The sequence below is a fragment of the Shewanella gelidimarina genome (genome assembly GCF_023283945.1).
Taxonomy (GTDB): Bacteria; Pseudomonadota; Gammaproteobacteria; order Enterobacterales; family Shewanellaceae; genus Shewanella; species Shewanella gelidimarina.
The window spans coordinates 1-57,671 of record NZ_JAKIKW010000012.1 but is presented as its reverse complement, the minus strand read 5'-3'; the positions used below and the strand labels follow the sequence as shown (position 1 = coordinate 57,671).

The 57,671-nt window shown below is 41.7% G+C and carries 48 protein-coding genes, 1 tRNA gene, 1 rRNA gene and 1 pseudogene (1 of these 51 running past the window's edge); 19 read left to right on the top strand and 32 right to left on the bottom strand.

Going from position 1 to position 57,671, the window contains the following annotated elements; genetic code table 11:
* The 9 genes and pseudogenes from L2729_RS11825 to csm6 all read right to left on the bottom strand — a co-directional run.
* Positions 1-1,238, bottom strand: the beginning of a protein-coding gene (locus L2729_RS11825) for a hypothetical protein (protein ID WP_248988455.1). 1,336 nt of this gene lie to the left of the window's left edge; 1,238 of the gene's 2,574 nt are visible here — the first part of the coding sequence; the start codon lies at positions 1,236-1,238; its stop codon lies beyond the left edge, outside the window.
* Positions 1,231-3,273: a hypothetical protein gene (locus L2729_RS11820; protein ID WP_248988454.1), complete on the bottom strand. Its 2,043-nt coding sequence runs from the start codon at positions 3,271-3,273 to the stop codon at positions 1,231-1,233. Before L2729_RS11820 ends, L2729_RS11825 begins: the two co-directional genes overlap by 8 nt.
* On the bottom strand, positions 3,270-6,812 hold the full coding sequence (locus tag L2729_RS11815; protein WP_248988453.1) for a DEAD/DEAH box helicase: 3,543 nt from the start codon (positions 6,810-6,812) through the stop codon (positions 3,270-3,272). The genes L2729_RS11820 and L2729_RS11815 overlap by 4 nt, the downstream gene beginning before the upstream one ends.
* Positions 6,802-8,295, bottom strand: a complete 1,494-nt coding sequence (locus tag L2729_RS11810) for a protein kinase domain-containing protein (protein ID WP_248988452.1) — start codon at positions 8,293-8,295, stop codon at positions 6,802-6,804. The genes L2729_RS11815 and L2729_RS11810 overlap by 11 nt, the downstream gene beginning before the upstream one ends.
* A gap of 26 nt (positions 8,296-8,321) precedes the next feature.
* Positions 8,322-9,101 carry a protein phosphatase 2C domain-containing protein gene (locus L2729_RS11805; RefSeq protein ID WP_248988451.1) on the bottom strand — a complete coding sequence of 260 codons (780 nt, stop codon included), beginning with the start codon at positions 9,099-9,101 and terminating at the stop codon, positions 8,322-8,324.
* Positions 9,091-9,627: a hypothetical protein gene (locus L2729_RS11800; RefSeq protein ID WP_248988450.1), complete on the bottom strand. Its 537-nt coding sequence runs from the start codon at positions 9,625-9,627 to the stop codon at positions 9,091-9,093. The genes L2729_RS11805 and L2729_RS11800 overlap by 11 nt, the downstream gene beginning before the upstream one ends.
* Positions 9,614-10,315 carry a vWA domain-containing protein gene (locus tag L2729_RS11795; RefSeq protein ID WP_248988449.1) on the bottom strand — a complete coding sequence of 234 codons (702 nt, stop codon included), beginning with the start codon at positions 10,313-10,315 and terminating at the stop codon, positions 9,614-9,616. Before L2729_RS11795 ends, L2729_RS11800 begins: the two co-directional genes overlap by 14 nt.
* 213 nt (positions 10,316-10,528) lie before the next feature.
* Positions 10,529-10,630: pseudogene (locus tag L2729_RS21820) on the bottom strand (IS1595 family transposase); the annotation flags it as partial.
* A gap of 201 nt (positions 10,631-10,831) precedes the next feature.
* On the bottom strand, positions 10,832-11,962 hold the full coding sequence (csm6, locus tag L2729_RS11790; RefSeq protein ID WP_248988448.1) for a CRISPR-associated ring nuclease Csm6: 1,131 nt from the start codon (positions 11,960-11,962) through the stop codon (positions 10,832-10,834).
* 740 nt (positions 11,963-12,702) lie between these two features.
* Here csm6 and L2729_RS21690 point away from each other — a divergent pair.
* On the top strand, positions 12,703-12,837 hold the full coding sequence (locus tag L2729_RS21690; protein ID WP_283104217.1) for a hypothetical protein: 135 nt from the start codon (positions 12,703-12,705) through the stop codon (positions 12,835-12,837).
* Here L2729_RS21690 and L2729_RS11785 read toward each other — a convergent pair.
* The 4 genes from L2729_RS11785 to L2729_RS11770 all read right to left on the bottom strand — a co-directional run bounded on the left by L2729_RS11785 (position 12,834) and on the right by L2729_RS11770 (position 16,680).
* Positions 12,834-13,163: a hypothetical protein gene (locus tag L2729_RS11785; protein ID WP_248988447.1), complete on the bottom strand. Its 330-nt coding sequence runs from the start codon at positions 13,161-13,163 to the stop codon at positions 12,834-12,836. The genes L2729_RS21690 and L2729_RS11785 overlap by 4 nt on opposite strands.
* Before the next feature lie 46 nt (positions 13,164-13,209).
* Entirely contained in the window at positions 13,210-14,043 is an 834-nt protein-coding gene (locus L2729_RS11780; RefSeq protein WP_248988446.1) for a PcfJ domain-containing protein, read from the bottom strand.
* 423 nt (positions 14,044-14,466) lie between these two features.
* Positions 14,467-15,432, bottom strand: a complete 966-nt coding sequence (locus tag L2729_RS11775; RefSeq protein WP_248988445.1) for a hypothetical protein — start codon at positions 15,430-15,432, stop codon at positions 14,467-14,469.
* A gap of 354 nt (positions 15,433-15,786) precedes the next feature.
* Entirely contained in the window at positions 15,787-16,680 is an 894-nt protein-coding gene (locus L2729_RS11770; RefSeq protein WP_248988444.1) for a hypothetical protein, read from the bottom strand.
* Between the two features lie 779 nt (positions 16,681-17,459).
* Between L2729_RS11770 and L2729_RS11765 the strand changes: the two genes are divergently transcribed.
* The 3 genes from L2729_RS11765 (at position 17,460) to L2729_RS11755 (ending at position 20,224) form a co-directional block, all read left to right on the top strand.
* A complete protein-coding gene (locus L2729_RS11765) occupies positions 17,460-17,711 on the top strand; it encodes a hypothetical protein (protein WP_248988443.1) in 252 nt (83 codons plus the stop codon).
* A 957-nt stretch (positions 17,712-18,668) separates the two neighbouring features.
* Positions 18,669-18,971 carry a hypothetical protein gene (locus L2729_RS11760; RefSeq protein WP_248988442.1) on the top strand — a complete coding sequence of 101 codons (303 nt, stop codon included), beginning with the start codon at positions 18,669-18,671 and terminating at the stop codon, positions 18,969-18,971.
* 17 nt (positions 18,972-18,988) lie between these two features.
* On the top strand, positions 18,989-20,224 hold the full coding sequence (locus tag L2729_RS11755; protein WP_248988441.1) for a tyrosine-type recombinase/integrase: 1,236 nt from the start codon (positions 18,989-18,991) through the stop codon (positions 20,222-20,224).
* Positions 20,225-20,368: 144 nt separating this feature from the next.
* Here L2729_RS11755 and msbA read toward each other — a convergent pair whose 3' ends face one another.
* Positions 20,369-22,192: a lipid A export permease/ATP-binding protein MsbA gene (msbA, locus tag L2729_RS11750; RefSeq protein ID WP_248988440.1), complete on the bottom strand. Its 1,824-nt coding sequence runs from the start codon at positions 22,190-22,192 to the stop codon at positions 20,369-20,371.
* 33 nt (positions 22,193-22,225) lie between these two features.
* The gene (locus tag L2729_RS11745; RefSeq protein ID WP_283104216.1) at positions 22,226-24,547 is read right to left on the bottom strand and encodes a DNA internalization-related competence protein ComEC/Rec2; all 2,322 of its coding nucleotides are present in this window, start codon (positions 24,545-24,547) and stop codon (positions 22,226-22,228) included.
* 77 nt (positions 24,548-24,624) lie between these two features.
* On the opposite strand from L2729_RS11745, the gene L2729_RS11740 reads away from it, so the two are divergent.
* On the top strand, positions 24,625-25,134 hold the full coding sequence (locus L2729_RS11740) for a DUF2062 domain-containing protein (RefSeq protein WP_248988438.1): 510 nt from the start codon (positions 24,625-24,627) through the stop codon (positions 25,132-25,134).
* Between the two features lie 115 nt (positions 25,135-25,249).
* Here L2729_RS11740 and L2729_RS11735 read toward each other — a convergent pair whose 3' ends face one another.
* The 3 genes from L2729_RS11735 to yejK all read right to left on the bottom strand — a co-directional run bounded on the left by L2729_RS11735 (position 25,250) and on the right by yejK (position 28,261).
* Complete coding sequence (locus L2729_RS11735; protein ID WP_248988437.1) at positions 25,250-26,092, bottom strand: M23 family metallopeptidase; 843 nt, start codon at positions 26,090-26,092, stop codon at positions 25,250-25,252.
* A gap of 19 nt (positions 26,093-26,111) precedes the next feature.
* Positions 26,112-26,993 carry a 6-carboxytetrahydropterin synthase gene (locus L2729_RS11730; protein WP_248988436.1) on the bottom strand — a complete coding sequence of 294 codons (882 nt, stop codon included), beginning with the start codon at positions 26,991-26,993 and terminating at the stop codon, positions 26,112-26,114.
* 239 nt (positions 26,994-27,232) lie between these two features.
* Positions 27,233-28,261 (bottom strand): nucleoid-associated protein YejK, encoded by a 1,029-nt coding sequence (yejK, locus tag L2729_RS11725; RefSeq protein ID WP_248988435.1) that lies wholly within the window; start codon positions 28,259-28,261, stop codon positions 27,233-27,235.
* Positions 28,262-28,723: 462 nt separating this feature from the next.
* Between yejK and L2729_RS11720 the strand changes: the two genes are divergently transcribed.
* The 3 genes from L2729_RS11720 (at position 28,724) to L2729_RS11710 (ending at position 31,045) form a co-directional block, all read left to right on the top strand.
* Positions 28,724-28,942 (top strand): YejL family protein, encoded by a 219-nt coding sequence (locus L2729_RS11720; protein ID WP_248988511.1) that lies wholly within the window; start codon positions 28,724-28,726, stop codon positions 28,940-28,942.
* Positions 28,943-29,026: 84 nt separating this feature from the next.
* The gene (locus L2729_RS11715; protein ID WP_248988434.1) at positions 29,027-30,811 is read left to right on the top strand and encodes a DUF3413 domain-containing protein; all 1,785 of its coding nucleotides are present in this window, start codon (positions 29,027-29,029) and stop codon (positions 30,809-30,811) included.
* 157 nt (positions 30,812-30,968) lie between these two features.
* Positions 30,969-31,045: transfer RNA gene (locus tag L2729_RS11710), tRNA-Pro, on the top strand.
* 67 nt (positions 31,046-31,112) lie between these two features.
* Here L2729_RS11710 and L2729_RS11705 read toward each other — a convergent pair.
* Complete coding sequence (locus tag L2729_RS11705; protein ID WP_101091833.1) at positions 31,113-31,337, bottom strand: cytochrome c3 family protein; 225 nt, start codon at positions 31,335-31,337, stop codon at positions 31,113-31,115.
* Positions 31,338-31,801: 464 nt separating this feature from the next.
* On the opposite strand from L2729_RS11705, the gene L2729_RS11700 reads away from it, so the two are divergent.
* Positions 31,802-33,991: a sensor domain-containing diguanylate cyclase gene (locus L2729_RS11700; RefSeq protein WP_248988433.1), complete on the top strand. Its 2,190-nt coding sequence runs from the start codon at positions 31,802-31,804 to the stop codon at positions 33,989-33,991.
* Here the strand turns inward: L2729_RS11700 and L2729_RS11695 are convergent.
* Positions 33,981-35,420, bottom strand: a complete 1,440-nt coding sequence (locus tag L2729_RS11695) for an alpha/beta hydrolase (RefSeq protein ID WP_248988510.1) — start codon at positions 35,418-35,420, stop codon at positions 33,981-33,983. The two genes, L2729_RS11700 and L2729_RS11695, sit on opposite strands and share 11 nt — an antisense overlap.
* 112 nt (positions 35,421-35,532) lie before the next feature.
* Here L2729_RS11695 and L2729_RS11690 point away from each other — a divergent pair, with 112 nt between their 5' ends.
* Positions 35,533-35,997, top strand: coding sequence for a DUF6942 family protein (locus tag L2729_RS11690; RefSeq protein WP_248988432.1), 465 nt, complete (start codon positions 35,533-35,535; stop codon positions 35,995-35,997).
* Between the two features lie 76 nt (positions 35,998-36,073).
* Here the strand turns inward: L2729_RS11690 and nadE are convergent, their stop codons facing one another.
* Complete coding sequence (gene nadE, locus L2729_RS11685) at positions 36,074-36,904, bottom strand: NAD(+) synthase (protein ID WP_248988431.1); 831 nt, start codon at positions 36,902-36,904, stop codon at positions 36,074-36,076.
* Positions 36,905-37,090: 186 nt separating this feature from the next.
* On the opposite strand from nadE, the gene L2729_RS11680 reads away from it, so the two are divergent.
* Positions 37,091-37,915 (top strand): AraC family transcriptional regulator, encoded by an 825-nt coding sequence (locus tag L2729_RS11680; protein WP_248988430.1) that lies wholly within the window; start codon positions 37,091-37,093, stop codon positions 37,913-37,915.
* Positions 37,916-38,025: 110 nt separating this feature from the next.
* On the top strand, positions 38,026-38,691 hold the full coding sequence (locus L2729_RS11675) for a LysE family transporter (RefSeq protein ID WP_248988429.1): 666 nt from the start codon (positions 38,026-38,028) through the stop codon (positions 38,689-38,691).
* A gap of 112 nt (positions 38,692-38,803) precedes the next feature.
* Here the strand turns inward: L2729_RS11675 and L2729_RS11670 are convergent, their stop codons facing one another.
* The 4 genes from L2729_RS11670 to L2729_RS11655 all read right to left on the bottom strand — a co-directional run bounded on the left by L2729_RS11670 (position 38,804) and on the right by L2729_RS11655 (position 44,849).
* Positions 38,804-39,661 carry a hypothetical protein gene (locus L2729_RS11670; RefSeq protein ID WP_248988428.1) on the bottom strand — a complete coding sequence of 286 codons (858 nt, stop codon included), beginning with the start codon at positions 39,659-39,661 and terminating at the stop codon, positions 38,804-38,806.
* 113 nt (positions 39,662-39,774) lie between these two features.
* Positions 39,775-41,055, bottom strand: a complete 1,281-nt coding sequence (locus L2729_RS11665; protein ID WP_248988427.1) for a magnesium transporter — start codon at positions 41,053-41,055, stop codon at positions 39,775-39,777.
* An 870-nt stretch (positions 41,056-41,925) separates the two neighbouring features.
* The gene (locus L2729_RS11660) at positions 41,926-43,278 is read right to left on the bottom strand and encodes a sigma-54-dependent transcriptional regulator (protein ID WP_248988426.1); all 1,353 of its coding nucleotides are present in this window, start codon (positions 43,276-43,278) and stop codon (positions 41,926-41,928) included.
* Entirely contained in the window at positions 43,278-44,849 is a 1,572-nt protein-coding gene (locus tag L2729_RS11655; protein WP_248988425.1) for a sensor histidine kinase, read from the bottom strand. Before L2729_RS11655 ends, L2729_RS11660 begins: the two co-directional genes overlap by 1 nt.
* A 390-nt stretch (positions 44,850-45,239) precedes the next feature.
* Between L2729_RS11655 and L2729_RS11650 the strand changes: the two genes are divergently transcribed.
* Together L2729_RS11650 and L2729_RS11645 are read left to right on the top strand one after the other, a co-directional pair.
* Positions 45,240-45,977 carry a hypothetical protein gene (locus L2729_RS11650; protein ID WP_248988424.1) on the top strand — a complete coding sequence of 246 codons (738 nt, stop codon included), beginning with the start codon at positions 45,240-45,242 and terminating at the stop codon, positions 45,975-45,977.
* A 206-nt stretch (positions 45,978-46,183) separates the two neighbouring features.
* On the top strand, positions 46,184-46,528 hold the full coding sequence (locus tag L2729_RS11645) for a hypothetical protein (RefSeq protein WP_248988423.1): 345 nt from the start codon (positions 46,184-46,186) through the stop codon (positions 46,526-46,528).
* Between the two features lie 92 nt (positions 46,529-46,620).
* Here L2729_RS11645 and L2729_RS11640 read toward each other — a convergent pair whose 3' ends face one another.
* From L2729_RS11640 to L2729_RS11630, 3 genes are read right to left on the bottom strand one after another with little or no spacing between them, the layout of a single operon-like run.
* Positions 46,621-48,126, bottom strand: a complete 1,506-nt coding sequence (locus L2729_RS11640; RefSeq protein WP_248988509.1) for a PhnE/PtxC family ABC transporter permease — start codon at positions 48,124-48,126, stop codon at positions 46,621-46,623.
* Positions 48,127-48,136: 10 nt separating this feature from the next.
* Positions 48,137-48,832 carry an ATP-binding cassette domain-containing protein gene (locus L2729_RS11635; RefSeq protein ID WP_248988422.1) on the bottom strand — a complete coding sequence of 232 codons (696 nt, stop codon included), beginning with the start codon at positions 48,830-48,832 and terminating at the stop codon, positions 48,137-48,139.
* A 3-nt stretch (positions 48,833-48,835) separates the two neighbouring features.
* The gene (locus L2729_RS11630; RefSeq protein ID WP_248988421.1) at positions 48,836-49,690 is read right to left on the bottom strand and encodes a putative selenate ABC transporter substrate-binding protein; all 855 of its coding nucleotides are present in this window, start codon (positions 49,688-49,690) and stop codon (positions 48,836-48,838) included.
* 283 nt (positions 49,691-49,973) lie between these two features.
* Between L2729_RS11630 and L2729_RS11625 the strand changes: the two genes are divergently transcribed.
* Both L2729_RS11625 and L2729_RS11620 read left to right on the top strand, forming a co-directional pair.
* The gene (locus tag L2729_RS11625) at positions 49,974-50,648 is read left to right on the top strand and encodes a response regulator (RefSeq protein WP_101091819.1); all 675 of its coding nucleotides are present in this window, start codon (positions 49,974-49,976) and stop codon (positions 50,646-50,648) included.
* Positions 50,639-51,991, top strand: coding sequence for an ATP-binding protein (locus L2729_RS11620; protein WP_248988420.1), 1,353 nt, complete (start codon positions 50,639-50,641; stop codon positions 51,989-51,991). Before L2729_RS11625 ends, L2729_RS11620 begins: the two co-directional genes overlap by 10 nt.
* Here the strand turns inward: L2729_RS11620 and L2729_RS11615 are convergent.
* Entirely contained in the window at positions 51,988-52,677 is a 690-nt protein-coding gene (locus L2729_RS11615) for a 2OG-Fe(II) oxygenase (protein WP_248988419.1), read from the bottom strand. The genes L2729_RS11620 and L2729_RS11615 overlap by 4 nt on opposite strands.
* Positions 52,678-52,791: 114 nt before the next feature.
* On the opposite strand from L2729_RS11615, the gene L2729_RS11610 reads away from it, so the two are divergent.
* Both L2729_RS11610 and L2729_RS11605 read left to right on the top strand, forming a co-directional pair.
* Positions 52,792-54,051, top strand: a complete 1,260-nt coding sequence (locus tag L2729_RS11610; RefSeq protein WP_248988418.1) for an HD-GYP domain-containing protein — start codon at positions 52,792-52,794, stop codon at positions 54,049-54,051.
* Positions 54,052-54,153: 102 nt separating this feature from the next.
* Positions 54,154-54,492 carry a DUF3135 domain-containing protein gene (locus L2729_RS11605; protein WP_248988417.1) on the top strand — a complete coding sequence of 113 codons (339 nt, stop codon included), beginning with the start codon at positions 54,154-54,156 and terminating at the stop codon, positions 54,490-54,492.
* Positions 54,493-54,508: 16 nt separating this feature from the next.
* On the opposite strand, the gene corA is transcribed toward L2729_RS11605, so the two are convergent.
* Positions 54,509-55,456, bottom strand: coding sequence for a magnesium/cobalt transporter CorA (gene corA, locus L2729_RS11600; RefSeq protein WP_248988416.1), 948 nt, complete (start codon positions 55,454-55,456; stop codon positions 54,509-54,511).
* 107 nt (positions 55,457-55,563) lie between these two features.
* The gene (locus L2729_RS11595; protein ID WP_248988415.1) at positions 55,564-55,929 is read right to left on the bottom strand and encodes a hypothetical protein; all 366 of its coding nucleotides are present in this window, start codon (positions 55,927-55,929) and stop codon (positions 55,564-55,566) included.
* A 168-nt stretch (positions 55,930-56,097) separates the two neighbouring features.
* Between L2729_RS11595 and L2729_RS11590 the strand changes: the two genes are divergently transcribed.
* Positions 56,098-56,766 carry a DUF2057 domain-containing protein gene (locus tag L2729_RS11590; protein ID WP_248988414.1) on the top strand — a complete coding sequence of 223 codons (669 nt, stop codon included), beginning with the start codon at positions 56,098-56,100 and terminating at the stop codon, positions 56,764-56,766.
* 799 nt (positions 56,767-57,565) lie between these two features.
* Here the strand turns inward: L2729_RS11590 and rrf are convergent.
* Positions 57,566-57,671 (bottom strand): 5S ribosomal RNA (gene rrf, locus L2729_RS11585); the annotation flags it as partial.

Sequence of the window (57,671 nt, the reverse complement as noted above, 5' to 3'; positions counted from 1 at the left end):
CGTGGCACATATTGTTCGATGTAAGGACGTTTAATATCCCTAATCCGTTCTTCCCGATTTTGTGGCTCGTTATAAGCTGGATTTAATCGATCTAGGGTTTCTTGCAATTTGTTATTATCAGCTAAAATCGCCTTATAATTAACATCAAGGCTATTAAACTTAGTTTGTAGCCGCTCTTGGTCAAACTCCAGCTGCTCTTGGGTATCCAGATCGTGCTGAAGCTCACGCTTTTCATTTTGTAATTTCTGTTTATCTTCTTCCAGTCTTGTTACTTCAGCTCTGTGGCCATCATAGTATTCTTCTAACTCTTGACTCGGGCGCTTAAGCTCTTCACGCAATACTATCAGCTCTTCGTTCTTAGCAGTTAGGTCGCGTAATACTTCATCTGCCGAACGGTCACCTAGCGCTTTTTCAAGTTCATCATACGCGCTATGCAGCGTATCCTGATGCTTGATACGATTTAGAAGGCGCTGCTTTTCCTGTTCAAACTGTTTCTGACCTTGTTCAAATTCTTCTTCTCTTGTTTTAGTGCGTTCAGCTATTATCTGTTCTAGTGAAGCCTTCAGTTGTTTATTTTCACTTTGCTGGAACCTAACGTTATTCTGATCGCCTGTTAATGTGGCTTTATCCTGTTCTAACTGCTTTTCACGCTTTTCAAGATCATCTCGGCGCTGCTGCACTTCTACTTCAAGCTCTTTAAAATATTTTTCGCGCTGCAGCTGAACTTCATTGTGTAATTTGGTGCTCGCTTCAGAACGTTTCCGTTGCAGCTCTCGCTGCAAGTCAGCTCGCTGTTCCGCAAAATCACCATCAACTGTTTCTTGCACTCGCTCAAGTTGTTCACGCTCTGTTTTAAGATGCTGCTCTTTATCTGCAACATCGCGCAACTGTTGTTTCAACTGCTGCTGCTGTTCTGCAAGCTGTTGTTCGCGCTGAGCAAAAATCTCATCTCGCAAAGCTGGTAAGCCTTGCTCTATTTCTAGTTGCTTACTCTCTTGCTGTTGATGACGAGTCTCTAGTTTAAGACTTTGAATATTAAGTAACTCTTTATCTTTAGCGAGAGCTTCTTCTCGCTGCTCCAAAAACTGCTGTTGGTTATTACTCTGCTGCTGTTTTTCTTTTAACTCTGACTCTTTTTTTTCCAACGCACCCGCTTGCTTTTGAAGACTCTGCTGCTGATATTGAATCTGAGTATTTTCCGTCTTATCCTTGCTTGGATTTTGTTGCTCGTTACCCACAATACTGCTCCATTAAACGCTTAATTAATTTAAACACTGTCTTCTCAATCTCATTCAAACTGCCATGCTGACCTATTACTGGCCCAGAGTGACCTCTTATTTTATCCAACCGGTCCACCGCTTTTACAAAGCCCTTATCAGACTGGAGATCTCTCTGTTGCTGATCAGTAATTTGTACCCAAAAAGCAATAAAATTTGCTCCCAGAGTCGCATTACCGCCCTTTAGTGCCAGTTGCACCTTGTGCGAGTTACTCTTCGTAATTTGTTCTGCACCCAAGCTCGCCAACTCGCGTTTTACAGACTCAATATCTTTTGCCTCATTCGCATCAAGTGCTTGGCAGGCCTGATAAAGCGCATGTTGCAATGAACCCGCAAGCGCATTGGTTCTGTCTCGGGCATCTTTTGAGCTGGCATGAACTAAAGCATCAAACAGCCCCTTATAAACACGCTCGCTCATTCGGCTGCGCATCAAGCCAAAGTCTTGCTCCAACCTATATCTAGCCTTACTGCGGATATCATCTTTAAGCCAATTGGGAATAGTCTGCTCTGGGGTTTGATCGCCCATGTCTTTTATCCATTCTGACAATAGCTGGCGCACCTGCTCGACCAACTGATGAATAAAATTAATTTCTTCAGCGCCGATTACATTCAATGCATCAGCAGAGTCACCATGATCAATTGGATTTCTCCAATGTCGTAACCTGGCAATATCTTTCAAGAGCAGAGGATATTCTTGAGCTAATTTGGCCATAGGTTGCTTCACGTCCCCCCGTGCTGCTAATAAGTGACACAACAGCAGTGGTGACATTACTGGTTTATCAGCCTTGAGGTGGATAACACTACCCTTGTTCGTTTTAAGAAGTTTTTTAACAAGCTTGCCATCCTCTGTTTGAAACCCTAAATGACTTGCCACCTTTGTCGCTAATTCAGCATTACTTTTCGGGTCTGTGCTTAACTCTGAAATACAGCTTTTGAGCTTCGAAAAGGCGTAGCACTCGGATAGCATTTGCTCAAGTTCGGCATAGCTCTGGCTAACAAATTTTGAAAGGTTATATTTATACTCCGAATTCTCGGTGGCATTGCTCACCTTGCTAGATATCAATAATTGATAAGTCTTACGCAATGAAGGAGACTCCTCCATAGCCTGACGCTGATACTCCCTAGAGCTCTTCCGCCACAATTTATCACGGGCACTTTTTATTGATGGATTGCCCTCGCGCTTACTTGGGTTATTAAACCCTCGAGTAAATCGCTCCTGAGTGGTTGAGCGGAAACCATCACTAACATAAGACGATTTACCACCAGCAACCATAAACGCATAGCAATGCAGGTAAACCAATTCACCGTCTGGGTTGACTGAAATAGTCCCGCTACTTGTTACAAAACCATCGCTATTGGTGCTGGCTGAATAGATTTTAAGTTTTTTATTTTGCTGACGAGAACGCTTAATCATATCGATAACGTCGCGTTCGCTTGGAGCCTTTTTAGAAAGCGTTTCACTCAATAATGGCCGTGCTTTTATCTGTTTCGCATTTCCTACACTGCCTTGAGAAAACTCGACCAATCCCTCGGATGATTGTTCTGCATGAACAGGCTGTATTTCGCCACGACTAATTACGGGTAACCAACAGTGATTGATCAAATCAAAGTACACCGTGGCACCTACCACTCGCGTTTGGGTACTATTGATTTTTTCAAGCACTTGCTCACCTTCATGCGTTAACTTCAGCCTGTCAGTAATCAAATTTAATTGCTGTAATTTAAGACACAAGAACTCTGCTAGACTGGAGCGCGTTCCCTCTTTATTTGTAAGTCCCATCTGCTGACTTAACTCTTTAAGATCACCTCCCCCTTCGCCTAGCAAGCGTAATAGAGTACTCTCAAACAGATTCAAGTCTTGATCTGCTTTAGCTTGTAACGAGATTGCAAAGCGTAAGCACGGCCATAAAACATCTTGTGTTGCTTTAGGATGGTATTGAGCAATAGAATGCGATTGATGCAGTACTTTAAATACTTTAGGGTGCTGTAGGCTCATGTAACCACCCCCTGCAAATTGTTCTTACACAGTTCATAAAATGCCTGTAACTCAGGTACTGCTTGCTCTGCTATTGAAGCTTGAATCAACTGACTGTCACCAACTACGACTAGGGCCTTTTTTTGGCGCGTCACAGATACGCACAGACGACTCTTAGACATCAGGTGACCAAATACTCGCTGCTGTTCCTTTGCCGAAAATTCACGCTTTTGAAGAATATTCGAACTTTGTGGCTGAGAACGTACCATCGATAGGAACACCACATCGAACTCCATTCCTTGAAACGAATCAACTGTACCAATACGCAAACGTTCCTCTAATGGCTTGCCCTTATTGTCAAACAACATCTGATAATTCTGTGCAATAACATAATTCCCTACCTCGTTTTGTACGGTGATTTGGTCTTTGGCAAGCGCTTTCATTACTTCATTCACCTGCGCTTTATAAAAAGAAATCACACCAAAACTGAGCCCCTCCCCTTGCGGGCTATCAATCCACTGTTTCAACTGTTTTGCAATTAGCTCGGCTTCTGCCTTTCTAAATCGACTTTTGCTAGCATTACGCTCTTCCTTTCCAAGTTGTGCTGGAGCGTCTAGCCATATAGCGGCCTTATCTTCGATGCCTTCTAGCTGTTGCGAGAAATCACTGGCTGGCAACGGTGATTCATATCCTTCTCCATAAGGCTCGTAGAATTGTTCACTGGCGAACTTCCCCAATAGAGGGTGACTACGATACTGCGCATCTAGCGTAATAGTTCTGGGCTTACCATCTTGCTGTTCCAATTTTTTAGCACGATTGAATAAATATTCGAACATACTTTCTTTGATATGCTGGTTAAACAGCTCTCTTCCACCTTGCCAATCATCAGTATCGTCTAACTCATTTTCCATTTTCTCTAGCAAAGAGTCATCGATCATATGGGAAAGTTGGCGATGATCACCAACCAAAATAATACGATCTTTTGCTTGTACCATTGGGATCATCAAGTCTCGTGGGCTAGCTCGGGCAGCTTCATCAACGATCACTGTGCCATACTGCAAATAGCCTTTACCGTCACCGCTTTTTGATTTGAAGCGACGAATCTTCTTACCTTCAGATTGCCCCGTCGTAGCGCCATACACTAGATTGTATTCAGCTAAAGCCGTTTGTACTGAAGACGGATTACCCTCAAGATCACTTAGATATTCAAGCAGAGCTCTGCTTTTGGAGGTATTTCGACTACTGTCCTGCAATAAATCGAGCGCTCTTTGCATTGCAAATTTAACATCCTCTCTTGCTAAAACTCGCTTGAGATGAGGCCTAGGTGTAAACCGCTTTAACAGCTGAAGCTTGATTTTTTTTAACTGCGGTAAAAAACTTAGTTCGCTTTCCGTTTGCCATGACACAGCTTGACGTAATGTCTCTAAATACTCCTCTTCAATAGCTATAGCCTTATCACCAAGCCAAGCTAACAAAGCAGCCGCTCTATTGGAGCCATCATCAATAAACGCAGTTTCTGATAGGCGTAATGAACGCAAAATTAACACACCGTCACTCTGAACCAATTGCTGATTAGCAAGCTCACCGCTAAGATCTTTTAGCAAACGTATTAATTCATCGCTACCTGATACTTCTACTAGCAGCGCTTTAGCCTTGTTTACAAGACGCAAAGCAGCGCTATCACTTGGTCTTGTCGCATACGCTTTAACATCACGCTCAAGCTGTAAGTAAGCAATACTTTCCTTCAGCTCTGGTGCATTCTGATAAATCCGACTCACCGTCTCTTGACGCCATTCATCCAGTTTGACATCTGTTGAGTTACTCTGTGCAGTCTCTCCTGAACGTTGTCCAAACTTAATGGAGGGTAAATCGTTAACGGACAAACGATTTAACAAATTTTCTACTGCATCATGTTGATAACCCGTAACTAAGATATCTCCTTGCACCGACTTACTTTTATCAATTTCCTGATTAAGACTTTCAATAATCGCCGTGATCACAGTCGTTTTACCGGTTCCCGGTGGGCCTTGAATAACCATAATATCTGGTGTTTCCAAAGCAAGCTTAATCGCGCGCCTCTGGGTTTTAGTTGGTGAATTTTTAGGGAATACCTTGCTTTCAACAAACGAAGAAAGCGGTTTTGTAGACGGACGTTGGTCACGCCCAGGAGGTAAGGTAGCGCCTTCCTCTATCAGCAATCCCAAATGAGGCATTGCACTTTTACCTTCAATAATTGCACTTCGAGCCATCATCCGTCGCTCAATTTGAACCTGATCACCCAAGATAGACAATGCAAGCACCATATTATGCAAAGGCACAATGCCATCTTTAACGACTATTCGATGCTGCTCAATCTTAACTACATTAAACGGCTCGGTACTTTCATTCGATTCCGGTGCTGGCTCCTCCTTAACATTACCCATTTCATCTTCTGAGTTTGCCTGCTGCTGCCAATCAGAAAGTCCGCTATCAAAACCCTTTCGCTCCTTATAGCTCTCCAACATCTGCGTACTAAACGCTTGCCAATCCATCTCAGGATCTACGAGGTGAGCAATAGGCGTTTCAGGACTAACCATCAACAAAGAATCTTGTGACGTTAATAACTTGCGTAGATCAGTTTCAACATAGATAGACATCAGATCAGCAGAATCCTCATCAATCTGACAATCTTCAGGGACAATTTCGATGTGGCCCACCGCTCTGGCTCGTTTAAGTAACTGCTCACCTTCCGAACTTCCATATTTATCCCAGGTAGACAAATACCCTCTTTGGTCCGAGATAATTTCATTTAGTTGCTGGGTAGCCAGTATGGCCATCTGTTGACGTTGCTCACTAAAATTCAACTGCAATTTGATAAGCCTGAGGGTTCTAGTAGGTGCTCTGTGCGAGCGTGTGACTAATTTACGCACCCCCAAGTAATCAAATTCCACCGCAGAATATTGTTGCACGGCTAATTGCAAGTTATCGCCTAGCAAAACTAAGCCATTTTTTATTTTTTGCAGGGTAGTTTTATCTGCTTTATCAATATCGCCTTCAAATTGCTCAAGGTGCTTAAGCTGATCGAGAGCGCTTTCTCCTAATACAGCAATTGCGTACTGCTGCTCAGGTTCATCAGTAAGGCTTAAACTACAGCGCTGCTCTAGAGCTTCTTTAATATCAACGAAAGTCTCACCAAGCTCAGCAGCTTTCGCCTGCTCCAATGTTCTCGGATCCAGCGCAATATCGATTATTCCTAGCTCAATTTCAGGGCCGTTGAACGATGCTAGCGCCAACTCAAACTGAATACACTCTTGTGGCCAATCCCTTTGCTTATGCACACGACTCACTTCAACAAGGTTTGCATTGGCACGAGCGAATCCAAGCCCTATTTCATTAAGTAATGCAGGCTCACGCAAAGAAATAGTAAATAACTTGCCCTTAATAATTAGCTGTAATTTACCCGTACGTGAATTCAAACGTAGTTGACCCAAGTCTCCCTGCGTAAAAGTCAGTCCTTTACTATCGAGGGGCTCTATCCAGAATGTATGACTTATTTCAATATTCAGTTGTTTAAATCGCATTATTTTTCTGAACCCTAATTTCAATAATCACAGAACAAGGAGCATGCAGATATAACTGCACTCCAGCCTCAAGCTCTTGTCTTTCTAGCAACCACTGGCTTGTTAATTGACGAAAACGTCCACTGTTATCAGCCACATCTACACGTAAGTCTTCTGCTGAAACATAGATAAACCAGTCTTGCTCAACCTGGTTAATTTCAATCATTGGAGCGTTATGCTGATCAATATCAAAACAACCTGACAATCGCCTTGGCAGTCTAAGATCTATACCGTCAACAAAAGGTGTAACCCAAGTCCAAGCCGGCTTATTTGAACCATCTGATGTATGAAAATAGCTGGTGACTACCAAAAGCTGCTCTGGCTGTTGCTTGCAATATGGGCAGGACTGCTCAGAAACCGAAGGTTGGTAATAAAAACTCATGCCACAGCTACACTTAATCGAGTTATCGGCAGCACTGGCTAAAATTCGTGGTAGTGAATGAAGACTTGGGCGCTGCCAAGGTTTGGGTCGACCTAGACCAAACATTTGTTGAAAGAAGGTAAGTAGTTCCGGCGTCAGAACTAATTCATGGGGCAGCCCGTTAGTTCGACTATTACTGTTATCTTCTGCATCAAAAATAAACGGTAATAAACCATGCTCTGCCTGTAACTCTAAACTTAGCCCACCTCCTTCTGAATCATCTGTAGCCCAATCTTCATCATCACTTTGAGCATCACGAAAAAGCTGCCCATCAAAAGTTCCAGACATAGTCAACACCTTGAATGCCAAGAGAGCTAACGAATACGCATCACTGGTCACTCGCGCACCACTTTCTCCCTTAATCACTTCAGGGGCACCATACTGCGGTGTTAAAACACCAGCTTTGGCACCTACCGCCTCAAAGCGAAGGTTATCGGCATCAATCATCCAGGCTTCGTTATTCCCTGACATAGCCGAACAAAAAATATTTTCTGGAGAGACATCCATAAATACCAGCCCAACACTGTGCAGCTTAAGCAGTTCAATTGTAGCCTGAGCCAGCAACTCCAACCTTCTCTTAGTGCCACCAGATTTAGCATACATAGTTAGCGAGTACGCAGCCTCCAAAGGGACATCATCACTAAGCCAAGCTGGCCGTGTAAAATCCTTAGCAACCTGTTTATTTAATATCTTTGGCAGCCACTCGTCTATCGGCTGCATATCCTGCATCATTTGCATCACATAACCAGCTTGCTCTTCAAGCAAATAAAGTGGCTTGGTAATGTGCATTGCCTCGGTTAATGGTAATAAATACAACCGTTCAAGCTGCTCTTGGAAGTTTTTCACTTCAGCCTTGTCGGTTATTTCCTTATTATCTTTTAATGGTATTTTAACCAGCAGTTCAGGATCTGAAGTTCGATATACAATCCCTTGCCCACCCTGCCCCAGCTTTTTAGTTAGCTTATGCCGCTGGGATAATTGATCTTTCACCCACCTAGGTTCAGGTGTTTTTTGCTGTTTCATTTGAAGCGTCCTATGCTAACCCTAAGTTAGGGCGAAGCAGAATATGTTTTGTGCAGAGAGGATTGACGAAACAATGCGACAATTGTTTTATCATCACTATGACCAACAACCGGCCACTGACTAATCCAGCGCCGTACATCAGCCTTAACTTGGCCGTCTGTTAACTGTCGATATTGATTCAATAACTCTAAGTAAAAGTTAGCTCGATACTCTAAAGCGATGTCATCAGAAATGCCGTCCGTTACTAAGAAACAAGCATTCAATTCAGCAGTTGGTTGCAAGTAAAACTGCCACTCACTGGCTTGAAATTTTTTACCTAGAGAATACGTTTGGTTAGCAAATAGGTCTTCGTCTTTATCAGATAAAAAACGAACCTGTTGTTCACACTCACCTTCCTTTGAAGTAATAATGCAACAATCCCCATCTCCAAGCTGGGCGATAAAAGTCTGCTCACCCAACATAATGGCGAACAAAGCTGTGCAACGACACAGCTCAAGATCTATACCCCGAAGCTCTTCTAACCAGTAATCATGAAATAATTCAATCAACGACACTGGCTCAACTTCTTGCTCAACTATCACTTCATCCGCGCAGTACTGAGCTAACCTTACAACTGCCCGACTTACAGCTTGAGCACCTAAGTGAGACAGAGACTTGCTTCCTAAGCCATCAGACAAAGCAATCAGTATTGGCTCGTTTTTACGCTCTAGATGGTAAGCATCCTGATTAAGTACGCCAAGGCGCTGATGAAGAGGGCCGATTTCACTGTCACCGAAACCACGCCATACAGATGTGTTACCACTCATCATCATCCTCTGATTCGTTTTCAACAATAACACCGGCTAAATCAACTCGGTTCAATGGGCCGCCTGCAACGATTTCTGGACGCCAGATCGTGTGCAAAACATGATCCAGCTGTTCTGCACGATAGCTATGATTCGATAGCGTAATTAACTGTGCTAAATCAGCATCACCACCCACGCCAATAAAGAACAAATTATCGACCTGTGAAATCAACTGCCGTTGCTCTGTATTTAACTTAAAGTAACCATCTGTCAGCACCAAAAGCGTTGCTTCAGAGTTCACTTCGCTCCAGCTACAAAGGCTAGCAATATCACTACTATCTTCAGCGGCTGGCAGCTCAACATCTGCTTCAGCTAACCAAAAAATCTCTGTAATATCCTCTCGCCAACTGAAGTAGCTCGTGCTTTTACTGTGTTGTGTAGTAAATTGCCGGATATAGCGCAGTAGGTTAACCAATAGCATCGGTTTACCATACTCAGCCATACTTCCAGAGCGATCTATGATGCAATGCAACTCAGATGAACTCATCTTCAAGCTCTTCTGACGGTTGATTATCTTCCTGTTCGACTAAACGCTGAACCTCTTCTTGCTTTGGAACAACATTAGCATTTTGACTCTGAGTACGGGTAGTTACTGACATAGTGACAAATTTAAAGAACTCTTGTATTTGCGAAGAATCCTGCGCCGTAAACACCTTGTTTTCAGTACCTGATACAAACTCATTTAGTACGCTATTAGAAGTATCACTACCAATAGCCATTGCCATGCGGTCACATTTCTGCGAACGCCCTTCTTTAACCAATTCTCGTAGTGGCTGCTCCCAAGAATCATTCGGTGCTCCGTCTGAAACCAATACAATCGTTGGGCGATACGCGCGTGACGGTGTTGTTTCTTTATCTTCGATCATCGCTTTTGCCATCGAAAAAGCCGTGCCCATTGGCGTCATTCCGCTTACCGTCATGTCTTGCCATTCAATATCTTTAGCAGAAGTGTACGGAGTATGAAGTAAAACCTCTGCACCAAAGGTGATGATTGAAACAAGTATTTCAATCTCATTTTTTTCAGCATTGGCAAAGTCAGTGAACATCTCTTTTACTGCAACATTTAGTTCATTAATGCTATTACCTTGCATACTGGTACTCACATCAAGCAGCAACACCACAGGTAGGGGCTTGGCCTTAGCTACAGTAAAATCGGAAGGGTTAAATCCAGTCATAATATCGTCCTTTTAATTCTCTCAATTGTAAATTTATTAAACAGGGAGTCGACAAGATTAAAGCTCGCTCATGTCTACTACCACATTTTTAATGGCTCGAATTTTATGCAGTTAGATAATGCTTAATCGCCATTCATTGTGTTCGTTTAGACTAACAACAAACAATTTAATGTCGGGAATGTGCAAGCTTACCTACTCATAAATTTACATCCTATGTACTTTGCTCAGTGTGAATGTACTGGCGTGGATAATTGCAATATGAACTCAAGGGTGCCATTCATCAACAAGCTCACTTGGTGTTACCCTTGCTTCATGCAACTAAAATCTGCGTTTTACCTTTAGCATCACGTCCACACTTCCCTTTTCTTTTGCCACCCACCAAGGCATTTCATAGCAAATCTCACTTCAAGCTTTAATTTATAAGATAAGAATATGTCAAAACTGACTCAGATACAGAGGCATGTTAATTAATACAACCATCATAACTAAACCGAAAATTAAGCGATGTTTATAAGCTTACAAATCGCATGGGTGGATCACATCAACGGTTAATGTCTCGCTAACGGAATAAGTCGAGCCCCCCTTTACCCCATCTGAATGCACTTTAATATGATCAACCACATCATTTGGTAGAAGCTGAATCAGCTTTTTATGAAGCTGACTCAACACCTCTTGAATGAACTTCGCATTCAGAGGCTGTAAGTTATCAAACTGACCCCGAACCCAATCACCCTCATCTTCTAAGCCGAAGGTGCCGTAAACACGAACATCCCCCTTCATATCGTAGAAGAATTGCAAATACTGTTTGGTAAAATCGGTATTTTTAATAAAGCCTGAACCGACTTTAATTTTTCGCTGGGGTTGAGAAAGCATAAACAGGTAGAGGGCTAGTAGCTTAGCTGAGAGCTTAATATCAATACCCAAAACACTCAGCGTTCGTGACTTCAAACTGATAGAGACTGCCAATGGCTGACTCGCGGCATTCATTAGTGCTACTGTTTTAGAGAAAGAACTATCTTCAAGTTGATTTAGCAGGTCCGATTCAAACTGCTTGCGCATGCGCACAAAAGGGATCTCTGCAAGGGTGACATGTGCATCTTTAGTATTGACTCGGCTGCCAGCCGTTTTTCCGTCAATCCAGTGTTCTTGAAGTGTCGGATAATAGAAGTCTCTTACAAACTCAAATTCATCATTAACAAACACATGACTCAGGGCATCTTGCTCACGTCCATAAAGCGACATGGCATAACCCATATAGAACGCCATGGTTTTACGGCCTCCAGCAATAGAGGCATGAATAGCACAGCTAGTGTCAGCGGTTAGCATGGCGACCTTGCGGGTGATAAAGTCTGCCATCGTAGACTGATCCTCTTCACCTTTGGCATCTTCTAACTCATTCCCTTGCTCGTCACTAATGACCCAGATATTTGACTCATCAAATTTGATCTGTGGTAGTGAATAATCAGTAATCAACCGCTGCCAATGACCTTGCTCAAAGAGACCATCGACTAGCATCTGCTTGGAATTTTTAGTGGTGATCACGAACACTTCTTCAGGTAAAGCTTTTCCTTGTATATGTAAACCAAATAAGGTTTCAGTCAATACTTGAGGGCTCGCCCCAGTTACAGCAACTAAGATATTTTTCATTTTATGTATCGCCTATAACAAACCATAGTTATCACCAGTCTGCCGGATCCCTAATGCCTCACAGCAGAGCATGTTTAATGGCCTTACCAGTGTAGATATTTAAAGGTGCAAATCAGGAAAATTCAAAGACCAGATTCCGTTCTGCATATATTCCATATACTTAATAAACCTGAACTTTTGCTGAACAGGTGTCAATATCAAAATGACTATATGCGACTTAATTCGGGTTGTCACCGACATACGTCAAACAAACGTATTTTCAGACAATTAAAGGGGATATGAGTATCGGCTCGCTAGTAAATGAGTTGGAATATTCTCAGTAACTTGCACAATCATAAAAGTACAGAGCAGCGGATGGGTATATCTTGAAGCAGAAAATAGATAATTGAACAGCAATCGGCTCAACAGCGAACAACACGCATATCAAGTTCAACAAACCTCCCCCATCACACTTATCATTGGGAAGCACAAGTTAATCACTGGGGCTCCTCCCTTCATGCACGCTGTTGACTCTTGCAAGCGGTAGTCAATGGTACAAAAAATCTAGCTTCGATAATTCAGGACGGATAACCAGCAAAGTTAGGCAGTGGACTGACAAAGAGGTCGTGGTTACCTCATTGGATAGCTGGGTATCGATAAGCATTTTTCAGGTGGTATCTTCATCCCATTCAAGGATTTTTGCGGTTTGTTGGCTACGGCTTGGGCTTGTTTTGTGCTGTTTGATGGTTCGGGGAACACTAATGGTGCAAGATCTGATACATGAAAACCGTAGTAGTTCACCGCAAGGTATTGGCTTAGCTGATGCACAGTACCTAATGCGGCATAACCTATCGACAGCGAGCCATCAGCACCGTGAGCAGTTTCGTTACCTTTAATGCGAAGGAAATGCAGTTGGTCGCGCAGTCTGCGCTTCAGTACAATACAAGAATGCATCACTTTTAAGTAACTCGATAAAGTTCGCTTGGGGCATTTTTGGTAAGGCATCAATAGCGTAGATCTCTTTGGTCACCTCTTCTGCAAAGCCACGCAGACGAGTGATCGCACTGCCTGGATCTAAATGCAGTATGCTTTCAGCAAGCTGACCTAGATTAGCGAGCTTTTCATTATGGCCGCGGATTAATTCAAAATTGAGTGACTTTGTCCATAAGCTATTGATACCCCAATGTAGATTGCCATCTCCTATACCAGAACTCGCGTGCAAAAACGATGATACCCTTATGATAATTAGCGAAATTATTATCTATTCTTTATATTTTCAGTGTTCTTTTTACCCTTTCAAGCCAGCTATAAACAATTTCACGGGTTTCATTAGTGGCCAAGGCGTTACGCATCCCCGCTATTTGGTCTAGTTCTATGCGCCCATTTTGCCTATCGATTTTAATGCCTATGGTTACCCGTTGCGGTTGCGGCATAACAAAGACACAATAGTTCCCTGCAGCTATGCGACTATGATAAATAGCGATGCAGTGTTTTTGGCTAACGCCTTCATTAAAGAGTTGATCATAATCCTCAATTGGAACAATGTTCGGCTCTGCAGCAATAAGCTGTGGATAGGGCTTATCAGCATCTTCAGGCCGGTTTTGCTCGCGTCTTAAGCCGTTGCGTCTGTCTATCCAATATTGGTGTAATACCTCAAGCTCATTGAGTGACGATAATTGGCTCACTCGCTTGGCAGGGTCGTTAACCCCAAGCTCTATGCCGAGCGTTAAGGTATCTGCTAAACAGGCACGTAATGGCCCTCTTGTTAGCCCGTTTGCAGTTGATATTGCCAGCCCTAACTTGGTCCCAGTTAAAAACGGGTATCGATTGTCTAGACTCAATGCCACATAGTTAATTGTTGAGTAATGATTAAATACTTTGTAACGGCTAAAACGTACATCAAGTTGCTTTTTAACGTGTTTGAGCTCTAAATCACGTGCAAAAGTGAGTGTCAGCTTATCGATAAACTTAAGAGCGGCTTTGCCGCTGTCATAGCCCAGGTGTTTTAGGATATCTCGCTGCCCCAACTGGCTTATTATTAACGCTTGTTTGTTGTCGATTGAGTAATGTTCACAAATAAGTACCAACAATAGTGGTCGCATCAATAACAATTGAGCGGCTTGTTCACTGTTCGCGGCGAGCCATAGTAGCTGATACTGATGCTCAGGAAATGCCTCTGTTACTGCAATGTACTGCGTGGGAATATGCGCTAACCAATCTAAACCCGATTTAAACTGGGTAATTAGGTTAAACCCTAATCCTAATCCTCCCTCTAACAGCTCTTTGGGTTTAGTGTCGAATACTCTATAGGCTTGTAGCTTTTGCTGCCAACTGTGTAGCTCTATGTCATACTCAAAGCCGAGACGTGAAATCGGTATCGTCAGGTGCAGTTCTATGTTGATAGCTGATTGATTATTAATGTTGAGTTATCCTTTAGACTTAGATCAAAGTAAATGTAGCAGTTGCTATCAGGCAATCATATAGCACTATTTATGCGAAAACTGCCATTGACTAAGCAAGCGATATCAAGCTGCTTCTAGTCGAGAAACAATTGCCTCGAGGGGTATTGCTTTCTCCTGTATCAGCGCAACAATAGCCTCAATATCTTGCTCGCGATTAAGCATCATGGCTTGCTCAATCTCTTTTATCAATTCGCGCCCCTGTTCAGCGTTCAAACTGCGTAACTCATTGACACGCTTGGGACTCGAAAGTGACACCAGCTGCTTTAATGCTCGTTGTTTTGGCCGATGGTCCTTATGCTCAACCTTTATTCCCTCAACAGCCTTAGCTTCATTATTAGCCACAGTGTTATCTATATTCGATTTAGTTCTAGCCGTTTTACTCGATGCGAGACTAACCACTTTAGTCTCGTGATTAACAACATTGTGCAGATCAGTTGCTGGATGTTTTTCTGACTCAAGTAGATCCGAATAAAAAGCAATGCTTGGTAGCATAAAATTAAGGTGTTTTACAATTACCGTCTCAATTTCTCGCATTGCTCTTGGCTTGATATACCCCGCCTGCTTATTGGTTTTTATAACGTGAGAGACGGAATGTTTTATCGCTTTCAGACGCGCAGTTTTAATAAAGTCAACATCATTAAGTTGCTCAACTTGACGCTGTTCTTGCACTTTGATTGAGTCAATCTGAGTACGTAAACTTTTAATGCTGGTCTGGATCAGTTTGTCATAACACGGCTTAAACACTGACTGTATGGTTGGATTCAACTTAGCTGGCATCGAGGCGGATTTTTCTAACTCGTGCACAGATAGCCTTAGTTCCTTTTTAACTTCTGACATAAAGTTGTGTATTGACCGGCAATCGGAAGGTGTTGAGCCGGTATAAAGCGGTTTACTAACGCCTTCTATCAATACCTTTAGGTGGTTATTTTTGGTTCTTTCATAGGAGAATGGCGTGCCAGAACCAAGTAAATCATTTAGAAATTTAATCACTCGTTTTTGATATTTACTGTAACTGACTTGCTTACACATATGATGGCCTCATTTGATTAATTGAGGCCATCATATGTGCAATTAACAAATGTTGAGAATTATAAGCTTGCAAAAACTTCGAACTAAAGAATCAAAAAATTTTTACTCCCTCTTACCTAAAATATAGATAATACACACAAAGGTACCCTACCTATTAGTACAAAAGGACCTGGAGGCCCTATGTCAGCGAAACTCACTTACTGAGAGACTTCTATTGGAACTCCTACCGATAGAGACCTGCAATTGCACCAAAGCGTTCAATTTGCTTTCGCATTCTGTAGTCTACGAAGAAATGTAGTTCTGCCGGGAAAAAGATACTTTATGTATCTTTTTTTCGTTTAAGCAGTTTAAAATCTAAGAATAAAAGGTATCACTCAGCTCTTTGCAAAGTACCGTTCTATGCACCACCTTCCCTCTCAGCATCTCTGCATCTTCAATACTTAACATCACCAACTTTGTTTTTTTATCAAACCGTGCTGGCATTTCATCCAATAGCTGGGTATGCAGTCTCTTTATGTCATTAAAGATTTGCAGTGATTGGGAGAAGAGCATCACTTTGTCGTAATAACCGTGCTTGAGGCCATACAGCCACTTTAGCAGAATAGTTTGTCGTGCTGCTTTGGTTTTGAATGAGTGCTCTATTTCAATTGCTGCGATAGTGCCATCAGGCTCTAATGCTATTCCGTCGACATTACGCACATCATCTGATTTAAAAAGCCGCTTAAATTCAGGTTCGGTGACAAACGAGTACCAATAGGGTTTATCTGTATTGTCTTTTGCTCTGTTATGTAGCCCTTTCAGCTGAACATATTGCATCATAAGGTCATGCATTATGGTGTTTTGATTGACGCGTAAGCTAGGCTCTCCGGCACGAAAATATACCGCTACCGATAACAACTCCTCAGCATATTTGGCTCCTGTATAATCGAGTACATAAACCCGTCCATCCATTGAGCGATGCGTGATAACCAGACTCAATAATTTTTCACTCACGAGCTTGTTCAAATGCTCCAATGCGAGACGCAGAGGAATACCATAAAGCCAAGCAACTATGGTTGGAGAAGTCAGGCCAAAACGTGCGACAAGCTTCATGGTCAACACTCGCCTTGCTTTACCTATTTGATTGTTGTTGGCACCTTGCTGATATCGCATGGGTATTGATAGGTAGGGTTGATATTGATAACCCCCTTTACCTGAAGTATCGAGTGTTTGGTTTATCAGTTGTTGTGGGATATTTTGGTCGTACATTTTTGATACCTGTCATTCAGTTCATAATCGATATCTAGAGATAGAGCTTTACGATACAAACTATGGTGATTCAGACAAATAAGTGTAGATTTTCATTCCGAGATACTTATTTCCCCCTATCGGGATGAAAATAGCGATAACTATCGCTACCAAGCCAGGCGTTGCCTGATGAATGCATCACTTCGTAACACATTCATATGCCTTGAAACGCACGCCAGTTCTGATGACTCGTCATCGACACTGTCTTACGAGCTACGCTCTAGCTTTTCAAGACATCAAACGCGCATGTATCTCGCTCCGCTCTGTACTAACCGCATTTTCGCCGCTTACGACGAGGGGATGTGTTCCACCTCTATTCCCTCTTTCGACACTCTGCTTTTCTAACGAAAAGGCAAATGGTTTAGCCATCAATTTGTGCCAAATATGAGGCTAAATTTTGCTGAAGCAAAACGTAAATGCGGTTAGTACAGACCAGCTGTACATGCGCGTTGCTCCTTTGCATCAATACTTCGTATCAATCCAAATACGCGAGCTGAAGGCATGTTGCACATGCTGTTAATTACAAATAATCGTGCCGATTTTTGCTGTAAGAGCACACATTCGTTTGGGTGTAATAGCTAAAAATGAGGTTTTTTTGAATCTAAAAATGCAGAAAACATGGGGAAGTTGGGACAAACTTTTTGTTGCTGACAGTTCAGTCAAACAAGTTTGTAATTTAGCATTTTTTCATTAATGTGTATAGAGAGCGGTAAAAATTAAACAAAAAACTGGAGATAGGTATGAACAAATTACTTAACGTAGAACCTCAAGTTAATGTCGATGGTACTCCGATGGTATCAGGCGCAAATGTTGATATTCACGGCAATCCATATGGAGTAACTGAGCCACCTTTCGATTCAAGTTGCAATATGATGAATGACAGTAATAACGACTCATTTGGTTGTGGCTTTGATAGCTCATTCGACAATTCGTTTGATAGTTCATTTGACAGCGACTGCGACTCATTTAGCTCAGGGTTTGACGATTTCTAGATGTCTAATAAAAAATTATCAAGAGACCAGACAACAAGTATCCCGCTAGTATTCGGTGCAACGCTATTGCTCTGGTTATTCTCTTTCTATTTAGAAACAGACGATGTTAGATACCTCGTCGTCTATAGTTTAGGTTCGTGTAAACTGACATTTGGCACTGCAACATACCAAAGCTTGTGTACTAAAAAACCAAGCAAAGTGAACTTATGGCGCGCGAGCTACTACGTGTTATTTCGAATCATATAAGCTAATAATTAGCTTTAAGGAACATATATGTATTTTCTACTCCCCACTTTTGTGCTGATTGCTGGTGTTTATTTTCTTGTCACTCGCTCTAAGAAAGATTCAGATCAAGAGTGACACCAATAGAGCGTACAAAAAATAGCCACTTAGATTTAGTCGAATTACTCAAAATGTGTTTTTAACTTTATTTGATAAGCAATAAAAATGACTCATACAAAGATGAAAACAGACATCACACTAAGAATATCTTCTTAAATTAGAAAAATAAACCACCAAGATTAAACCATAATACTTGGTGGTTTAACGCGCATTATCGTTTAATTTTCACATTGCATACACAAGACAGCGCCGCTGCATGGAAGTGAGTATTTATTCACTAAACCGCGTAAATTAGCCGTATGACAAAAAAGTAGTCATTTATACGACATATCTATACACAACAATAACGGTTTACAAATACACTTTGCCACTGTTAGCATTTATTTAAGCACTAAAGCAGCCACGTAAAACAGATTTATCCGAGAACTAAAATGTCGAAGAACAAGATGTTTTCGCAATCAGTACATAAGTCAACCTATTGGAGTCAGAAATATTAACCAAATTAATAATGAGGCTATTTATACGTGAAATAGACTTCAAACTATTAAAAATCTAATTTCTTCCTATTTTATTACCATATTCGTACTAAATTACAATGACTTAACAGAGGTAGATATGTTCTCTAAATCCGCAAGAAATCAATCAAATGCCAACATGATGACTGATCTCGAAACGCAATCATGGTTGAAGGACAGAATTCTCGTTCTTGAAAGCAAGTTAGCGGCTTTAGAAAGTAAATATGATGACGGTTGGATGCCATTAGAAGCAGCTTCAAAAAAACTCGGTAAATCTGTTGCTGCAATACGCCAGAGAATTAAGAGTAAGACAAAGCCAATGCCAGAAGGAAATGTTTGGAAACAAGAAGCAAAAGGTTATGAGATCTTCGTCCATCTTAAAAACTTTAGAGCGTGGCTATAATGATATTAACAGCATCTATGAAAGCAGATTTAAAGGAAGCTAGTGGCGTTACAGCTCACAACGGTAGCTTACGCGTGCAATTTAAGCTCCCTGAGCTCAACAACGCGATCAAGCGCTCTTTGAGTATCCCTATTACAAAGGCAAATATAAAATTAGCCAAGCTGACATTGGCTAATATCAAACAAGACATCGCCAATGGCCTTTATAAGAATGCTCCTGAAGCCTTCTGGCTTAAGCACTTTCCAACAAATAGCATCAATTCTGCCATAAACATTACCGTAGAAAGCTGCATAGATGAGTATACGGCAGAAAGCGCTAACATCCTGACAGACTCAACAAGAGATAAGTTAACAACTATCAAAAGCTGGCTTGAGCGCTCCAATCTTTTAGACAAGCCCATCGCAGAAATAACGGTCCACGTATTCAATAAACTTCGGGTACGAACTTTAGAAACATGCACATACTCAACAGTTATTGATTACACAAGCTCATTTAATAAAATTTTGAAGCACGCATTAGACAAAAAATACATTAAATCGAACCCGACTCTCCTTCTGAAAAAGCTCGTAAAAGACGATATACACCTTGATGATGAAGACAAGTCAATATTACCATTTTCACAAAATGAGTTAAGTAGGCTTATAGCCGTTATTCACATCCCTCAAACAAAGCGAATGGCAGAATTGCTTGCATGGACTGGTCTGCGTCCTGGAGAACTTAAATCTCTTGCGTGGGAGGATGTAGATCTTGAAAACCTAAAAATACATGTGAAGTATAATATTACGCGTCAGGGGAATCTTAAACCACCAAAGACAACTGCTGGCCACAGAGTCATCGAGTTACTCCCTAGGGCCTTAGAAGTATTACTTCAGCAAAAAGAAGAGACCTTTAGCGTGCCATCGCGTCGTGAAACCATTTACTATAAAAATCAAAAAACAAAAGTTGTTGAACGTAAACGAGTCTTTTTGGGCAGAAATAATGAACCCTATAAAGGGCCGGAATTAACGAGTACGACTAATTACTGGAAAAATTGGCTAATTGAAGCTGGTTTAACTCATAGGCCTGCGTATCAATTGCGACATACATACGCTAGCCAGTTATTGATGGCTGGAGCCGAACCATTATGGTTGGCAAAACAGATGGGGCATTCAGACTGGGGAATGATCAGAAAAATTTATGGACAATGGGTCAGTAATGAAAAACCTGATTACGTAAAAGAAATGGCAATAAAATTGAATCAAAGTTACGAATGATATTCGTTAGTAAACACCTCATACATAAAAGCTCAAGCAATTGCTTGAGCTTTTTTTTAACTATTTTTTGGCCCCTATTTGGCCCCAAATTATATGCGCTAAATAATTAAGCTTAAATTCAGACACTTATAATCAAGACTGCATTTAGCTTCCAAACTGCATCTGATACAGGTTGTAATATACGCCCTGCTTTGCGAGCAAAGACGTATGAGTGCCTCGCTCAACAATCTTGCCTTGGTCAACAACAAGAATTTGATCGGCGCTTTCAATGGTTGATAATCGGTGCGCAATAACAATCGAAGTTCGGTTTTGTCTTAGGTTATCAAGCCCGCCTTGAATCGCTTTTTCTGATTCAGTGTCTAAGGCTGATGTTGCTTCATCTAAAATCAATACAGGCGAGTTACGTAATATCGCTCGCGCAATCGCAATACGTTGTCTTTGACCACCAGAGAGCATGACACCATCTTCACCAATTTGGGTATCGAGCCCCTGTGGCATAGGGTCAATAAACTCCATCGCATGCGCTAGGGTTGCAGCGTTAATAATCTGCTCTCGCGTAGCTTCACCTGGGTAGGCATAAGCAATATTATTGGCAATGGAGTCATTAAATAGAGTGACTTGTTGGGAGACTAACGCGATTTGACTGCGTAGAGATGTGAGCTTGTACTCATCAATATTGACGCCATCGAGGGTGATTCCTCCCGATTTTAGCCCCGTATAAAAACGGGTGATCAAACTGGCGATAGTCGATTTACCTGAACCTGAACGGCCCACTAACGCCAACGTCTGACCTTGTTCAACTTTAAAGTCGATACCGTTTAGCGCCAGCTTCTCATGCCCAGAATAGCTGAAATCAACATTGTTAAATGCAAGTTCACCCTTAACACGTTCGACTTCAAGCTTACCGTTATCCTTTTCAGGCTTAATATCAAGCAATTCAAACACGGTCGTACAAGCTGCAATACCCCGTTGGAATTCGGCATTAACGCGGGTAAGGTTTTTAATGGGTTGTAACATTGCCAACATAGCACCCAAAATGGTCGCGAAGGTACCAGCTGTGAGCTCTGCTTTCATGCTATCAATGCTTGCTGCATATAAGATAAACGCAATCGCAAACGAACCAATAATCATCACTAGTGGCTGGCTAATCGCTTGAGCAGTTGCAAGTTTCATTGTTTGGTAGCGGTTTTGATCATTTACTTTCGCAAAGCGTTGCGCTTCCGTTTCTTGACCACCAAAAGATAATACATTCTTATGGCCTTTTAGCATTTGCTCTGTTGCGGCGGTAACTCCACCCATTGCAGCTTGAATATTCTTCGACACTTTTCTAAATCGGCGGCTAACCACCGCAATGATCAACCCGATAATGGGACCGATAACTAGAATAACTAATGATAGTTTCCAAGAGAAATAGAACATAATACTTATCATGCCGACGACAGTAATACTGTCGCGCACGATAGTGATCAGCGCACTCCCCGTCGCGCGGGCGATTTGTTCTGTATCGTAGGTCACGCGGGATATAAGATTACCCGTGTTCTCATTGTCCATATAACTCACAGGCAGAGTCAGATAATGTTCAAACACCTCTTGGCGCATATCCATTATCACTCGAGCACTCATGTAAGCAATGCAATAGGTCGACAGAAAGTTTGCTAAGCCACGTAGACTAAACAACACTATGACCACAAAAGGAGCGATCAGTAACACGTCACTACTAGAGCCAAAGCCACCACTCGTACCAAGATCGAGATTACTTAGGCCACCAGCACCAGAAGTGGCTTGACTGACTTGACCGCCAAAGCCTTCATCAATGAAAGGTTTTATAACGGCAATAAATGTGGCATCAACTAATGCATACATGATTAAGCCAATAACGGCAAAAAACAGTACTTTCTTAAGCGGTTTCAAATAGCCGAGAAGGCGCTTAAAGACTGTCCAGACTTCATTTTTAGGAGATGTTGTCATTGAGAGAATTTACGTATTGGCAAAAGAAGCATTCTACTCTGGATTTTTGATCTCACCAAACCTAAACACTTGGTTATACCAAAATGGCGCAAAATCTGAGCGATATGTGTAAATTTTGGTACTGTCGGACTGAAAAGCAACACTAATTTGTCCCTGCTCTCCAGTGACTAACGTATCAATACCCAAATCATCATATCGCGCCCAAACATCCTTCTTGGGAAAACCATATCGGTTATTAAACCCCGCAGGAAACAGCACCAGTGTTGGTGATACCGCATCAATAAAGCGGGCACTTGAAGAGGTTCTGCTGCCATGATGTGGCGCGGTCATCACTGAACTGGCAATGCCTTTATGATGTATAAGTTTTTGCTCCGCTTCATGTTCAATATCTCCCGTGAGCAAAATACTGTTGTTATCTTTGAATAAACGCACCACACATGAGCCATTATTGCCTTTAGCAGGCCTTAAAGGACCAATAATCTCTAGATTGATGCTTTGCCACACAATATTTTTAGGTCGGCAATTAATCGTACCCCACCTTTTATCATCTGCTATAACGATGGCCTCGGGGTAAGCCTCCATGACCACTGACACGCCACCAGCATGGTCATTATCAGCATGGCTAATCACTAAGTAATCAACCTTGGTAATTCCTTTACTCTTTAAAAACGGCAACACTATACGTTCTGCATAACTAAAGTTTTCACCAAAACGGGCTCCGGTATCATAAATAATGGCTCGACCATTACGCTCTATCACGGCTGACATCCCTTGGCCTACATCCAATAAATGTACTTTCCATTGCTGATGTTGCACCCCAAATATCGCTTGATAAGCCAATATTAGGGCTGGCAGCGACATGACACTAAAGGCGAAGCGCCAATGCATAGTGCGAAATTGCAAACAAAGCCAAATCCCAAGTATCGCGCTCAGTCCGGCAGTTACCCACTGTGTTGACAAATCAAGCCAAGCAAACTCGATACTGCTGCCCATGTCTAATAGCATAAGTACCGGTTCCATCGTTAACTGTGTCAGCCAGAAAAGATTAAGGGACTCAGGAGCAACACCCGCCAACATTGCCATGATAAATATCAACAGTGATAATAAAGCGACGGGTAAAACAACAAAACTAAACCAAGGCACCAGAATAAAGTTGACTGCAATACTGATTATCGACGTACCAGCAAAGAAAGTCGCTTGTACTAGCCCTAACACAAGAGCTAATCGCCACTGTATCGCCCAAAATGCGACTATCCAGTGCTGAATACCACTGCAGCCATTAGCCACTTTTATTCGCAATACTTTGGCAATTGAGCTAACTGCAGGCTGATTGGCCGCCACGTTAGTTTCTAACGCTTCAAGCCGTTGCGGATTAAACCTTGCTATAGTGATTAAAATGACCGTCAAAGCCATAAATGACAACCAAAAACTGGCACTCAGTGGACTCAAAGGGTCCAGTAACAACACCATAAATAGCGCATACAACAATCTCTCCCAACTGCTTGAAAAGCGACTCAGTAGCCATGACGATATATAGGCTAATAGCATAATGAGGGCGCGTTGAGTTGATACCGAAAAACCCGCTAAATAGGCGTAAGCAATTGCCGTCACGGCACAAAGCACCATAGCGATAACATTGTTACGCCGTCCTTGAGTCGGCAAAAAGTTAAACAATAACGTTTTACTCAGCAGGAATATCCAAAAGCAAGCCACTGATAAATGTAGACCTGATATCGCAAACAAGTGACCCGTACCGGTATTTCTCAACTGCAACCAACGCTCTGATGTCATTAGACTTCGATCGCCAACTAAAAGAGCAAACAGCAAGTCTTGTGAAGAGTACTCAGCCAATGCGGGCTTTAACTGTTCTATGAGCTTGTCTCTAACGCCTTTATTCTCGCTGAGTAACTGCCCTGCCGTCACCTTGCCTTTAGCAAAAACATGTTTACTCAGTAGGTATTTCTGCTGATTAAACCCTCCTTCATTTAAAGGGCTTGTAATCGACTTTGGCTTAATCGTGAATAACCACTGTTGGCCAACCTTAACTTTTGGCGGTTTTGACCACGATAATCTAAGCTTTCTTGTGAGCTTGTGGGGCAAAATTGAATCAACCAGCATAATATCCATACTAATCCAGTCGCCGTTTGCATGAACTAGTGATATGATTTCGCCGCTAACATTGATAGCGTCAGTGTTTTCATCTGTGTCCCAGTCCATTAATAACGCATAGAACATGGTTATCCAGCTGAGTGCTAATAAGCAACCAGCTAACATAGGGGCACGCTGAATCACGACCACAGCCATTAAAATACACAACGGCACTAAAGATAGCTGAGGGAGCGATGGCCAGATCATTGCTGATAATATCGTGGCGCAAAAGCCACACATGAATCCATTCATAATGAAGTTAGTTAAGACAGTAAATTCGAGTTATGCCAAAAAAACTTATAAAAAAATTTATGCCCAAGCCTGAAACACTGCGTAATCATAAAAATCTACGCATGTTCGGCGATCTATTACTAAAGCCTAACTTATGGGCTCTCAATAGGCGTTCAGCACCGGGGGCGTTTGCTGTTGGACTTTTTGTCGCGTGGATCCCGATGCCCTTTCAGATGGTACTGGCTGCAGCGCTAGCGATTTTATTTAACGTCAACTTACCCGTTGCCGTAGCGCTTGTTTGGATCACAAACCCCATTACTATGCCGTTTATGTTCTATATGGCCTATATACTAGGGGCAAAAATATTGGGGCATCATCCGCAAGAGTTTGCCTTTGAGGCTAGCTGGCAATGGGTTGAGTCATCCATAGAAACCATTGGCCCGTCTTTTCTAATAGGCTGCTTGGTTTTTGGATTACTGTTTTCGGTTACGTCCTACTTCACCATTAAAACGTTATGGAAGTACTCAGTGCTCTTTAAGTGGAAAAAACGTAACAAGGAATAGCACGCCATCTATTTTAGTGTGCTGTACAGCAGGCTTTGATAACGTAAACAGTCTTAATAACAAAAAAAGCAGCTTATCGCTGCTTTTTTGTTATGTAAGAGGCTCATCTTAGACGCTAATGCGCTGCTTGATTTTCCAGTACACTTTTCATCGAAGGGACTATGCTAGTTGGATCGAGTCGCATCTGATACCAATTCACTCGCCAGTCAAGATGAGGCCCTGTCGCACGGCCTGTCGCGCCAACTTCAGCGACCTTATCGCCTTGTTTAACCTCTTGGCCCTCTTTCACGTACAACTTACTCAAATGTAAAAAGCTTGAGCTGACACCAAAGCCATGATCAATAATCATCGTTCCACCAGAGTAAAACATATCATCAACAGCAAGCGATATAACACCATCTGCAGGCGCAACCACAACGGTCCCGGTTTTTGCGGCAACGTCGACCCCGTAATGTGGAGTGCCAGGCTTACCATTATAGACACGTTGACTGCCGTAAACGCCTGAAATCCGCCCCGTTAGCGGCCAAATAAACGTTTGGTTAAACGCGTTGCTTTTAGTAAATTGTGTTCGTGCCGCTTTGACTTGCTTACTGTCTTGTGCCGCACGATTTTGGGCTTTGGGATCAGGCTTCATGATTTTCTTGCTGATCCCATTCACATTTTGGATCTTGTATTGCCGTTTTGCTAAAGTCAGCGGCTTTAGCTCTGTTAATCCGTCAGGATAAACAAGTTTAAGCAATTGCTTGAGATCTGCCTCTCGAGCAAAACCAAACGCAAATTGCCCTTCAGCATTGACATCAATAGTGGCATTGTTTAAATAAACCTGAGTACCCGGTTGAACTTTGGCGCGAATTAACGAACCTTGTTTAAGGTCGCCATTCAATTCAACTTGAGCATTTACCTGCAACGATAAACTGCTCACGAGACTTGCAATAACGATGGGGATTATTTTGCTCAAAGTGAGATCCTAAAAAATACTAGTTATTGGCTTTTCGGCTGGCAATTGCACCCTTGCCTACCCCTTCATAAGCGATGACTTTAAAATCACTGCTGGATACTTTTTCTGACAAGGTTTGCACCATGTAGTCAGCTAACAATTCAACCGTCGTATCATGTGGTAAAACATCGCAACACGCTTTTGGCATTGCAAGCTGAAAGTCACCTTGTGGCGCTTGATAATGAAAACCAAAATGAGTGTTGTCGCTGACGTTTGTCTGTGGTGACAGTGTTAGGGTGTTCACCAAGACACAATCTTCTTCGCTACCGAGGTAGATATCGTGCCAGCGTTTAGCCCAGTACTCATCCCATTTAGGCGCCGCTGCGCCATTTTCAAATACGGTCACAGGGCTTCTGTGCCCATGAGCGATACGCTGACAGTTGCCATCGTGCTTTTTCAGACCATGGGTATAATGGTAAAATGGAGCGTCATGGATCTCATTTCTCAACGTCAAAGATATCCCCTCAACGTTTGCAGGCAAGACCTCTTTTAGCTCTTTTTGCAGAAATGCATTTACGCTTTCAAAATCGATGATTTCACTTGGGATTAAGGCAAATGCTTGCGAAGGACACGCTAAATGTATATCCCCTTGCTGGCTACTGAAATCCATCCATACTCGGTCACCTTGCTGCTGCCAACGCACTTCACTACAAGCGGTAGGGACCAACAAACGATGATCAGCAATATCGTCTATAGTGCTTTTAATTGCGCGCTTCACTTTGGCAAAATCGAGCACCATGTTTTGCTCATCTAAACCACCGTCGAGCAAAACATCGACAATCCAGCTCTCTCCTACCATGCCACGAATAGGACAAAGATAAGAAAAATCAATAACAGTTAAATCTTTAACAAACAGTTGCATTTGAGCTCCTAGGTAGAAAAACAGTCTACCTTGCACCGTCCAGGCAGCGATGGCTGCAGGATGTAATAACAGGTAAAAAGCAGCTTTTTAGCTGCCCTCTTTAGAATTTCTGTAGCTTACAATGATAAGCATTATTATTCGACCATTTTAAACTTAATCAAGACTATTATCTGCTGCCATAAAAAAACCGAGTGCTAATACACTCGGTTTAAACCCAACAGAGTTAAACTCTTCTTTTTTTATTCGCCTTTCAAGCGACGATCCAGTTGATCTTTAAGGTTTGCGGGGACGCCTTTGATGATAATGCTGTCTGACACTGGGTCGTAAATAACTCTTTCACCCAAGTGTTGACTATCAAAGCTCAACGTTACGCCACCACCCGTACCTGAAAACTTCTTCAACTGACGAAGTGTTGGCTTGTCTCCTGGGAACTCCTCTTCAAGTTCATAGTTACCCCCTTGAGCAAATTCATAAAATGAATCCATTCCTTGATCCGCTAACTCATCAGCGAGATCTTTCATATGAATGTCAGCCCCTTCATCACAACGTTCGGTGCAGTAATCAAACACGCGCTCACGAGCGACTTGACGCTCATCTTTGTTCAACTCACTGCCGCCGACAAAATCTTCAACCGCATTCAATAGTGATTTATTTTGCGCCTTGGTGTTAACACCTTCAACACAGCCCATGAAATCTAGGAAAAAATCAGCCACTTTACGGCCCGCTCGTCCACGGACAAAAGAGATGTACTTTTTAGAGTCAGGGTCCGCTTGCCATTCCGTTAAATCAATCCGAGCAGCAAGGAGGATATTGTTGAGATCAAGGTGGGTATTTTGGGTTAACTCCATATCATCTAAAACGGTCATCGATGACTTGGCGTTCAGTAGCGACACAAAAAGGTAATCACTGGTCATGTAGGTATAACAGGACAGTAGCAGGAAACCACCAGTACTAAAGTCATACTTGGCTAACTCTTCTTGCAACAATTTGCCAGCAATACCCGAAAACTCAACAAAGCCCAGTGCGTTATTACGGTATTGGCTCAGTGCGGTTTCAAATTTGGTGTTAGCTTCACCATCTTCACCACTAATGCCGAAGTGGCCAAAGCCTTTACCCGCCTTACCTGTATAGGTGTGATGGAGTTCATCTAACATCGTCTCAACGGCTTGACTATTTAATAGCGGTTGTGGGCGTAACCGACAGCTGAGCTGACCTTCTCCATCTTGAGAAATGGCATGGATAATTGCTTGTTCGACGTTAATACTCATTGAGCCTCGATAGAAAGTTGCTTAGAGCGATAGCCTGGTAGTCAGCTCTATATGAAATAGATAAGTCAGTTTACAACCACAGTCGTAAGATATCATCCGCTGTGCAGGAAACATTTCGGCAGACATCATACCAGACAAAACCCAGAAATCCATACGGAAAATAGTGGCTAAAAGTGTAATCGATTACACTGAAAAAGCACGCTAATGAAAGACAATAAAAGATGAATAAATCAACGTATTTCCGACTAAAAGGTGTAAGTTGAATAACGTGGTTTGAATAATACTCTTTGCCGATTATGCATTTAACCGCTATGTTCAGAATAATATGGAAGCACGACCTTACTCACAGCATCGATTAGTTAAATGATAAAAGCACTCGCTCAATGGTAAAAAGTGCAGAGCTTATTGAAAAAATCCGTTATTATATGCCGTTAATCAGGACTTAAAGTGAATTTTTCAATTATGGCTATCAAATCAAAATATTCAAACACGCAAGTTGAGTCTATCATTGCTGAACTTTTAGCAGTGTTAGATAAGCACCAAGCACCCACAGACTTGAGTCTGATGGCACTTGGCAATTGCGTTACACATTTATTGCAAAACAAAGTGCCTGCAGAATCTCGCGCCGTTGTTACCGAGCAGTTTGCCAAAGCATTATCTCAGTCAGTAAAAAATAACTAAGATTAAATGTAGGAACCACATTGAGTAAGGGTTTAACGATAGTGATTAAACCCATTAACCGCATTTACAGAATAATGGGTCAACATGGTTGAGCGACAAAAACAGTTAGGACGAGATCGAGTTTCACGCTTAGTAAGCTGGGGACATTGGTTCGCTTTCATTAATGGCTTGCTTGCTATTGTGGTTGGTTATCGGTATCTCGACACTGTCGGTTTTCCTGAATCGATTATTGGCTCGGTTTACCTTGCATTCAGTACCATTGGCCACTTCAGTTTTCTGGCTTTCATGGTCTATCTGGTATTCATTTTCCCCGTCACTTTGTTGCTACCTTACTCAAAAATCCTCAGAGGCTATGCGGCCGTTGTGGCGACCTTAAGCTTGTGTATATTGCTATACGACACCATTATTTATGACGACTACGGTCTGCATCTCAGCCCTTTTGTGTTTGACTTAGCGTGGACTGATCTCAACGGGCTACTGCAAGGTACCTCCTATATTATTACGCCTATCGGTATTTTAGCGATTGAGCTTACCCTCGCTAATTATCTATGGAAGCGTATCGAAAAAATTCGTAAGCGCAATTATGGCAACAAAGTTGTTGTCGTTGTTGGTTTGTGCTTTATCGCCAGTCACCTCATTCACATATGGGGAGATGCTGCCGAAGTCACTGAAATAACACAATTTGATGATGCTTATCCACTATCCTATCCCGCGACAGCAAGAAGTTTTATGGAAAGTTATGGCATTGATAACACTCAAGTTCATCAAACGAACATCCGGCCGAAAGTCAGTCTTAAATATCCTCTAACGCCAATGCAGTGCGTAGCGGATGATAAGCCTAATATCCTATTTATTGCCATTGACAGCCTTCAAGCAAAGCTCGTTAATGATACGACCATGCCCGTTTTAGCAGCCTACGCTAATCAAAACCTCTCTTTTCAACAGCATCTTAGCGGCGGCAACCAGTTTAATAGCGGCATGTTTAGCCTACTTTATGGCTTGCAAGGCAGTTATATGAACGCTATAGACCTTCACTATGAAAGCCCGGTGTTGACTCAAGAACTCATCGCCAGCGGCTACCAATTAGGTTTATTTACCACCGTCGATACTCTTACTCGCCCCCAAGCCATTTTTAATGACTTTGAACGTATTGATGCTCAACACCAAGATAGTTATGCCCGCTCAGACCTCAGTTCGATTAGCAACTGGCGCCAATGGACCCAAACAACAACAAAACCTTGGTTTACGTTATTAAACCTAAAATCACCCGATAGCTACGATACTCCTATCGGTTTCTTGGGGATTAAAACGGTAAAAGCAGACAAAGCACTTAAGCCTGCACAAAAAGTATTATTCAACCAATACCGTCAATCTTTGAACTTTATCGATACTCAACTCGAAAAAATCTTGAGTGACCTACCCAAGAACACCATGGTTGTGATTACTGGTGTCAGCGGGAAGATATTTACCAGCAATCCTAACGAAGCCAGAACCAATCTATCTCCTGACAGTGTTAGAGTGCCGATGGTTATCCATTGGCCAAACCAAAGGGCTGCTAAGCGTATCAACTACAGAACGACCCACAATGCCCTTGTACCAACATTAATGGTGCAAACATTGGGTTGCACTAACCCAGCCACTGATTTCAGCGCCGGCAGCAGTCTTATGCAGCCCAGTGATGAATCATGGGTCTATACTGGTGATAACCGTATTTTCGCCATTTACCAAGAATCTGAAATAACCACGATTGATCGCCATGGTAAATATCGAATTTTCGATAGTGAATATAAAAAACGTCTTAAAAAGAAGTTAAGTGCACCCGAGCTAATTGAAGTGATGCGCGAAGGAAGACGCTTTTATATTCATTAAAATAACGTAAAAAGAAGACATCCCCAAACAACTTGGGTATAAACTAGCCAAACAAATCGAAGACTTTAATGTAGCGCTTGCACTCACAATAATGACTTGATACAGTGCTTGCTCTTCAGAATTCCCCTTAGTTTATAACTTGTTCTGTCGCAAAATTCGGGATATGGCCTAGTTCGGTAGGGCGCTTGTCTGGGGGACAAGAGATCACAGGTTCAAATCCTGTTATCCCGACCAAATATCAATAAAAAAGCCAGCTGAAAAGCTGGCTTTTTTATTGGGTGTTCAACAGCTAACGATGTCGTTAGTCGTGACAATCCGCACACTCTTTGATTGTTAAGTCAACAGTGTGGAGCTCAGCATCAAGCTCATGCGCACTCGCCATATCATGACAATCGTTACAAGTGTTGATTGTCGCTTCCATTTCAGTGTGGGCAGCCACGTCGATTTTTTCGTGACAATCGGTACAATCAACAGCCATAGCTGAAGCGGAAAAAACCAATACTGCGAACATAGATAAGTATTTCATAACAGTTCCTTAATCACGGAGTAGTTGCACTTAAATACGATTTTCCACCATCGATTTAAGATGCACGTTCAAAAACCCCACCAGCTAAAGTCTATTAATTAATAGAGACTTAGACCATGGAAGTCCATGGCTAATATCATATGAATTATTATTAACTGAATATTAAAAAATGCCCTATTGATGAAGAAATGCGGAATAAAAAATGACTCGATATCAAGGTTGTGAACTCGATCATGTCCGTAAGTGACTCAGATTAAATAAGGTAGGAAAAACTCAGCAAAAATTCAAATCGCGACTTTTTTATACAACGACCTTAATCAACAATGACTAAATGCACCAAAATCCAGTTCAGTGGCACCTTAACAGTTGCTATCAGGGAGAAAAGTTAATAGATTGTAACAAGTAACTTATAATAAAAAATGGCTACAGAGTATTCTTACTTAGCCGAATCAAAGGTTTCGCTTTTGGACAATATCAACCAGAAAAAATTTCTCATTGCATCCATATTAGGGCTAGTCGGTTTCATTATTAACCTCTACCCATTGCCTCTATTTGCCAATATACAACTTATTCTCGGTAATGCCAGTTACGTTATTTGCGCCATCTTATTCGGCCCTTGGTATGCACTCTATACAGCAATGATATCTGTGTCAGGGCTGTTTATGGAGTGGGATAGTTGGCATGTTTATTTACTGTTTCCAATAGAAGCCGTATGCCTAGGTTTAGCAAGGCGGAAAGATATCTACTCGCTCTATGCAAGCATCATTTTTTGGATTGTTATTGGGATGCCACTGTTTTATTTGTACGCCATATTCAATACCAACTTACCCAGTAGCCACCTACCGTTTATCATACTAAAGCAAGGCATTAACGGGGTTTTCTATGCAGGAATAGGCTCGTTACTTGTTATCTTAACGCCCTCTTTTGGGCATTTTCAACCGAAAGCTAAGCACAAGCAACGACGCACTTTTAATGCGCAGTTAACCTACGCATTTACTCTTGTCATTTCCTTAGCGCTACTTTTAGCTGCGCTACTTTTTAATAATCAGTTTATTAATCGTTATCAATCACTATTAAGCGATAACATTAAAGAATCAGCGCAGCAGTTAGGAACCTTGGCTCAAGCCTATATCGATACTCATGTTCAAGCGTTAAACAATGCCGCAAGCGGGTTAAGTTTAAGCGAGACAACCTTAGCTCAACAGCAATTATCGCTGTCTAAGTTGCATCAAATGTACCCAGGCTTTATCACTATGCTCATTGCCAACGAACAAGGACATATCAAAGCTGCCAGTCCTGTTTCACGATTACAAGATCTCACCGATAACGATACCAACCTCAGTGTTATTGATCGAGATTACTTTATTGAATCGTTTGTAAACCAACGGAACTTCATATCACCGGTCTTTTTAGGTCGAGGTTTTGGTAACGATCCTATCGTGGCAATAAGTGCCCCTCTTTATGCTCCTCATAATGCATACCATCCTATTGGGATTATTGAAGGTTCGCTGGATCTAAACAAGTTCAGAGAGATAGATAAAACGAATAAAAAATTCAAAAATCAATCTATGGTACTCGTTGACCGTAGCAATCGGGTTATTTTTGCTTCGCCGGAGCTGAGTATCAACCCACTATCTGCATTTAGCTATTCACAAAACAATGCTAATTATACAAGTCTTTTGCCGATGCTAAATATTATTGATAAAGACAACATGGCACCTGAATATGTATTTGCGTCCTTCGAGCTTGAAAATAAATGGACACTGTACGTGCTTAATCCCTTTAGACCTTTAGTGTTGTTAGTCGAAAACATGTATTTAGCAACCTTTGCCATACTGGTTATTTCACTGTTAATTACTTTTTTTATTACTCGGGTTATCAGCGCCAGGTTGACGCTGCCATTAGAGAGAATTGCCAATAGGTTCAGTACCTCAAATGAAAACGATAATCATGACTACGGCATTGATGACGAATCACCTAAAGAGGTCTACTCACTCTATATGCGTCTTAAGCAAAGCAAGAGCTTGCTCATTGGCTACCAATTAGCGTTAGAAGAAAAAGTAGCCTTAAGAACATATGAATTAGAGCAGGCTAATATTAAGTTAAAGACACTTGCAGAAAAAGACTCACTCACAGGGCTTTATAATCGCCGCTATGCTGAAGATAAATTTTCAATAATCCAAGATAACTGCCAAAGAAGTGATGAAGTCATTGCCATTGCCTTATTGGATCTGGACAGGTTTAAACATATAAACGATACCTATGGTCATTTAAGTGGCGATCTCACGCTTAAGACCGTTGCAAAACTGCTAAACGATGACTTTAAAAGGGATGGGGATATTATCGTGCGTTTTGGCGGAGAGGAGTTCCTCATCATTATGCCTTTGTGTAACGCATTGAAAATAGAATCTCACCTTGAACACTTTAAACAAAAGCTGGCGGACACCATCATTGCTCCCCCTGGTAATACAGCCCCTTTTAATGTGACCACGAGTATTGGAGCCGTTATCGCTAATGGCACTTACAGTGATTCTCTTGAAGACTGGATAAAACAAGCTGATATCAACTTGTACAGCGCTAAAAATGGCGGTCGAAATAAATTGGTATTTACAACCTTGTCAGAAACCCCAGCTGAAAACGATGTTAATCAGTAATAACCTTATCCATTTTGTCCATCATATAACCAAAAAATGGATTCCACTTTTGTCGAAGAATCTCACTTGGAGGAACGCTAAGCACTCCGCGTTCTCCTTTTGAAGCTCCTGCACCGATTTGGATCCTATTGCCAGCCTGTTTTTTATATGGACCATATAGCTCGTCGTCTTGGGGAAAGGGTAAGGCAACATGGGACAATGAATAAACCTGTTTAGGCCAATGCTGAATAACAGCTTCTACATTGGCTCCATTAGTGAGATGTCTTGCCTGTACCGCTCCTATTTTCCCCCCAGTATTTTCGATTAATGTAAAATCGAAATCTAGTTCCGTCGTGTCAACTAAATCAAAGAAAGGGAGCAGAGGATCCGTTGGCATTAGGCTTAAGTTAACTTGAGTACGATTAATATCGAATATCACCAATTCATGTTTTTTGCCCGGCAACTTCAGATACAGATCACGCAGTACCGCCATGGTATCAACGGTGTCATCAGTCAAAGATTGAAAGGTGAGTACGGGCGCAAGCCGAGCAAGCGATTGATTATCAAGTTGATTTAATAATTCAACATTTCGACTTGCAAGCTGATAAACCACATCCCCAGCATTAACCGCAAATGAACTGTATTTGAAAGGATCATATTCAGTTTGAATACTGTTCCAGCTTAGCTTATCTAACCCCAAAAAATGGCCCAGTATCGCCTGCCATTTTGCGCCTGCTGCCACTGGTGGTAGACCTATTGCGGGTGAGACAAAGACCAATCCAGAAAAATCACCAGCATCCCCTAGCCTTAACTTCTCTAACTCATGATTAAGCGCCAGCGCAGCCCCCGTTGAAAAGCCAACCACATACAGCGGTTTATCCTGCAGAACCTGTTTCATATGCTCTACAGCAATAGAGACTGCTGCTGCCATGTCCTGCCAATTTATATCGGTAAGCCCAGAGGGGAGTGTTCCATGGCCTGGTAATCTTAACCCTAGAACATGAGCCGATTCTTGATAGTGCTTTGCAAAATATTGCATTGTATAAGGCGAGTCTGACATTCCATGCAGTAGCAACACGCCATATTGCGCATGCTCATTTTCCCACTCAAAGCTTCGATTCCAATTTTGCTGCCACTTATTAGGATCAGAATAACTCCCCGGTAAATAGCGATTAACCACTAACAAAGAGTCAGACGTTGTTTTAGCGGTAACCTTACGCTCAACCTCTGCGAACAGTTTATCTTCCAAACGCAGGTAATCATCAAAATTGGCAATGCTGGGTTGTTGCCTATATTGCGCCTCAAGCTCCGTGGTGTGCCATAAATCCAGTGCAGGGCGTGAATTCAAATACCAAACAGCACCCGCGATCAAGGCGATACAGGTGCCCACTGAAGAGTAAAACAGTGCAAATGCCAAATGCTTAGTTGAACCAATAATAATGGATTTCATCATCAAATTAACTCACTGATTTAAGTTGTTGGTATTCATTAATAAATCGAAATAGTATGCATACTCGATAACACTAACTTACACTGCTTTTAACGCGAAACAAATAGACACTATGATGATCGGAACAGAACTGGCGACAACTTGCTTTTATCTACCAACCTCTCCAAAGCTTCCAGAGAACTGGAGTTACCAGGATTTAAATGCAACGCAATCCATGATGGTATTAAATGGTAACCATTGGCGGAAAATTCTAACTATCATGGCAAAGATAACCGTTAATGGCCAAGATTGGCGACGCTATCGTGATACGCAATTATTAAAACAAGAAGAGTCGATAGCGATTACCGCCCTATCTTTGCAATCCGAATCGAAAGTTCACATTATATGTGGCCAGGAAAGCGCACTGAGTCTGCAAATAAATAGAGCGGAATTTATTCCCATCAGCGCTCAATGTAGCAGCCTACTGAAACACCCACATCAGTCCATTTATCTTTGTCCATATTTAGATTATCGGCAATTCCCTAACAAACAGATTAATCAATTAAGACAAGAACTCGGATTACAGCCGCTTGATTAGCCCGAGTAGCATAATAATCGTTAAGTTTAGCAGACCAAAAAAAAGCGCCTATAGGCGCTTTTTAAGTGATTAACCGTTAATCGTAAATTGTCGGGATTGCGTCACGCTTATGCTGCGTCGCGCGGTAAATACCAATCAATTTACTATTGACGAACTCACTAACCTCTTTGCCTTCAAGAAAATCATCTATCTGGTCATACGTCAGGCCGAGTGCTATTTCATCTTCTAATTGAGGCTGTCCCTCTTCAAGATCTGCAGTCGGCGCCTTATGGACCAAAATATCGGGCGCGCCTAAAAAGTGAGCCATCTGTCTTATTTGACGTTTATTCAAGCCGAATAATGGGGCTAAATCACATGCTCCATCACCCCACTTGGTATAGAAACCGGTAATATTTTCTGCACTGTGATCAGTTCCTACCACTAAACCTGCCACTAGCCCTGCTATCTCATATTGAGCAACCATGCGCATTCTGGCTTTGACATTGCCTTTTACAAAATCCACTTTAGCGCTATCAGGCAGTATCATTCCAGCAGATTCAATCGCATTGATGGTTTCACTATGAACCCCATCGACTCCTTGTTTAACATTCACTGTCACTTGTTTAGACGGATTGATAAATTGACATGCTAACTGAGCCTCATCTTCATCCTGTTGTACATCGTAAGGCAGACGAACGGCAATAAATTGGTAATCATTCTGAGCAATGTCTTGATTAAGTTCATCAACAGCAAGCTGGCATAAGCGCCCGGTAAGCGAGGAGTCAACGCCACCACTGATCCCGAGTACGAGGCTCTTGCAGTGTGATTCCTTGAGCTTCAGTTTGATAAAGGCCACACGTCTTTGCACTTCATACTCTGGCTCAATAGCCGCTTGAACCTTCATTTCACGTAGAATCTGTCCCTTCACAAGCTGTGCTCCAATAAAATGACGATATTTAGCAAATCAGCTTGGTATTATGAGCCAAAATACTGATTAATACAGTGTTATCTTGCAACATATTTTACTACTGCAATTTTTTCCTAGCCTATATAATTAACCAACCGCTAAAATAGAAAACACTCAGCGTAATCCCGCTTCGAATGGTGAAAATGAATGATCGAAGAGAAAATTGAATATTGGCACAACCCAATAGTGCCTGACATCGAGCTCAGTAAAGCCAGCTTTCAGCGCTTTGAGTTCGATCAACATATTCATCTCGACTATCACATAGGCGTGGTGACTAAAGGTGGACAAAAATATCAGCATAAAGGAACCAGCTATCAACTTGATAAAGGATTTATTTCAACCCTAAACCCCGACGAAGCACATAATGGACAAAGTACCCAGGCACAAGGTTATCAAGCCAATGTTATGTCTATCCCGGTAGATTATGTCAATCAAATCGCCAATGAGCTTTACATTAATGAACAATTTTTCAGCTCGCCTCTTTGTTGGGCCCCCGACCTGCATCTCGCCTTTTCACATTTACATAAAATACTCACCAGTCCCCAGACACAGCAAACGAGGCTCTCGATAGAGACACATTTATTAGCCTTAACCACTGAACTATTTGAACGATTTGGGGCTGTTCACACTCTCGCGCCTACTCGTCATGCCCTCTCCCAACAACAGCTGGGTAATATTAAGAGTCAGTTTCACGATGAGCTGCACAGAGAATTTAAACTCGATGATTTGGCCGTTGCCACAGGCTTAAGTAAGTTTCAGTTTTTACGTCAATTTAAAGCGGCAACAGGTATGACCCCACACGCCTATTTAAAACGCATACGACTGGAGTATGCCAAAAAGGCGTTAATCAAAGGCAAACCGATAATAGACATTGCGCAACAAGTCGGTTTTTACGATCAGAGTCATCTCAATAAAGCGTTTAAGAGTGCCTTTCTTATCACGCCATCACACTTTCAAAAGCGAGTGCTTTAGTAACGGGATCTTTCACAGCATCAATATTTTGTCCAACCTGCAATAATTTACAATACCTAACTGCAACAATCCGCCATCATAGAAGACAATATTATTATTCGGACCTTCTTATGGAACTGCAATTGCTGCTCTCTTTAGCCATCATTCATTCGGTCGCACTCGCCAGTCCTGGACCCGATTTTGCGTTAGTCGTAAAAATGGCAAGCCAAGAAAGTCGCGCCACTGCCATTGCTGCCGCGATAGGGATCTCAGTGGCTATCTTACTGCATAGCTTACTTAGCCTTACCGGTGTCAGCGTGATCATTAAGAGTTCGCAATGGCTATTTATTGCAGTCCAACTCATCGGGGCATCATATCTAGGCTGGATGGGTATAGGTGCCGTTCGTAGCGCGATAACACACTTTCAAACTAAGCGGGCTAAAAAGGATGCTATTGAACTGGGATCCACAATAACGACCAATGCAGCTCATAATGGACTTTCCATCAAACAAGGGTTTCTGCAAGGTTTGTACACCAACTTACTTAATCCAAAGGCAATGGTGTTCTTTATTACCTTATTTTCAGCTTTGATCACACCAGATATCAACTTGCTCACCAAGATTGTCGCAGTATTTATTATGTTAATATTATCTTTGATCTGGTTTATATTCATTGCCTTAGTACTGTCAAAACCGACGATCCAGCAAAAAGTTAAGCAAGCGAGCCCAATCATCAATTTGGTTACCGGCCTGCTCTTTATCTCCGTTGCAGTGATCATCGTCTGCGGCGCTTTTTAAGCGTGGTATTACTCGTCAAAACTCGCTTATCTGCCGCCGCACTGCGGCAAAGAAGACTTGATACGTGAGTATCACAACCACACCATGAGTCAGTTTATTAACCTCATAGGCATTAGAAGTACCAACTCAGATAGATCCCAGCAAACATTTGTTTACTGCCTCCCTTTGTCTCGCTCACTTCAGCCCCCGATTTGCTTGTCGAGTCAGTACTGGATGCTGAATTGATTTGTGCATTACGTTCAGACTCAATGCCCTTTTGTGGTGTGATATGGCTCAGGTGTCCAGATAAATAGACACGCTGATTAATCGGGTAATCCACATTTATACCCATTTGAAAATGATTAACTCCGTTATAACCGTCAACGACAAACTCATAATCGAAGGCTTGGGTCACATAGGGTGTTACTGACACGCCACGAGCCAATACAATACTCATGCCTTGCAGGCTAATTTCAACATAATGCCCATTAGCCCCAAGTGAGTATGTGTGTTCAATGATTGGCGTAAACCAATCTATTCCTGAATAGGAAAATGTCGTGAATAGTTCAACATCACTTTCGCGATCACCGCCAAAAATTTCAATGAATTGGATACCTGTGCTAGCGTCAAAAATTGCAGTTGATAACAGTTCAAATTCCATACCTATATTTAATTCAGTGTAGTCTTGATGTGTCGCCCTTCCAATACCAGCGTCTAGGACCAGATAACTCAAGTCCCAGTGCGCATTCCCCCAGAAAATACCTCCCTCATCGAGTAGATTGCGTCCTTGGTCTATATACTGTGAATCGACACCCAAGTCGACATGAAAGGCAGACTCTGATTGCTTAGCAAGATGCTGATCCATGGTGTTATTCGTCATTGCCATCGCGACCGTCATGGCAGAGGCAAGGAGTATAAACGCCCGAATAACAAAAGATGTTAAACGGTAAAGTTGACGAGAAATACGATTTTTTACTTGTTGATAGGACATAAGTAGTCCTCCTATCTAATCAGGATATAATGTGAAAAATGAAGAAAAAACTCTTTCGCAGTGATTGACAACAAATTGAATCCTAAGATAAATTTGATGTCACAAGTCATGGATTAATTGAGTAAAATCAAAGAAGTAATATAAAAGTAGATCAACAGACCGGTGACATCGACTATGGTTGTGATAGCGGGGCTCGCAACTACCGCAGGATCTTGCCGACATAACTTTGCCACAAATGGCAACGCAGCACCGATCACCGTAGCAGTAACAACCTGAAAGAAGAGCGCTAATGCAATGGCACTCCCTAGCATGGTTAAGGTTATATTACCCGGGAACTCAGCATTATGTGACAGAAACAATACTTTGCCAAAAGAGACTAGCGCCAAGCCTAAACCGATAAAAAGTGAAATACGTAGCTCCTTCCACAATACATCACACCAACTTTTCAGCTTTAGCTCACCCAGTGCCATAGAGCGGACTATCACCGTTGCAGCTTGGCTTCCTGCGTTCCCCCCCGTATCGGCGACCATAGGCATGTATAGTGCTAAAATAGTCAATGCCATGATGGCATCATCATAACTTTGAATAACCATACCTGATAAAATTCCAACTGCAGCTAACCCGACAATCCAGAAAATTCGCTTATGAACATGTTCCAAAACCGTTGTCTGCATGTAAGGTGTATCATCGTGAGTACCCTGAATGCCCATCAACATTTCAACATCTTGAGTCTGCTCTTGTTGTAAAACAGACATCGCTTCTTTGGCACGCAGTACCCCCGCGGGCTTACCCCAAAAGTCCACTAAGGGTAAGTAATCATTCTCGCTATGTTGCAACTGTGCCACAGCCAGCTCTCTATCAGTGCTGACATGACATGGAGCCACCCAACCAGCAATATCAGCCAATATTACTGATGGCTGATATTTGACTAATTGATGTAACTCCAGGAGCGATCGATAACAGCCCTGATCATCTACGATAAAAAGCACTTGCTCATCAAAGATGTTTGTTGATTGCTGAATTATCTCAATCGCTTCACTGACCCGCATATCATCATTAACGCAACGCTGTGGCCGGATTGTCGCCACGGCAATAACTGGATGAGCTTGTGACTCTATTTTTTCCATGTCACTCATAAACCCGCTAGGCATTAGGTGAATAACAGTCTTTTTTTCAACCTCTGGTAATTGATTATAAATATGAAAGTATTGTAATAAAGACAGTGTTTCAAGCCAGCGCTGGATAACGGTACTATTTTGCTCTTTAATAAAATCAATAATCTTGTTTATACTGCCTTTATTATCAACTTCATATTTACAGTTATTAAAAACTTCAAAGTCTAAATTCAAATGACCATTAATACTATCTGTGGCACTTACTGTAATGTTGGACATGTTTAGTCCTCCCAATAGAATAGGGTGTTAATTTTATTTAGCCCAAGCTAATAACTATTGATATTTATCATTGAAAAATAAACAGCACTAACTAAGTTGAGACTAATGGATAAACAGTATGAAATAAACAGCGAGGTGGGATGTAAATAGGCAGTAGGATAAACAATTTATATATTAACTATTACCATACTTTTCCACCGTCACTGTTTTCTCTACTCGGAGGGATTTCATTTTCCATAATACGTTCCTAAACTATCGCTATAAAATAGAAGCAGATTAAAGCAAAGCCTTAATTCACAAAGGATTAAAAGTCTCACAGACTAACCAGATAACCATACCAAACAATGATTTAGCACATCACAAAGCTGAGCTTTATATAGTATTGCAAAACGACCATTACTGTCACAAAGGGCAGTTAATGCAAGGTGGAATAATCAATATTGGGGAGTGTTTGAAGCGAAAAGTAAAAATCAAAAGAGGGCTCTTAATAAAACACTATTGTTTTATTAAAAACCATCTCCAAAATAACTTATATTGCCTCGGCAAGTTCCCTTTAAACTGTCGGAGTCCATAGAATGTCCTGATGTCATTTATTTGAGCTGGATTATAATCCTAACAACGTATATGTCAATGTAAAATAGACTAATCTACATCATATTATCATATTATCATATTACCAGATTCCATTCAATTGACAGCTGTCGCAACAAAGTAACCGTACACCCGCCTGATTAAATTAAGTTTTAATTAACATTGCATTAAGTCTTGGTTAAGGAATGAAATTAAAACCGCATCAATTAATAACCCCTGTGATTATCAATATTCACAGGGAGGTGACATTTTAAACCATTAATATAAATGGACACGAACTTACACCAATTGATATTTTTCTAATCGATACAGGAAAGCTTTATAGCTCAGTCCCAAGAATTTAGCGGCTTTAGTACGATTACCTTGATGTTTATCCATTGCCTGTTCCAAACAATCTTTTTCAAATACCTCCCATTCGAGCCCTTGTTCAGGCAATGAAAATTGACTGGTATTAAGTGGCTTAGGCTGACAAGCTAACTCATCGACCATCTCGTCTTCATCGCCTAGTAAGACAAAGCGTTCGATTCGATTCGCCAGTTCCCTCACATTTCCAGGCCATGAATGATCTAATAGCTGCTTTAATGTCATCGGTGTCAATTTAGGTAATGCCACTTTGTACTGGCTACTGTGAAGTTTTAAAAAGTGCTCAACCAACCTACCAATATCCTCCTGGCGTTCCCTTAGTGGCGGCATATGGATAGGGACAACATTAAGCCTGTAATACAGATCTTCTCTAAATCGCCCTTCTGCCACCTCGGTAGGTAAATCTCGATGGGTTGCCGCGATAACTCTAACATCCAGCTTGATTTCACCATTTTGGCCTAAGCGAGAAATGACCCCCTCTTGCAAAAAACGGAGTAACTTCGTTTGCTGCAATAAAGGTAAATCACCGATTTCATCTAAGAAGATGGTGCCGCCATTTGCGGCTTCGAGTTTACCGATTTTTTGGATAGTTGCTCCGGTGAACGCTCCTTTCTCTGCACCAAACAACTCAGACTCAGCCAAGCTTTCGGGGATTGCACCGCAATTGATGGCGACAAAAGGTTTATGATGTCTTTGCGACAGTTGATATAAAGCTCTTGCAGCAAGCTCTTTACCTGTGCCGCTTTCACCCCCAATTAACACTGTGGCATCAGTAGCGCTGACTCGCTGCACCCGTGTATAAACCTTTTGCATGCAAGGGGCTTTTCCGACTAAACCCACCAGTTCCTGTTGCTGTGAAAGTTCCGACGCTAAACGCCTATTATGCTGTTTTAGCTTAAGTGACTTAGCCACTTTATCAATGGCCATGAACAATGATTGACGCTGATAAGGCTTGGACAGGTAATCATCTGCGCCAGCCTGCATCGCGTCTACTGCGTGAGTAATGGTTCCGTAGGCTGTCGCAATAATAAACCCTAGCTCTGCATGCTCTCGCCTTACATACGTTAGCAGATCCATACCGGTCAATTGACCAAGTTTCCAGTCTGAAAATATGAGATCGGGTACACTCTTTTTCAGTAACAAAATAGCCTGTTCGACACTGTCAGCTTCACTGACAACGTAATTGTTTGCTGTCAGCATTTGACAAATAAGCGAGCGTTGATCGGGCTCATCTTCTACCACTAAAATATGAAAAGGCTGCTGGCTCATCAATAGTGTTCCTTCTGACTAGGCTGTTGTTCGATAAATAGAATAGTGGCGATGGTTCCACCTTCTGGATTGTCTTGATAGCAAATATCACCGTTGTAGTGGCTCTCAATAAGGCGTTTTGCGATGTAAATCCCCATACCCGAGCCTTCTGATTTTGTGGTTATATGCGGTTTAAACATTTGGCTTTTAATCGCAGGCTCAATGCCTTTACCCCAATCAGTGATCACGACATATTTTTCATGCTCAGACTGGTTAAGTTCAATTTTAATCTGCTTAGTATCTGCTTCAACGGCATTGACCAATACCGCATGCACGATGCTTCTTAACTCTGATTCGGCACCGTAAACAGCCACTATTTTGTTTGCATCAAAAATCACATTGGGCTTGAGGCCAGAGATCGACAGCTCTAACAGAATGTCTTGTACGATGGCGTTAAGTGGCACTAGTGTGTCTCTTAGCACCTCATGGCTTGAAAGAGTCAGTAGTGATTGAATGCTCTTATCCATTAGGGCAATCTTCTTTTGCATCTTTTGGTTTACCGCTTCACGCTCACTTTGTGACTCAGTGTAGATACTTTGCTCCGACAGCAAACCAAGAGTATGCAGCGGATTTCTTAAGCTGTGAGCGATACCCCGTGTAATTTGGCCGAGATCTGCAAGATGTTGCTGTTGAGACATCTGCTGCTCTTTTTTCTTCCAACTTTCCAATGCTTGGCTCATGCGGTTAAAGCCCTTCATTATCAGTTTAAGCTCCTTAACGCCCTGCTCTCTTAACTGTATACCAAATTTACCTTCACCCAATTTTTGATGGCCCACAGCGAGTTCACTTAAAGGCTCGGTAACGTGATGACTTAACCAATATGCGAGGATAAGAGCCATCACACTGGTCAGTAATATGACAAACAATACTGACTCACTAAAGCGCTCAAGCAGATGATTCGCGCCTTGACTAGGCAATTCAATACTGCGCTCTTCACGGATGAGCATGCCGTCCTTTTCATCTCCATCAACGATCAACACCCGGCCCGCTTGCAACCAATCATCAGTATGGATCTCAAAGTTTTCAAGACTCTCCTCCACCCTCAATTGATACTCTTTAGCCGCCTTTTGCTTCAGTTGCTGCAAGTTCTCTCGTTCATCCTCCATATAACGCCGCTCTTTTACCAACAGTGCTTGAACCTTCTCTTGTATTGCCAATTGATGTTTTTGGTAGTCATTGCCAGCCAGTGCTGATGTGCTCTTATCGACACTTATCTCTACCAGCGATTGTGCAAGGTTATCTATCTCTTGTTCTAGATCTGCAATTTCTTCATCAAGCTCGGCGACAAATTCTTTATTGTCTTCAAGCTCCGTCACTAATTCATTTGAGTCTGCTGGTTCAAAATCCCAACTGTCGATATCGGACGCTCTTTGGATCACCACGCTGACTAAACTTTTAGACAGTGATTTTGAGCTTTGTTCTAACTCTTGTTGCAGTTGAGTTTTAAAATACTGAGCCACAAAAAGCTGGCTTATCGCCAGCATAAGAATAAGTGCTCCGAACAACAGAAAGACATAACGTTTAATAGACATAATCGACTCTTTTATCTGCCTCAATACACTTTAGATTGAGGCCTTTATTATTAGTTTCTATAGCTATACAAGTTTAATACCAGCTTTCAAATATCAGCTAACGCCCTGTAACACGCTCTTTCAAGAACGGTATTGACCAGAGTAGTTGATTTAAACCCTAGCACGTTTAAGCACAATATCCTTATTTGAGGAAGTCATATGCCCAAATAGGGTTATTTTGTTGTTCTTTAATGGGTTAACAGATTATTTCCGCCGAGGCCCCCGCTAAAAGCGCATTGTTATGAGTTGGCACGATACTCGCAATACCTACTGAGAATAGAGGGAACGTACCGTTAAGTGGCTGCGTTAGATCCAAACACATCAATGCATTATGGCAATAGAGAAGACATTATGAAAAATAACTTATTAGTATGCGCATTATTAACCTGCGGTTTAGCCTTGCCAACCAGCTTATTAGCTGCACCGACACAAATGAATGTAGTCGACAATAAAGACAGAGAATTTAGCACCCAAATAGAAACCGATGAAAATGATATTACCCATGTTACGGTTAAAACAAACGGCAAGCAGCATGACTTAGCATTCACCGCACAAGAGTTAGAAGATCAAGATGTGATAAAGGCTAAATTAAGTGAACTCCCAAAAACTACTCAAGCACCGCTAACTCGCCTGTTGTCACGTATGCAACTGCACTCTAAAAACAATCTTTCTGTTGTTAACGCCGAACAAGATAAGGCGATTAAGATTAAATTGGAAAAACTGTATAAACAACTCGATGGGAAAACAGCGCAAATCGAAGCTCATGTGATAAAAATCGAATCGAAATCGGGTGAACTTGAAGCGAAAGCCCTAGAACTCGAAAAACTATTCGAACAAAATGAAGGCGAATTTGAAATACATATTGAATCCCTTTCAGATGATATAGAGATTATTGCCGAGCAGATCTCTGAGCTTGAAGTCATGCGATTTGCTGATAGTGATCAACACGCTGGTTTTGTTATCTTTGAGGATGAGGATGACGATGACGATGAGGCAAGTGCTGAACATATTCTTAGCTTAATTAGTCACGCAAACCTCAGCAAAGAAGATAAACAAAAGCTTAAATCTGCTTTAGACAATATCAAATAGCATTGAATGGGCAAGCTGCTCTTAACAGACCAGCTTGCTACAACCAACAATCAAGGTAGATAGAGTTGTGCTTTGACGCACATAATCACACCTCTATTACTGATGCCAGTAAGCATTAATCCTATATTTGTGAAGCCACCTATAGAATACTTGTTTGATTTTACCTTATCCTTACAGGCTATTTATGGACAATAAGGTATATCTCTATGTGGTGGCGTATTCTTTTTATCAGTGTTGCGTATTTACTGCTCGGCGCACATTTTCTTCGATTTGGTCAAAACGAAGTCTGCATAGCCTCTGCATTGGCACCGGTATTACTCTTTATACGAGCAACTTGGATGACTCGACTTTTACAGCTTGCCCTTATCGTCTCCGCCTTTCTGGTTTGGGGAACAAGTGGTTTTGAATATGTACAGGCGCGCATTGTGGCTGAGGCTCCTTGGTACCGCCTAAGCATTATTATGTCTAGTGTTGTCGCGTTTACACTATTTGCCGCATGGTGTGGCAACGGCATCATCTATAGAAGACACCCGCGCAAAATATTCAACTAACAATATACTAATAGCCCACAGGCTGAGATTCTATTCGTTAATAATCTGTCAGGTTCAAAATCACCGTATATGAGTTCACTCTATACGGTGATTTAACAAGGTTTATGTGAGAGCGACCCATTAACCAGCAGTTTACGACTCGCTATATCAATTAAAATATTAAGTAAAGCCGTCGCACCTATCAGCACTAGCGCCCCATTAAAGCGTATTTCGGAAAAGTTGCTATCAATATAAAAGCCTAACGTAGCAACGCCTAACATTCCCAAAATAGCTGTTTCTCTAAGAATAACTTCAAACCGATAAAACAGTAACGCCATCATATTTGGATATATTCGCGGTAATATGTCATATGCATAGCCATCAATCTTGCCATTAAAATGCTGGCTAAATGTGGTGGTAGAGCTTTGTCGAGCGGTTAAATAGGCAACTAAGGCACCATTATGAATCGCTAACGCTATGATTGCCGGCAACATAGAGGGTCCCAGCAACAGCATAAAAATATAGGCCAAAATGTACTCAGGTATCGATCTTAAAATAAGTAAGATAAAATTGTTGAGTCTAGTGATAAACGCACCCGTCAATGGCTTAAAACTGAATGTTGTCATCAGCAATGCCAACAGATAACTAAAGCCTAGCGCCGCAACGGCAAGCAACACGGTCGCTAAAATACCGGGAAGTGCTTGCTCTGTAACAATGTCATACAACCATTGTGCAAATAGGCGCCACTTATCGTTAAACAACAGGTCTATGCTATGACTTTGAAACATGGGTGGTAAAATATCATCACTTAAAAAGCGCCAAACGAGTGAGCCGTCAATAGTGGTGATATCAGGTAACAACCATACCGCGGCAATAAAATACAAAGGTAACAATTTAGCTCTACACCAATAAGGTATAGACCCGATCATGATAATAAACAGAATAAGCAGCGCTGCGCCTTGGTGATAATGCCCTTGCCTGAAAGCCGACTCTAAATAAAAGCCTAATGTGGGCATTCCGACAAAGCCAAGTATCGCGCTACTTCTTAACGCACATTCAAAACGGTAACGCACGTAAGCTTTAATTTCATTCATTACGTGGGCGAAACGGCCATATATGTAGCGGCTGACTTTATCGGTATTCGCCGGTAAATTTTGCAATGTATACACAGGGGCTTGCTGTAAAATATCGCTAAAGACTCTAGCAAATGTAGCGCCATAGGGTAAGGCAATAGCAAGCACGCCTGTTAAGGGGGATAAGCCGAACACTTGCAGAAATAATAACGCCCAAAATAATTCATGAATCGAGCGAATAAAGGCACAAGCGGCTGCGACTAGAGGCTTATTATAAAACAATGCCACGGGAGCACCTAATAACAATCCTGCCGCCACGCCGAGTAAAGCAAAACTAATCGTTTGCCAAACCGCTTCCAATAAATATTCGGTCGCTAAAAAATCTGGTGAAAGGAATCCTAGGGCTATACGCTGCAATTCGCTCCACGGTTCTAACGCTATAATTTCCGTGTCAGCCCAGTAAAAGCATGCCATGGTAACACCAAGCAAAATCAGCGTTACTTTCTGCCAATAGCCAAAAAAAGCATGACGTGGAATTGAACTCATTCTGACAAGATCAGGCAATGGTATCCGATCCTAAAGCTTCGTCAGTATCAATGCTTGAGCCTTCATAGAACGCTTGCAACATCTCAGCACTCAGCCCAGAGGCACAAGTATCTATACACTTTTTTCCGTCACGCAAACCAATGACTCTATCAAAATGTTGCAACGCCATATCCATATCATGCAATACCATAATGACGCTCTGGTGCTGTTGTAATACTAAACTTATCAGCCGCTTACCCATAACAGGATCTAAAGCAGAGAAAGGCTCGTCACCAATGAAAATAGGCATCTTTTGATATATAGCTCTACCAACCGCAGTGCGCTGACGTTGTCCACCTGATAACTGAGAAACCGTCTGGGATATTGGACAGTCTAGCGCTAAAGAGTTAGCAATGGTTGTTACTTCTTGAAGTGGTTTTTTAAAGGGAAATGCTAGGTTAAAAAGATTATAGACTGCAGCATTTCTGCCTAGTGCTCCCATATAAATATTATGAAATACACTTAAGCTCTCGACTAAGCCCTGTTGCTGGGAACAATATGCCGCGCTTCCCTGCAGCTGCTCATAGATATAACGAATAAGCGTAGATTTCCCTGAACCTGAGCTGCCAATGATGGCGACCTTTTCGCCAGACTCAATAGATAGGCAAATTGAATCCAACGCTTTTTTATCACCAAAGCTCAGAGAAAAATCAATAATGTCTAGCATCAATTAATCTATTAGACCGATCGTTTTTGCGACATTTTCAATCGGTTCATAATCTTGATTTTCGGCCGGCACAAATGATTTACGCGGAAAACTCTTAAGAAGGTCCGTATCAGTCATGCCCAACAATGCTGCTTCAACTCGTGCTTTAAAGCCTTCGCCAAAGGTCTCATCGACGCCCGCTCTTACCGTCCATTGGTAATCAGGATACGTTGGTGTAGTCCAAATCACATCCACTTTGTTCAAGTCAATTTTACCCGCAGCCAAAGCAGACTCCCAGACTTTATAATTAACCGCCCCCACCTGATAAACACCGGCTTGAACTTGTGCGATGGTGCGACTGTGGTCGCCTGAAAAACCAATTCGCTTAAAAATATCTTCAGGGCGTTTACCCAAATTACGTTCGATAAAAAACTGCGGCATCAAGCGGCCAGAAGTAGAATCTTTTGAGCCAAAGGTAAAGGTGTAACCGTTTAGATTAGGGAAGCTATCATCAGCTATAATCTCAGTAGAATGGTGTGCAATAAAGTAGCTTTTAAAAAATTGGTCTTCATACCCTTGTGCTATTGCGTCAGAACCTGGTACTAAACGTCTTGCTTGTACGCCGGAAAGACCACCAAACCATGCAAGCTGCACTTGATTGTTTCTAAAAGCGGTTACGGCTGCAGAGTATGACTTTACCGGCACGTATTTAACTTCAACGCCTAGTTTTTCTTCTAAGTAAACGGCCACTTTATCGAAACGTGTTCGAAGTTGGCTTTCATCCTCATCGGGAATAGCGGTAAAAGTAAAAGTTGCAGCCAAAAGACTCGGCGCGAATAGCAGCACAAACATGCTAATAAGGGGCTTGATAGCAAACATAATAAGCTTAATCTGACAAAATATTTACCATATTTTAACTAAATTTAACCAACAAACCCAGAAGAAACACTATAAAGCACTAGATAGATCTGGATTTAGCTATAACCTTTATCAAACTGATGTTAAATCATCCACTAAAACGTTTTCTTCATAGTAACATCCACATAATTCAGCCAAGGTTAAGTTAGCGAGGCGTAAACTCCTACGTAATAAGAAACACTTAGTTGGCAGTATGCATAAATCTGCGTAAACTAATCTTTATCGCATTCAAGGATATTTTACTATGAGAATATTGGTTGTTGAAGATGATCCTATTTTATCTCACCACCTTAAAGTGCAGCTTAGTGAGCTAGGAAATCAGCTTCAAGTTGCATTAACAGCGAAGGAAGGATTTTACCAAGCGACAAACTATCCTATTGATGTCGCCATTGTCGATCTGGGCTTACCCGACCAAGATGGTATTAGTTTAATTCAAAGTATGCGTGATAACGGAGTGAAAGCTCCCATTTTGATTTTGACTGCCCGAGTTAACTGGCAAGACAAGGTTGAAGGCCTAAATGCAGGTGCTGATGATTATCTGGTTAAACCGTTCCAGAAAGAGGAGCTCGTTGCTCGACTCGATGCTCTGGTCAGGCGCAGTGCCGGTTTTGTCAAACCAAAGATCACCAGTGGCGCACTAGAGATAGACTTGGCAGCCAAACAAGTCACTCTCAACGACGTACCAATGGAAGTGACTGCCTTTGAATATTTGATCCTCGAGTACTTAATGCGCCACTGCCATGAAGTTGTCGCTAAACAGCGCTTGCTCGATGTCATTTACGGTGACAAAGAGGGGGACCCAAACACTATCGAAGTCATGGTCAGTCGTTTACGCAAAAAACTCACAAAAGATGGCATTGAAAATCCTATCGCGACGATTCGTGGCCAAGGTTACAAATTTAATCTGCCATGCAGTTAAGCTTTAAACCTAAGAAACGTCTGCTTACGCGGATGTTTCTCACTTCGCTCTCAATCATAGCCTTGGTAGGCTTTGGTTTAGCTTGGATGGTTAATATTCTTCATGCCCAAAATAGTTACAATGAAGAAACCTCCCAGCTTATTGCTGAAATTCCTAAAGTTGCCGCCGAGCTTAGGGAGCATGATCTACTGCCTGATAATAGTGATGAATGGCTAGCAGAAAATAGCGCTTCTCAGCGTTATATTATTGCCAGTTGTGACAGTACCTTTAATCAAGTATGGACATCTTCTTTGGCTGTCGATCGCGGATTATTCGATACCTGCGAACGTTTTAACGAGATCCGCAATGACACTCCCCCCTATTACCTTTCCTTAGCTGATACTCGTGGCTACTTTGTGTATTTGCTTTCACTTGATATCGCTGGCAGTGAATACAATTTACTGGTGCTAAAAGATGCTGAGAAGTTAGAAGCAGAATACAGTAAGTTCAGTCGACGCACCTATGTACGGCTGGGGTTTGTGCTGGCATTAGCACTGGTCTTGCTCATCAGTGCGGCATACTGGGGAATGCGCCCATTAGTGCAATTAAGAAATGAGCTCCAATCGGTTAATAGCGGTAAATCTAAGAGCCTTTCTGAAGGTTATCCCATTGAACTTGAAGGTGTAACCCAAGCGCTTAACCAATTGTTAGTGCAATCAAGTGCACAACAGCAGCGCTACCAAAATGCAATGAACGACTTAGCGCATAGTTTAAAAACACGTTTAGCCGCGGTGCACGCCATTACTGATGATGCCAGATTGGATAAAGAAGCAACCAGTGAAAAAATAATGGAGCAAGTCAGCCAGATGGATCAATTGGTAAAATACCAATTAAAACGAGCCATGTTGGGGCGTAAGGGCCTAAAACAGGAACAAACTCTAATACTGCCGCTGGTTGACCAACTCGCTCAAATGTTATTTAAGGTATACCGCGACAAACAAGTACAGTTTGAAGCGGTTATCGAAGAAGAACATGTTTTCCCTGGTGACAAAGGTGACTTAATGGAGCTTTGTGGCAACTTAATGGAAAATGCATTTAAGCTCTGCATTACCACCGTGAGGGTCTCATCCTATTACAATGATGCGGGTGAGTTTGAGCTTTTAGTGGAAGATGACGGTCCAGGCGTTGAAGAGAGTATTAGACAAAACATTATTCAACGCGGCGTTCGAGCAGATACCCAAAAAGCGGGACAAGGTATTGGACTGGCGGTCTGTAACGAGATAGTCATTAGCTATGGCGGACGTCTCAGTATAGAGACATCCGACTTGGAAGGTGCTTGTTTTAGGATCTCAATTCCAATCTAACGCGCGTATAGCTGCTCCGCCCGATTAAACATGATCCAAGAGGTCGCGATATATTTATCGCAACTCTTGGGCATGTTGCCTCGATGCGAATGAGTAAAGCCTGCAGGCGCTATCACCATGGTGCCTTTTTTAGGCATTACTTTCTTATCTTGATAGTAAAACTCAGTCTCTCCGCCCTCTTCGACATCATTTAAGTAAAACATATATAACACGACTCGATGTAAGGCTTCGTTATGATTAAGCTGTGGAAATTGTTCTGAGTGCCAATGAGGATAGCCTCCTTTGTTTTTATCATATTTTTGAATGTTAATCGTACCACTCCGATATAAATATTTAACTAAGGCTTCAGCTCTTGGCTCCCCAAATGCCGCATAATTATCAGGTGTTAACGTAACAGCGTCACCTTCGAGATTCGATACACCTACCGATACCGCGCCCATCAGCGCCATAGAATATTTATTAAAGTACTCCGCGGCGTGCTGCAATGTGTATTGCAGCAAAGTATTTTTTAGCACAGCTAAATCTTCATGAGAATCTAACATCAAATCTCGGCTCATTTTTTTGTCAGTGTCGACACCGCCGCCGGTGCTTCCCGCTAACACACCAGGGTGTTGCTCAAAAGCACTAATGAGCTGTTCACAAAGGTCATCGGGAAGTGCATTGGGGTATATTTCAATAAAATCCATTAGATACTCTTAAGCTGCTTGCCTTCGCATAATTGTAAACATATGAGTTAAGCATTTGTAAATAAGATAAGTTGCGTTAAAATAGCAAACTAAGGAAGACTCACACAAATACATATGACAAATAGTTGTAAAATTGCAGTAAAGCAACTGCAGGTAGGTAATTTTATTCGATTACCTGTTTCATGGAAAGATCACCCTTTTCTATTCAGCAGTTTCAAAATTAGACAACAAGCCCAAATTGAGTTAATCAAGAACCTGGGTATTGAGCATGTCTTTGTCATATTAGATCGCAGTGATACTGCGGTCCTAACGCCTGAAGATGCCCGCAGCAGAAAACAGCCGATTGTAGATAGTAATTTAGATAAGCTATCAGAGGATCTACGTCAACAAAAAGCCGAAAGCATAGAAGCCCATAAAAGCCTAAGGCGTCAGCTGCAAAAAACAGAGCAACACTTTGATCGTTCAGTAGCGATGATCCGCAGCCTTATGGGTAAATTGCGTAATCGTCCTTTAAATGCGGTCAATGATGCCAAGGAACTTATCCATAATATCTGCGAGCAGTTATTAACGTCTGATAAGTTAGTCTTGCATTTGATGGCTGATGCTAAAAATGATGATGGGATCTACTACCACTCTCTCAACGTATCCGTTTTATCTATGTTAATCGCCAAAGAACTAAACTGGACTCGCAATGAAATAGAATTGGTCGGCATAGGCGCATTATTTCATGATACTGGTAAGCTTAAAGTGCCGACGCAGATATTAAGAAAAACGTCACCACTATCCCAAGCAGAACAAAACTTTGTCCGTCAGCATCCCATGATGGGCGTTGACTTACTCAAGCTTGCTGATAATTTCCCAGCAGAAGCACTGCCAGTCATCTTGAATCATCATGAGTTCCTCGATGGTTCAGGCAGTCCAAAAGGCTTGAAAGAACCCCAGATTGACAAGTTAAGCCAATTGGTTGCAGCGGTAAATACTTATGATAATCTTTGCCACTCAGATAATAATCAAAAAGCCCGTACCCCCTATTCTGCTTTAGGTTATCTGTATAAGCATTATCAAACACAGTTAAACCCGCAAATGGTTGGAAGAATGGTTAAGATGTTAGGGATCTATCCACCCGGCAGCATTGTCGAGTTATCCTCAGGCCAATACGCTATGGTTATGTCGGTAAATATGAGTCAACTATTGCTACCGAGGATCCTTGTTTACGATGCATTAGTCCCAAAAGAACAAGCACCTATAATAGAGTTGGCACAAGAAGGAATTACCATTGTCAGGTGTTTACCTCCGGCAGGCTTGCCAGAAAGGGTCTTTAAATATTTAAACCCGAGAGAAAGAGTAAGTTACTATTTTGGTATCGATAGTTGAGAATAATCTTTTTGTAATAACAGTAAACTTGTCCATTTCTTGCTCTATTCCGTTCCTGTTACTAGATTTAATCTAACAGTAAACGTGTAAGAGTGAGTTTTTATGACTAAGCTTCCCGATTTTGACCAATTACTTTGGCTAGCAGAAAACGAACCAAGCAAATTAGATGCTTTACAGAAAAAGTTAAACCAAGAAGTTATTGACGAGTCTTCAGCTGCAAGTAAACCGAAGTTAGTTTCATTGCTCGATCATCTCGAGAAAAAATTATCGCTATGCAAAACACCATACCAACGCTACCAAATTGTAAGCAGTATGATGTACCAAAAACTCTCAAGTCTTAATGATGTACTTAATCATCCTGATGAGTTTTATCAACATAAGGCTACGGTGCTTACTTTTGCAAACCGCCCCTCGCAAACAGGCACAAAAAAAGCTCGCTAAAAGCGAACTATTTTTATTATAACCAACCTTTACGCTTGAAGAAAAAGTAGGTACCCGCAGCACTGCCAAACATCATCAAAATAGCCATCGGATAACCTAACTTCCAATCCAGTTCGGGCATATTGGCAAAGTTCATACCGTAGCTACTAGCAATTACCGTTGGCGGTAAAAATACCACGGCCGCAACCGAAAATATTTTAATAATCTTGTTTTGTTGCAGTCCACTAAAACCCATTGCAGCATCGAGCAAGAAATTTAATTTATCGAAAATGAACTGACTGTGTGGCATCAGTGATTCAATATCTAATAACATCTCTCGAAGATCTTTTATCTCACCATCTGAGAGTTGACTACGATAGTGCTTTTGCATGTAACGTAATGAACGCTGTGTATCGAGTAAACTTAATCTAATCTTACCGTTGGAGTCTTCTTGTCTAGTAATAAGCTTAAAGACATCATCAAGCTCTTCATTCTTGAAAACTTCCTCACTCACGCTATCAAGGACGGTGTAAACGTCTTCAATTAAATCTGAGAGATAATCAACCTTTAGATTAAACAACTCGAGTAGCAATGCTTGCGGTGATGTAGCTTCTATTCTACCAAGACGTAAATAGTTTCTTAGCAGTCTGATTAAGCCAACATCTTCTTCCCTAATCGTCAAAAGAAAATGTGGGCGAATGTTAAAAGAAACGTTTACGCCTTTAACATCTTGTCCTGCTCTTTGTGGGAACAAAGAGTTAATGTGCAAGCCGTCTTTATTCTGATAAAAACGTGCTGAAGCTTCAATTTCATTGATGTCTTCCTCTTCAGGAACATTTTCAACAGAAAACTGGCTTAACCACTCTCGCTCCAGATCATCAGGCTTATAAAGGTCTAACCAAATTGTGCTTGGAGGGATAGTATCCTGGATGCTCAATTCGGTGATCGTTAGATTACGATTCTCGTAGGCATAGGCTGTTATCATAGCTCCTCCTTCTTACAATTAATCAACTAATAGGGGTAAAAAAACGAGGCTATTCTAACCCAAAAAGAGACACCGAAAAGTGCTAACTAAACGAAAAAAACCAAATATTACTCTTCAACTGTCTTAGCGATGGTTATTCGTTCTTGATTAGATAATCTGATTCTTATCCCATCTATCGTTATTAATTCGTTGTTAGTGATATGCTTCTTTCTAACTTGATAAACAACCGAATCGTTACTCACTGGCGACACAATTGTGACACTAACGACCTTATTACCATCCTGCCAATCCCAGTACCAATACCCAGCACTTGCCAATAATGAAAGAATGATAACGATGTACAGAGAGAAGCGAATAATGATCCCTTTACCCATATCTTGAGTTCGCTCTTTTGTGCGGCTTACTTTAGATTGACGAATATAAAAAATGGCACCCGCTATGACTAACAAAGTCACAAGAATTTTCGTTAACACGCGTTCTCTCCAAAACCGTAATGAAATCGCATTATAACTAAAATCATAAAGCTAAACTGTTATTATTATCTAAGCATTCGCATTCAATTGCCCAGTTACATCAGATCAAGCTGCAAAAAAAAAATCGTTCTGCTATAAAGTAAGTATCAATTAAAATAGAGATCTTCTATGAAAATAAATCAGTGTATTTTGGCTACAGCATTACTTTGCGTTCATTCTTTAGCTATCGCCAATGTAGAGCTAACACTTCCCTCAAGCTCTGAACTGATCCTTATCAATGGTAAAGAGGCTGACAGCAATAAAGCACTTTCACTCGATAATGGTGAGAACCAGATAGCACTAAGGTATATAGGGCGTTACCAACAACAGGGATCGCAAACCCAATTTAGTTCTGATGTAATTGTTGTGACATTTTCAGCCGCGGACAAACAATTGAAAATGGACTTCCCCAGAATACGTTCAAACAGTGCAGCGGATGCTTTCAATAGAAACCCTCAGATTACAATTAAAGATTCATCAGGCACTATCATGGCTTTTAAACAGGGTCTATTGATTAAAGAAGGTATGCAACTGGGTCGTGATTATGAAGCTGAAATCCGCATTTACAATAGCAGTCACCAGGTCGCAGGCGTCAGTTCTTTAGCTTTAGCAGCGCCCATCATTTTGGCTAGCCCACCAATTTACACTCAAGCTGTTAAAGCACTTCCAGCAGAAGTAACTTCTGACTCTAATGCAAAATCAGATCAAATAAATGTCGGGCAAATGCTCGATTTTTGGTATGAACAAGCTCATGAAGCAACAAAAAAAGCATTTAAATTAAAGATAAACGCTAAATAGCACACATAGATATTATCTGACACGGATCGATTTTAAGTAAACCGATTGTGGTTTAAGTGTCATCGAATGTCTCGCTCATTCCATTAGTCAGGGGCGTCTTCTGGTAGAAGACGCCCCATGTTCTACCAGAAGACAATGTCGGCTATTAAGTCACCCTCATCTCATTGTTATAAAAACACTATTACTGTATTCATGCAATTCAAAAACGTCGTTGCTATCTCCAGTCTTTTCTATCCAGTTTAAACATTCATTTGACCCAACGTAATGTGGCTAAAAATTTAATAAGCCTGAAAAATATCTATGTTCATTGCAGAATAGATTTAAGAAATTTAAGTCATAACAAGACAACATGTCGCCATATGTGAACTCAAGAATCTGATCAACCGTATATCCAATGACTCAAAAACCACAAATCGCAGACGTAAAAAAGCCCGTTGCGTTAGCAACGGGCTATTCACTCTCTTTCGAGACTGATATAAGAAAGAGTCGGCGCCTGTCATGGCCAGCTACGCTAAAGCTCCGCGCTGACCACATGGATGTGGTGAATGCAGAAAATGTCAGGAGCAATTTTCTGCCATAAGCACATCGCTATTACGATATTCGCCCTACGACCGCCAAGGATGGCGGAAGTGTCGATTATGCAGGATGCAATTATCGACCTATCACATGAATTGATGCATGCTTCGCATACGCTATTTACTTCCCATGTGAGAGTAACTATTCAAAAAGCTAATAAACGAAAAAATCCCTAGTGCAGAGCGCTAGGGATTTATCGCTTCTCTTTCGAGAATAAATAGGCGCCTGGAAATGACCTACTCTCACATGGGGAAACCCCACACTACCATCGGCGATACTGTGTTTCACTTCTGAGTTCGGAATGGGATCAGGTGGGGCCACAGCTCTAT

Bases quoted from the DNA above. Each gene is read 5' to 3' on its own strand.
- L2729_RS11720 (WP_248988511.1), top strand. From the start codon at position 28,724: ATGGCTATCAAATCAAAATATTCAAACACGCAAGTTGAGTCTATCATT.
- L2729_RS11615 (WP_248988419.1), bottom strand. From the start codon at position 52,677: ATGGATTTTATTGAAATATACCCCAATGCACTTCCCGATGACCTTTGT.
- L2729_RS11675 (WP_248988429.1), top strand. From the start codon at position 38,026: ATGGAACTGCAATTGCTGCTCTCTTTAGCCATCATTCATTCGGTCGCA.
- L2729_RS11715 (WP_248988434.1), top strand. From the start codon at position 29,027: ATGGTTGAGCGACAAAAACAGTTAGGACGAGATCGAGTTTCACGCTTA.
- L2729_RS11820 (WP_248988454.1), bottom strand. From the start codon at position 3,273: ATGAGCCTACAGCACCCTAAAGTATTTAAAGTACTGCATCAATCGCAT.
- L2729_RS11620 (WP_248988420.1), top strand. From the start codon at position 50,639: ATGCAGTTAAGCTTTAAACCTAAGAAACGTCTGCTTACGCGGATGTTT.
- L2729_RS11780 (WP_248988446.1), bottom strand. From the start codon at position 14,043: ATGCGACCACTATTGTTGGTACTTATTTGTGAACATTACTCAATCGAC.
- L2729_RS11645 (WP_248988423.1), top strand. From the start codon at position 46,184: ATGTGGTGGCGTATTCTTTTTATCAGTGTTGCGTATTTACTGCTCGGC.
- L2729_RS11800 (WP_248988450.1), bottom strand. From the start codon at position 9,627: ATGAGTTCATCTGAGTTGCATTGCATCATAGATCGCTCTGGAAGTATG.
- L2729_RS11630 (WP_248988421.1), bottom strand. From the start codon at position 49,690: ATGTTTGCTATCAAGCCCCTTATTAGCATGTTTGTGCTGCTATTCGCG.
- corA (WP_248988416.1), bottom strand. From the start codon at position 55,456: ATGATAACAGCCTATGCCTACGAGAATCGTAATCTAACGATCACCGAA.
- L2729_RS11610 (WP_248988418.1), top strand. From the start codon at position 52,792: ATGACAAATAGTTGTAAAATTGCAGTAAAGCAACTGCAGGTAGGTAAT.
- L2729_RS11815 (WP_248988453.1), bottom strand. From the start codon at position 6,812: ATGCGATTTAAACAACTGAATATTGAAATAAGTCATACATTCTGGATA.
- L2729_RS11730 (WP_248988436.1), bottom strand. From the start codon at position 26,993: ATGCAACTGTTTGTTAAAGATTTAACTGTTATTGATTTTTCTTATCTT.
- L2729_RS11705 (WP_101091833.1), bottom strand. From the start codon at position 31,337: ATGAAATACTTATCTATGTTCGCAGTATTGGTTTTTTCCGCTTCAGCT.
- L2729_RS11625 (WP_101091819.1), top strand. From the start codon at position 49,974: ATGAGAATATTGGTTGTTGAAGATGATCCTATTTTATCTCACCACCTT.
- L2729_RS11665 (WP_248988427.1), bottom strand. From the start codon at position 41,055: ATGTCCAACATTACAGTAAGTGCCACAGATAGTATTAATGGTCATTTG.
- L2729_RS11740 (WP_248988438.1), top strand. From the start codon at position 24,625: ATGCCAAAAAAACTTATAAAAAAATTTATGCCCAAGCCTGAAACACTG.
- L2729_RS11810 (WP_248988452.1), bottom strand. From the start codon at position 8,295: ATGAAACAGCAAAAAACACCTGAACCTAGGTGGGTGAAAGATCAATTA.
- L2729_RS11640 (WP_248988509.1), bottom strand. From the start codon at position 48,126: ATGAGTTCAATTCCACGTCATGCTTTTTTTGGCTATTGGCAGAAAGTA.
- L2729_RS11765 (WP_248988443.1), top strand. From the start codon at position 17,460: ATGAACAAATTACTTAACGTAGAACCTCAAGTTAATGTCGATGGTACT.
- L2729_RS21690 (WP_283104217.1), top strand. From the start codon at position 12,703: ATGGTGCAAGATCTGATACATGAAAACCGTAGTAGTTCACCGCAAGGT.
- L2729_RS11745 (WP_283104216.1), bottom strand. From the start codon at position 24,547: ATGATCTGGCCATCGCTCCCTCAGCTATCTTTAGTGCCGTTGTGTATT.
- L2729_RS11590 (WP_248988414.1), top strand. From the start codon at position 56,098: ATGAAAATAAATCAGTGTATTTTGGCTACAGCATTACTTTGCGTTCAT.
- L2729_RS11805 (WP_248988451.1), bottom strand. From the start codon at position 9,101: ATGAGTGGTAACACATCTGTATGGCGTGGTTTCGGTGACAGTGAAATC.
- L2729_RS11775 (WP_248988445.1), bottom strand. From the start codon at position 15,432: ATGTGTAAGCAAGTCAGTTACAGTAAATATCAAAAACGAGTGATTAAA.
- L2729_RS11660 (WP_248988426.1), bottom strand. From the start codon at position 43,278: ATGAGCCAGCAGCCTTTTCATATTTTAGTGGTAGAAGATGAGCCCGAT.
- L2729_RS11680 (WP_248988430.1), top strand. From the start codon at position 37,091: ATGATCGAAGAGAAAATTGAATATTGGCACAACCCAATAGTGCCTGAC.
- msbA (WP_248988440.1), bottom strand. From the start codon at position 22,192: ATGACAACATCTCCTAAAAATGAAGTCTGGACAGTCTTTAAGCGCCTT.
- L2729_RS11755 (WP_248988441.1), top strand. From the start codon at position 18,989: ATGAAAGCAGATTTAAAGGAAGCTAGTGGCGTTACAGCTCACAACGGT.
- L2729_RS11695 (WP_248988510.1), bottom strand. From the start codon at position 35,420: ATGAAATCCATTATTATTGGTTCAACTAAGCATTTGGCATTTGCACTG.
- yejK (WP_248988435.1), bottom strand. From the start codon at position 28,261: ATGAGTATTAACGTCGAACAAGCAATTATCCATGCCATTTCTCAAGAT.
- L2729_RS11605 (WP_248988417.1), top strand. From the start codon at position 54,154: ATGACTAAGCTTCCCGATTTTGACCAATTACTTTGGCTAGCAGAAAAC.
- L2729_RS11760 (WP_248988442.1), top strand. From the start codon at position 18,669: ATGTTCTCTAAATCCGCAAGAAATCAATCAAATGCCAACATGATGACT.
- csm6 (WP_248988448.1), bottom strand. From the start codon at position 11,962: ATGAAAAATATCTTAGTTGCTGTAACTGGGGCGAGCCCTCAAGTATTG.
- L2729_RS11670 (WP_248988428.1), bottom strand. From the start codon at position 39,661: ATGTCCTATCAACAAGTAAAAAATCGTATTTCTCGTCAACTTTACCGT.
- L2729_RS11635 (WP_248988422.1), bottom strand. From the start codon at position 48,832: ATGCTAGACATTATTGATTTTTCTCTGAGCTTTGGTGATAAAAAAGCG.
- L2729_RS11650 (WP_248988424.1), top strand. From the start codon at position 45,240: ATGAAAAATAACTTATTAGTATGCGCATTATTAACCTGCGGTTTAGCC.
- L2729_RS11795 (WP_248988449.1), bottom strand. From the start codon at position 10,315: ATGACTGGATTTAACCCTTCCGATTTTACTGTAGCTAAGGCCAAGCCC.
- L2729_RS11690 (WP_248988432.1), top strand. From the start codon at position 35,533: ATGATGATCGGAACAGAACTGGCGACAACTTGCTTTTATCTACCAACC.
- L2729_RS11655 (WP_248988425.1), bottom strand. From the start codon at position 44,849: ATGTCTATTAAACGTTATGTCTTTCTGTTGTTCGGAGCACTTATTCTT.
- L2729_RS11770 (WP_248988444.1), bottom strand. From the start codon at position 16,680: ATGTACGACCAAAATATCCCACAACAACTGATAAACCAAACACTCGAT.